The sequence below is a fragment of the Polaromonas sp. UC242_47 genome (assembly GCF_044452385.1).
GTDB lineage: Bacteria > Pseudomonadota > Gammaproteobacteria > Burkholderiales > Burkholderiaceae_C > Polaromonas.
This window is the reverse complement of the sequence record NZ_JBIOAO010000001.1, coordinates 503,778-559,709: the sequence shown is the minus strand read 5'-3', so window position 1 is coordinate 559,709 and position 55,932 is coordinate 503,778. Positions and strand designations below refer to the sequence as shown.

The window sequence follows — 55,932 nt, the reverse complement described above, 5'->3', positions numbered from 1 at the left end:
TTTGTCGCCGGTCCCGGCCGTTTTGAAACCACGCTGACACGGCCCGACCTGTACGGCGCTTATTACCTGGAGCAGTTCCGCCTGCTCCTGCAAAACCATTCGGTCGAACTTGAAATCGGCACCAGCACCCAGCCGATTCCTGTGCACTTTTCCTTTGCCGAACACGACCACATCGAAGGCAACCTGAGCCAGGCGCGGCGCATGTTGATGCGCGACGTGTTTGACCTGCCGGATCTGGCCGCCATGGACGACGGCATCGCCAACGGCACCTACGAGCCGCGCCCCGGCGAGCCCCAGCCGCTGTCGCTGTTCACGGCCGCGCGGGTGGACTACTCGCTGCAGCGCCTGCGTCACTACACCGGCACCTCGCCGGACTGGTTCCAGAACTTCGTGTTGTTCACCAACTACCAGTTTTATATCGACGAGTTTGTGCGTCTGGGCCATGCCGCCATGGCCGACCCGGCCAGCGAATACATCGCCTTTGTCGAACCCGGCAACGTGGTGACACGCCGCGCCGGCCTGAGCGCACAAGAAGGCGATGCGCTGGGCCTGGCACCGCCGCGGTTGCCGCAAATGCCGGCCTATCACCTGATGCGGGCCGACCGCAGCGGCATCACCATGGTCAACATCGGTGTCGGTCCGGCGAATGCCAAAAACATCACCGACCACATCGCGGTGTTGCGACCGCACGCCTGGCTCATGCTGGGCCACTGCGCCGGCCTGCGCAACAGCCAGCAGCTCGGCGACTATGTGCTGGCCCACGGTTATGTGCGTGAAGACCATGTGCTAGATGAAGAACTGCCGCTGTGGGTGCCGATTCCGGCGCTGGCCGAAATTCAGGTGGCGCTGGAGCGTGCCGTCAAGGACGTGACCAAGATGGAAGGCGCGGCCCTCAAAAGCATCATGCGCACCGGCACCGTGGCCTCGACCGACAACCGCAACTGGGAACTGCTACCCGGCAACCAGCCGCAACGCCGCTTCAGCCAGAGCCGCGCGGTCGCACTGGACATGGAAAGCGCCACCATTGCCGCCAACGGTTTTCGCTTCCGTGTGCCTTATGGCACCTTGTTATGTGTCAGCGACAAACCTCTGCACGGCGAGATCAAGCTACCCGGCATGGCCAACCACTTCTACCGCGAGCGGGTGGACCAGCATTTGCGCATAGGCATGCGGGCCATCGAGTTGCTGCGCGAACAAGGCATCAACCAACTGCACAGCCGCAAACTCAGAAGTTTTGCCGAGGTGGCTTTCCAGTAAAGCCTGCGGCGCCCCTCCCTCTGGCTCTGGCCGCCGCACCAGCGCTGGAAAAGGGCCGGCCCGCGCCTCCGACAGAGGGCCTTGACGGCACACCCACGATGGGGACATCATTCGTTTTTTTAAAATCTGACCAGTTGATCTATTGAGTCGTTTTGAAGCGCTATGGGCATCTTGTAGAAACAACAAGGAGCATCGCGATGAAACCCTGGATCGTTCGCACAGCGGCTGCACTTGCCGCCTTGGCCCTGCTGGCTGGCGGGGCCGTGTTGGCTGGCACCTACCTGGCGGACCGCAAGGCCAACCGTCGTGTTGACGCCGAGGTACAGCCGGTGGCTTACCTCAGCGACGCGGCCGCCCTGGAACGTGGCCGCTACCTCTACAACTCACGCGGTTGTGTCGCCTGCCATGCGGCCGACGGCCACGGAAAAACTTTCCTCGACGAACCCAACGGCTTGCTGGTCAAAGGCCCCAACATCAGCCCCGGACCCGGCAACGTGGTGGCCGGCTACCAGCCGGAAGACTGGGTGCGGGCGATCCGGCACGGCATCAAGCCGGGCGGCAAACCGCTGCTGATCATGCCCAGCGAAGACTACAACCGCCTGACCAACGAGGACCTGGCCGCGCTGGTCAGCCACCTGCGGCATATGCCGCCCGTGGCCGGCGAAGCCGCCGTGGTGCGCCTGCCGGCCATTGTGAAAGTGCTGTATGCGGCCGGCATGGTGCAGGACGCTTATGAACGGATCGACCACACGCTGCCGCCGACGCAACCGGTGCCCGAAGGGGTCAGCGTCGCCCATGGCGCCTATGTGGCCAATATGTGTATCGGTTGCCATGGCGCGAATTTCAGCGGCGGAAAAATCCCCGGCGCGCCACCCGACTGGCCGGTGGCCGCCAACCTGACGACCGGACCCCAAACTGAAATGGCCCGCTACACGGTGGCCGAGCAGTTCCGCCAGATGCTGGCCAGCGGGCGCCGCCCGGACGGCAGCCCCGTCAGTGCCGTGATGCCTTTCGAGGCCCTCAAGGCCATGAGCGCAACCGATGCCGACGCGCTCTACCTCTACCTCAAGAGCCTGCCGCCGCGTGCCACCGGAGAGCGTTGAGGTCAACGCCGGAGTTGCTATTGTTTTGATAGCTACTCACGCCCATTGGGTAAGGGCTGGAGCCACTTTTTATCATAATCCAGGGCCATTTGGGCACTGCAGCCAGGTCTTCAGGGGATGCTGTGCTGCAAGGGCTGACCGGCCTGCCAGCGCGCCAGGTTGGCCAGGAACAAGTCACAGACACGGCGATGGTTGCCGTCGGAGTGGCCAGCCGAATGCGGTGTCACGATGACGTTGGGCAGCGTCCACAGCGGCGAGTCGCGGCCCAGCGGTTCATGTTCGAACACATCCAGGTAAGCGCCACCCAGGTGACCCGCGCGCAAGGCCTCGATCAAGGCCGGCTCGACCACCACTTCGCCTCTGGCCACATTGATCAAACAAGCCCCGGGTGGCAGCGCAGCCAGGGCCTCCTGATTCACCAGGCCGCGGGTCTGCGGCGTCAGCGGGCAGGCGAGGATCAGCCAGTCCGCGCGCGGCAGCACCGTGGGCAAAGCGGGGAAACTCACCATCTCCACACCAGCCTCCGTGGCAGCCCGTGGCAGGTTCTGGCGCACCACCACCAGCTTCAGGCCCAGCAGGCGCAAAAACGCGCCCAGGCCCTGGCCTATGGGTCCCCAGCCGACCAGCACGGCGGTTTGCCCGGCCAGATCGCGCGGCGCTTGCGCCTCCCCCACCAGCGGCGCCCAGGTACGCGCCTGCTGCGCGGCCATGAGCTGCGGAAAACGGCGCGCCAGGGCCAGCAAACCCGCCAGCGCGGTCTGTGCCACCACCTCGGCATTGGCGCCCGAGGAGGTGCAGACAGACACACCACGCGCACGCAGCTCGGGATAAATCGGTCTGTCGGCACCGGCCGAATGGATATGCACCCACTGCAGCGCCTCGGAGCGGCGCAACACGGCGTAAAAAGCCAACAGCTCCTCGGTGAGCACATGTTTGGTCGACAGGCCCGTCACGTCACGCGAGACAAAAGCAATATCCACCCCGGCCTGCGCTGGGTCGGCGGCTTGCTCAGCGGTGACCAGCTCAAACACCCGGTCCCCCAGCACGCCCGCGATGGCGGGCGCCAACGCCTGCCGGGCTTGCGGCGACAACAGAATACGCAGCGGACGGGTCATCGGGGCGCTCACTCCGCGCGGGCGCCGGATTCCACCACGATGACTTTCCATTTTTCGTACTCACGCTGCACAAACTGGGAAAACTGCGCGGGCGTGCCGCCCATCGGGTCCGCGCCTTCGCGAATCATCTGTTGCTGAATCGCGGGCACCGCCACCACCTCGTTGACGGCTTTGTTGAGCGCGGTAATCACGGACTCGGGTGTCCCTTTGGGTGCAAAAAAGCCAAACCAGGAACCGGCTTCAAAACCCGGGAAACCTTTTTCGGCAATCGTCGGCACCTCGGGCATGGAGCGGGAGCGCTGGACGCTGCTGACCGCAATCGGCCGCAGCTTGCCGGCCTGGATTTGCGACATCACCGACGGGATGGTGGCAAACATGAACTGGATACGGCCGGCCAGCAGGTCGCGCACGGCGTCCGCACCTTTGTAAGCGATATGTGTGGCCTCAAAACCGGCACGTTTGGCCATCATGTAACCCGACAGATGCGAGGAGGTGCCGACCCCGGTGGAGCCGTAGTTGAGTTTGCCAGGGTTGGCCTTGGCGTAGGCAATAAATTCTTCCACCGTTTTGGCGCTCACGGACGGATGCACCACCAGCACATTGGGCACCTCGGCAATCTGCACCACGGGCACCAGGTCGGTCAGCGGGTTGTAGGGCAGCTTGGGATACAGCGTGGGGTTCACCGCGATCGGGCCGACCGAGTTGACGATCAGGGTGTAGCCATCGGGCGCGGCACGCACCACGGCTTCGGTGCCGATGTTGCCGCCGGCACCGGGCCGGTTGTCAATCACAAACTGCTGTTTCAAACGATCCGACAACTGCTGCGCCACCAGCCGCGTCAAGAGGTCGGTGGTGCCACCCGCGGTGAAAGCCACCACCACACGCACCGGCTTGACCGGGTAGGTCTGGGCCAGCACACTGCCCACACCCGCCGCGCCCAGCAGCAAGGCGGCGACGAGGCGTGTGCCCTGGCGCCGCACAGCGGTCCAGCAGCGATCGGCAGGTGTTGGGGCCGCGAGGGCGGAATCAAAAGTCGTCGTCAACATGGTTTGTCTCCTGTTTTTTTTGGTCTGTCTTGCGCGGGATGGCTCGCCTGTTTTTTTTGTCAGGTCTTGTAGCCGGGGTCGGTCCGGTCGAGTTTTCTAAGCAACGCGGGCCACTCCATCAGGCCGTAAGGACGGCGTGTGCCAGGCTGGTAATTGCTCCAGGTTTCTTCGAGCACGGGTTGCGCCACCGGAACAAAAGGCGAGTTGCAGGCCATGGCCGCCAGTTGGGAACGGCAGGCCAGCTCCAGCCTGTGCATCCAGTTGAAGGCCTCGCCTATGCTGCGCCCCACCACCAGCGCGCCGTGGTTGCGCAGGATCAGCGCTTCGCCGTCGCCCAGGTCACGCACCAGGGATTCCTGCTCGTCCAGGTTGAGCACCACACCGCAATAGTCGTGGTAGCCGATTTTCAGGAAACGCATCGCGGTCTGGGTGATGGGCAAGAGGCCACATGCCAGGGCCGACACCGCCATCGACGCCCAGCTGTGGGTGTGGATCACACAGCCCACTTCGGGCCGGGCTTCGTGCACCGCGCTGTGAATCACATAACCGGCCTTGTTGATGCCGTAGTTGAGCGCGCCGAAATCGGGCTTGGCCAGGATGTTGCCCGCGTGGTCTATCTTGATCAGGCTGGACGCGGTGATTTCCTCGTACATCAGGCCGTAGGCATTGATCAAAAAAGCGCCGTCTTCATCGGGCACGCGTGAGGAGATGTGGTTGGCCATCATGTCGGACATGCCATAAATCGCCACCAGCCGGTAACAGGCGGCCAGGTCCACGCGGGCCTGCCACTCGGCCGGCGAGCAGCGGTCCTTCATCGATTCAATCTGCAACGTGCCCTTGTCTTGCATGAACTTTCTCCAAAAACGGTTGTCGTCAAACTCAATCGCCACCCAGCTTCAGCGTGCTGGGCAAACGTTTTTCAATCGCCCACTTGAGCAGTGCCGCGCTGCGGAAGATTCCATGGGCGAATTTGCCATACGGCAGCGTCAGGAACAAGGCCATCACCACGCCGAGATGAATCGCCAGCAGCAGCGCCATGGCCGCTGTGTCGCGTCAGGCCAGCAGGGCCAGGCCCGTGAGGCTGGTGAAAAACAGCAGCGCGACAAAGTCGCGGCCCATCGGCTTCTGCGCGGCATCGCCCTGCAGCGGATAGCGCGAGTGTTTTACCAGACATCAGTTGGCTGTGATCTTGCGTTCGCGGACAATGGCGCTCCACTTGACGTCCTCTTTTTTCATAAACGCCGTCAGCTCTGCGCGCGAAGTGGGCTGCGGAGTCAGGCCGTGTTTGTTAAGCGCATCCTTGACGCCGGCATCGTTCAGCACCTTCACAATTTCTGTGTTCCAACGATCCAGCAAGGCCGCGGGCGTCTTGGACGGTGCCACGAAAGCGTACCAGTTCAGCGCTTCGAATCCGGGGTAACCCGATTCGGCCACGGTCGGGATGTTGGGCATGTAGGCAGGCCGGACCAAACCAGTGGTCGCCAGCGGGATGAGCCTGCCGGACTCCACATGCGGCAAAGCCGTGGGGGGTGCTGAAAAGTAGGAGGCAATCCGCTCGCCCAGCAAGTCTTGCAGGGCGGGGGCGCCGCCCTTGTAGGGCACATGCACCATGTCGATGCCGGCACGCTGATTAAACAGTTCACCCGCCAGATGGGATGCCGAACCCGCGCCCGTAGACGCAAAGTCCACGCTGCCTGGTTTTTTCTTTGACAGGGCTACAAACTCGGCCAAGTTCTTGACGCCCAGACCTTTGTGCACAACCAGCACGTTGGGGAAGTTGACGCCGCCGGACACCGCAGCCAGATCCTTGAACGGCTCGTAGGGCACCTTCATCACATGCGGTGCGATGGTGAGCGGGCCAATCGAACCAAACAGCAGCATGGAACCATCGGCAGGCCCTGCGGCCACCTGCTGGTGCGCGATGTTGCCGCCGGCCCCCCCCCGGTTGTCGACCACCACGGTCTGGCCAATGTTTTCGCCTAGCTTCTTGGCGATCAGGCGCGCAGCCGCATCGGCGGCGCCGCCCGCGGCGAAGCCGACCACCAGGGTGACTGGTTTTTTCGGTGGGAAATCCTGAGCATGGCCCTGGCTGGCCAGCAACAAGGGGAGTACGGCCATCACAATAGCGCGGCGCAGACGGAATTTTTTCATCGTGGTTTCCTCGGTGTTTGTTGAGTGACTCAGTCGGCCCCCAGGCCAACTGGATTAGGCTTGCGCTTTTCAATCGCATGACGCAACAGCGACGCGGTACGGAAAATGCCGTGCGCAAATTTGCCATAAGGCAGCGTGGCAAACAGGGCCATCACAGCCCCCAGATGCAGGCACAACAGCACGGCCAGCGCCGGCGTACCCCGCCCCAGCCAGAGGGCCAAGCCGCTCACGCTGGTGAGAAACAGCAAGGCGATGAAGCCCAGGTCCATCGGCTTTTGCGCCAGGTCACCGTGCAAAGGATGGCGTTTGCGGTTCAGGCGCCAGAGGCCGGCCGTGCCGGCCATCAGGCTGACGCCACCGGCCACGCCCAGCAGCTTGGGCAGACTGGGCAACTCGTAGGGCGCGGCCCAGCCAAAGACATAGTGGTAGAGCGTGGCCACGCTGGTCGCAGCAAAACACAGCATGAAGCCATAAAACGTGAGGTGGTGAAAGCGTCGGCGAGAAAGCGAGTAGGCATCGTCCTCGGTGTTGCAGCCTTCGCCGTGCCCGCCGCCTAGATACTTCAGGCGCAACACCGCATCCGTGGCTTCGGCTGCCGCCGGTCCGGTAAGCGGTGCACCGCTGGTGGCCGGCGTGATGTCCAGCCAGAAACGTCTGACGCCCATCGCTAAAGCGAACGTGGCGAAAAGAAACACCGGCGCGAACAAGCTCACCAACAAGTTGTGGGGGAACAAGTTATAGAAATTGCCGCCGAGCAGGGTATTCCAGAGCGTTCCGTTGATGGCGACGGCCATGATCAGAAACAGCGCCAGCGCCGCAGCCAGGGCCACCGACAAGGTGAGCCCGTTGCGTTGGTAAAGCTTGCCCAGCGCTGGCGGCCAGGCGTAGTCGACATAGGTTTGGCCCCGCACTTCGGCCATGGCTTTGGGCACGTTGACAGCGAACTCGTGGGGTGGCGCATATTGGCAGGCGTGCAGGCAGGCGCCGCAGTTGTGGCACAAGTTGGCCAGGAAGTGAACGTCTGCCTTGCCGAATTCCAGCCGGCGTGTCATGGCGGGAAATACGGCGCAAAAGCCCTCGCAGTAGCGGCAGGAGTTGCAGATCTGCATCTGCCGGCCGACCTCGGTTTCTTTGGCGGTGAGGATGGGAATCACGCGGCGCCCGCCGCCGGCGAGTGACACGGCTTCACGCGTCAGGGATTCAAGTTGTTGCATGGTTGTCCGTTTTGACTGTTGCTGCCGCCATAGCGGCGCGTGTTCCTGCGATACGGCCGAAGGCCGTGCCGATGCTCATGCCGACGCCAGCGGTATAGCCCTGGCCGAGCACATTGCCGGCCATCATTTCTCCGGCGACAAAAAGGTTGGGACTGGGACGCCCGCCAAAACGCACCGCCGCCGTGTCGTCCACCTTCAGTCCGAGATAGGTGAAGGTGATACCCGGCTTGACGGGATAGCCGTAAAAAGGCGCCGTGTCGATCGGTCGCGCCCAGTGTGTCTTGGCCGGGCTCAAGCCTTCGGTATGACAATCGTCGAGCGCGGTGTGGTCAAAACTGCCAACGCGGCAGGCAGCGTTGTAGTCGGCGATCGTTTGCACGAAGGTGTCCACGTCCAGGCCCAGCTTTTGTGCGAGCTCCGGAAGAGAATCCGCGGTGGTTCCAGGAAACACCGGAGGCATGAAGCGACCAACGGCTTTCTGGTCGATGATGGAGTAGGCCACCTGCCCTGGCTGCTGCGCGACCAGCCGGCCCCAGATGGCGTAGCGCTTGGGCCAGAAGTCCTCGCCCTCGTCGTAAAAGCGTTGCGCGTCACGGTTGACCACCACACCCAGCGATACGCAGTCGATCCGTGTGCAGATGCCACCGTCGTACAGCGGGGCACGCGCGTCAATGGCGACCATGTGCCCCTGCGACGGATCACCGATGGAATCGGCGCCAGCGTCAATCATGTGTTTGAGCAGCACGCCCTGATTGAAGCGGGTGCCGCGGATCAGGAAATTGTCAGCCGGCCACTCGCCGCGCTCGTTTTGACCCCAGGCTTCCCGTAGCCACTCGCGGTTCGATTCGAAGCCGCCGGCGGCCAGCACACAACTCTTTGCCTCAATTCGTTCGCCGCGCTCGGTATGCACGGCGACAAAGCGGTCGCCGGCCATTTCCACCGACACCACGGGCGTCTCGTAACGGATCTGTACACCTAGCCGCTCGGCGCTGCGGAAATAGGCATTCACCAGCGCCTTGCCACCGCCCATGAAAAAAGCGTTGGTGCGCGCGACGTGCAGCGCGCCCGACAGCGGCGGCTGGAAACGCACGCCATGGCTGCGCATCCAGTCGCGGCAACTGGACGATGCCCGAATCACCAGGCGCGCCAAGTGTTCGTCGGTGCGGCCCCCGGTGACCTTCAACAGATCCTGCCAGTATTCCTCTTCCGGGTAGGCCTCGATCAACACGTCTTGCGGCGCATCGTGCATGCAGCGCAGATTGCGCGTATGGCTGGAGTTTCCGCCGCGCCATTCACGCGGGGCCGACTCGAGCAACAACACCGAAGCGCCGGCTTCACGCGCCATCAGCGCGGCGCACAAGGCGGCGTTGCCGCCGCCTATGACCAGGACATCAAACATCTATAACTACTTTCAGTTTTTCTCAATCGGCATGGATACCGGCGCGTTTGACGATGTCGCTCCAGACCTTTTGTTCGCTTGTGATGAAGGAGGCAAATTCACTCGATGGTCCGCCGCCGCCCACCGCGTTGTCCGTGGCAAAACGGGCTGTCACCGCCGAGGACTTCAGCGCTTTGAGCGACTCTTCCTGCAGGCGTTTGACCACATCGGCCGGTGTGCCGGCGGGCGCCAGAATGCCGTACCACTGCGAGGTTTCGAAGTTCTTGAAACCCATCTCCGCCACCGTGGGCACCTCCGGCATGGCAGAAATACGCTGCTGCGTGCCCACGGCAATGGCACGCAGTTTGCCGCTTTTGATATGTGCACTCAAGGCAGGCAGGCCGGCCGACGAGGCCTGGGTCCGGCCCGAGAGCAAATCCGTCAACTGCGGGCCGGTGCCGCGATAAGGGATGTGTGTGATAAACATGCCGGTCACCAGCTTGAGGTACTCCATCGCCAGGTGGCCGGCACTGGCATTGCCGGCCGAGCCGTAGTTGAGCTGGCCGGGATTTTTCTTCACATAGGCCACAAACTCCTGGAAGTTTTTGGCCGGCACATCGGGATGGATCACGAACACATTGGGCACCTTGGCGAGCAAGGTCACGGGCATGAAATCCCTGTTCACGTCATAGGGCTGGTTTTTCAGCATGTAGGGGTTGACGGCCAGGGTGCCGACATGGCCCAGGATCAGGGTATGGCCATCGGGCGTCGCCTTTGCCACTTCCTGCATCGCCACCGTGCCGGCCCCGCCCGGCTTGTTCTCGACATACACACTTTGCCCCAGCTGTTTGCTGAGTTCGGCGGCCACGGAGCGGGCGACAATTTCGGAGGTGCCCCCAGGCGCAAACGGCACCACAAAACGAACCGCCCGGGACGGCCACGCCGCTTGTGCCATGGCCGTGGGCAGCAGCAGCGTCGAAGCGCCCAGGCCAGCGGCCTGCAACAGGCTGCGCCGCGACATTGAATCGTTCATCATGCTTTGTCTCCTTGTCGTTATCGTTATGAATCTCAGCGGGGGTTTTCGCCCGCGGGCCCGGTCTTCAGAACTGGTAGCGGCGCAAGCCCCCGTCGACCGGGATCACCGCACCGGTGATGTAGCTGGCCAGGGGCGAGGACAAGAAACACACCAGGTTGGCCAGGTCTTCCGGCTCGCCATAACGGCCCACGGGGATTTCGTTGTCACACTGCCACTGGCGGTACTCCGGCGTGTAGTTGCGGAAAATCTGCTCGGAATGAATCCGCCCGGGCGGAATGCTGTTGACCGTGATGCCGTTTTTGCCGACCATGCGGCTCAAACCCTTGGCCCAGCTGTGAATGCCGGCCTTGGCGCAAAAGGCGCCATTGACATGGTCGGGTTCACTTTTGCCGGTGATGTTGATGATGCGACCCCAGTTGCGTGCAATCATCTGGTCCAGCAAGGCCTGCGCGACCTGGCGCGGGCGATGAAAGTTCAGCGTGATGGCTTCCTGCCAGCGGTCTTCGCTGACATGCAGATCGGCGAAAGAGCGCGAGCCGCCCGCGTTGTTGACCAGGATGTCCACGCCGCCCAGGCCGGCCAGCGCGGCATCGGTCAGGGTCTTGGCGGCGTCTTCGGCATACAGGTCGGACTCGATGACCACCGGCCTGTGCCCGCCGCGGCTGACGATTTCATCGGCCACTTCGTTGAGAAGCCCCACACGCCGGGCCGAAATCGCCAGCTTCACGCCTTCGGCCGCCAGTGCCAGCGCAATGCCCCGCCCTATGCCGGTGCTGGCGCCTGTGACCAGCGCTGTTTTATCTCTCAGTTGCAAATCCATGGTGTTTCCTCGTGGCGGATGGTTGAAAGCGTTAACACTGAAATCTAACGCTGAACCACAACTCGGGAAAGCAGGCAGACGGCATACGGTCATCACAAACCGTGATGGCTATGCCTCAGCCCTCCACCCTCACGCGCTGACCAGCCGCGCCCCGACCCAGCGCCCGGAGCGCACCGCCTCGTTCGCGCAATCGGTCAACACCACACGCGCGGCCAGGCCGGCGGGCGACAGTTCGTCGTCCGACAGGCTGCACAAGGCGTTTGCGCGGCGTGCCAAGGTGTCGGAAATTTCCGTCAAATGAAACCGCTCGGACGCATCCGCAAAACGGCTCACCGCGGCCCAGGGCTGCAAGGTGTGGCCCAGGCCGCTGTCCACCGCATCCATCAGCATGGCCAACGAGTCAATCTCCGCCACCAGGCTTGGTTTGCATTTGGCCCGGGCAAAAGCGCCGTCCAGCGTGCTGCGCAAACCGTGTACCCCCGTGGGCAAAATCAGCGGCACGCCGGCCAGCTGCGCGACACTGATACGTTTGAGCGGCTTGCCCACCAGGGTCCGGCGTGACTGGATCAGAAACAGCTTTTCCTCCAGCAAAGGCATCACACTCCAGCGGCGACCGGCCTGGGTGTTGAACAACATGGCCAGGTCCAGCTGCCTGGCGTTGAGCATGCCGGTCAAATGGCCGGACAGGCTTTCGACCATGTGCAGGCGCACATCGGGATAACGTTCGCGCATGGCGCGTATCAGCGACAAACCCAGCACGGCAGCGGTGGTGGGCGCCATGCCCACACTGACACTGCCCGACAGGCGCGAGTGTTGCGCCGCACGTGCGGCCTGCTCCGCATGGCGCAACACCAGTTGCGCTTCGCGAAAAAAGGCCAGACCGGCCTCGGTCGGTGTCACGCCCTTGGGGCTGCGCTGCAACAAGCGGGTCGACAACTCGCTTTCGAGCCGGCTGATTTGCTGGCTGAGCGCCGATTGCACCAGGTCCAGGTCCAGCGCGGCCCGGCTGATGCTGCCGAGTTCTATCACCCGGACCAGGTAGCGCAGTTGGCGCAGCTCCATACACATTCCTTCACGAGGGGTTGGATCATCACTTTTTGTGATGCCCGCGATCATCGCATGACGCACGTTGCCATGAGTGGCTCGGCAGGTCCCGCACATCCAGCAGCACGCCATCATGAAACGGAAGCTGACCGGCGTGCGACCGCGCAGCAATCGTGGTAATTTAAAGCCGCACGGGCGGTTTCCGGGAGGCGAACACCCGCGCGTGTACACCTTCGTCCTGGAAACGCCCATGCGCCACCCTGTTTTTCATGCCCTTGGCCAGTTGCTGGCGCGCTACCTGTCGCACCCGCGCCCCGGTGCCCAAACCGGCATGCCCACCAACCGTCACGCGCTGGCGCAGTGTCTGCGGCCGGGCGATGTCCTGCTGGTGGAAGGCAATAGCCGTTTTTCCACGGCCATCAAATACCTGACGCAGTCCACCTGGTCGCATGCCGCCTTTTTTGTCGGCCCGCAACTGGGCGGAGCGGATGCTCAGGGCCAGCCTTACCTGCTGATAGAGGCCGACATTTTGCAAGGCGTCTGCAAACGCCCGCTGGAACACTACCTGCCCTACCCCACACGCATTTGCCGGCCCATAGGCCTGAACGCGGCCGACTTGCAGCGTCTGCTGATGGAGATCACCAGCAAGCTTGGCGAGCAGTACGACCTGAAAAACGTTTTTGATTTGGCGCGTTACCTGCTGCCCGCGCCGCCGGTTCCGGGCCGCTGGCGCAGACACCTGCTGGCGCTGGGCAGCGGCGACCCGACCCGGGCCATTTGTTCATCCCTCATTGCCGAGGCTTTCCAGAGCGTGGCCTATCCCATACTGCCGGCCATCACCCTGGACCGCCACCAGGACCCCAAACGGCACCAGGCCGTGACCGAGGAAATATTCCACATCCGCGACCGCAGCCTGTATGCGCCGCGCGATTTCGATGTGTCGCCCTATTTCGAAATTGTCAAACCCACGCTGGAGATGGGTTTTGACTACCACCACATCCATTGGGCCTAGCTGGCCAGCTATCAATTAAATAGCTTATGACAGCCACCCACCATGGGCTGTCGACCTATTTCATCACTTTTCCACGCGTGGCTTGACCTTGGAGGCGGCCTCCTTGGCCCGTGTGCGCGCCACATCCACATTGGCATCAAAAGCCAGCGCCACCCCCATGCGGCGTTTAACAAAACTTTCGGGTTTACCGAACAGACGAATGTCGGTGTTGGGCACACGCAGCGCCTCGGCCACCCCGTCAAACACAATGCCTTGCGCATCCACGCCGCCGTAAATCACGGCGCTGGCGCCCGGGCTTTTCAGGGCGGTGTTGACCGGCAGGCCCAGGATGGCGCGCGCATGCAACTCAAACTCGTTTTGCCACTGCGTGCACATGGTCACCATGCCGGTGTCATGCGGACGCGGGCTGACCTCGCTGAACCAGACATCGTCGCCTTTGACAAACAGCTCCACACCATACAGGCCCAGGCCGGACGGCTGGCCGTCGTGGCCGATGCCAAGGTTGTCGGTGACGGCCTTGCAGATGTCGCGGCTTTTTTGCAGCGCGGGACTCGCCATGGGCTGCGGCTGCCAGCTTTCCACATAGTCGCCGCTGACCTGGACATGGCCGATGGGCTCGCAGAAATGCGTCTCGATCTGCCCGTTGACACCCATGGCCCGCACGGTGAGCAGGGTGATCTCGTAATCAAAATCTATGAAACCTTCAACAATCACACGGCCGCGGCTGACACGCCCGCCCGCCATGGCGTGCTCCCAGGCGGCGGCCACGTCGGCTGGGCCGGAAATTTTGCTCTGGCCCTTGCCCGAGGAACTCATCACCGGCTTGACCACGCAGGGGTAGCCGATTTTGTTGTCGATCGCGGCCAGCAGCTCGGCCAGCGAATCACAAAACACATAGGGACTGGTCGGCAGGCCCAGGGTTTCCGCCGCCAGGCGGCGTATGCCTTCGCGGTCCATGGTCAGGCGCGCCGCCCGCGCGGTCGGCACCACACGCACCACACCGGCCGCTTCGAGCTCTTCCAGCATGGGCGTGGCAATGGCTTCAATCTCGGGCACCACCAGGTGCGGCCGGTCTTCTTCGATCAAGGCCTTGAGCTGGGCCGGATCACTCATGGTGATGGTGCGTGCATGGTGCGCGACCTGCTGGCCGGGGGCGTTGTCATAACGGTCGGTGGCCGTGGTTTCCACGCCCAGACGTTGCAAGGCAATCAAGACTTCCTTGCCCAGCTCGCCGGAGCCGAGCAGCATGACTTTGGTTGCGTAGGGAGACAAGGGGGTGCCGAAGGTGGTCATGGGATGTGCCGAAAGTGAAAAGTCAGGTGAAGAATGTTTGATAGAGGGCAGGCGCCGCAGCCGCCACTTTACTGCACCCGGCCGGGCGCTCCGGGCGGAATTTAACCTTACACATCAGCCGCCCAAGAACTTCGGATAACAATCGTTCGCATTAACCCATCCGTCTTTTTCTCGTCTTTTTCTTTAGAAAGTCGCTTGTGAACCCAACAACGCCTGCAGACCCCTCCCCCAGCGATGCCCCCAGCCCGGCGCCAGCGCGCAAACGCCGGCCGCCACGGCGTGTGGAAGTCAGCCGTGTCGAGGTCTTGAGTCCGGCCATGCGCCGCATCACACTGACCGGCGCAGAACTCGAGGGCTTCGCGCCGGCCGGTCCCGCCAGCTACCTCAAGCTGATTTTTCCGGAACCCGGGCAAACCGAGCCGACACGCCCCCTGCCCGACGGCCCGCGCGCGGTGTCCATGCGCACGTACACGCCGCTGGCGGTTCGGCCCGAGACCCTGGAAGTCGACGTCGACTTTGTGCTGCACGGCGAAGGCCCGGCGTCGACCTGGGCCGCGCAGGCCAAGCTTGGCCAGGTCCTGTTCCTGATGGGGCCCGGCCCCGGCTACACGCTGGATGCCGAGGCCACACAACACCTGCTGATTGCCGACGACAGCGCGCTGCCGGCCGTGGAAACCATTCTGGCCGCCCTGCCCGCCAGCGCCAGCGCGCGGGTGTTGCTGGAGGTGATCTCAGCCGCCGAGGAACGCCCGCTGCACAGCGCCGCGCAACTCGAGGTGACGTGGCTGCCACGCGGCAGCAACCACCGCGCCGCCGGCCTGCCGCTTGAACAAGCACTGCGCAGCCTGCCGGCGATTGCTGCGGACGCGCGTATCTACCTGGCCTGCGAAGCCGCCGCCATGCGCCGCCTGCGCAAGCTGCTGACCGACGAGCTGGGCATTCCACGCAACCAGATCGTGGGCCGGGGCTACTGGAAGCTGGACGAGGTCAACCACCCCGACCACGACTACGGCGACGACAGCTAGGCACCCGGGATGGGCAACAATAGGCCCATGAGCCATCCTCTTCTCGAGATCCGGGGCCTGCGCAAACGTTATGGCCAGGCCGTGGCGGTTGACGACCTGTCGTTTGAAATCGCCCCCCGGCGAATGCCTGGGCGTCATAGGCCCCAACGGCGCCGGCAAAACCACCACCTTGCGCATGTGCCTGGGGCTGGCGGCACCCGACGCCGGCGCCATCGCCTACCATCTCAACGGCCAGAGCGCCGGCTTGCGCATGCCGCAAGACGCGCTGGCGATCAAGGCCAAACTGGGCGTGGTGAGCCAGTTCGACACGCTGGACCCGGACTTCAGCTGCGCCGAAAATCTGCAGGTCTATGGCCGTTATTTCGGTATTCGGGCGGCGCAGATTCGCGCCCGTGTACCCAGCCTCTTGGAGTTTGCCTCGCTGTCGCACAAGGCGAACAGCAAACCCGGCGAGTTGTCGGGCGGCATGCGGCGGCGCCTGAGCCTGGCGCGCGCCCTGGTCAACGACCCGCAACTGCTGCTGCTTGACGAACCCACGACCGGACTGGACCCGCAGGCACGGCACCTGATGTGGGAGCGCCTGCAATTGCTGCTGCAGCAGGGCAAGTCAATTTTGTTGACCACCCATTTCATGGACGAGGCCGAGCGCCTGTGTTCGCGCCTGCTGGTGCTGGACCACGGCAAAAAAATCGCCGAGGGCCAACCCAAGGCCTTGATTGCGCAGCACCTGGAGCCCGATGTGGTCGAGGTGTATGGCGTCGGTGCGCTGGCGCTGGCCGAAGCCGCCGACCACGCCGGCTTGCGTGCGCTGGCCGCACGTGTGGAGGTCAGTGGTGAAACCGTGTTTTTCTACACCCAGGACGCGCGCCCCTTGCTGGAGCGGCTGGCCGCACACGGCCATTGGCGCACCCTGCACCGCCCCGCCAACCTGGAAGACCTGTTTCTCAAACTCACCGGCCGCCAGATCAGGGAGGATGCGTGATGTCCCAGCAGGAAGTACAAAGCATGTCGACCTACGAGGCGCCGAACGGCGGCGCGCAATCCATTTGGCGCAGGCCTGACTTATCGAGTCGCTGGTGGCCGGTCTTTTTGCGCAACCTGCTGGTCTGGCGCAAGCTGGCCATCCCCAGCCTGGTCGGCAACATCGCCGAGCCGCTGATGTGGCTGGTGGCTTTTGGCTACGGCATGGGCGCGCTGGTCGGCGAGATCAAGGTCGGCGGCACCGCCGTGCCCTACATCCTGTTTCTGGCCAGCGGCTCGATTTGTATGAGCGCGATGAACGCGGCGAGTTTCGAGGCGCTGTATTCGGCGTTTTCGCGCATGCATGTGCAAAAGACCTGGGACGGCATCATGAACGCGCCGGTCAGCCTGGACAACGTGTTGCTGGCCGAGATGTTGTGGGCGGCCTTCAAGGCGCTGTTCACCGTCACGGCCATCCTCGGCGTGATGCTGGCGCTGGGCATCAGCCACAGCCCCAAGCTTCTGCTGGCCTGGCCCATCTTGCTGCTGGTCGGCATGATGTTTTCATGCATTGCGCTGATCTTCAACGCGCTAGCCAAGGGTTACGACTTTTTCACCTATTACTTCACCCTGGTGCTCACGCCCATGATGTTTCTGAGCGGCGTGTTTTTCCCGCGTGAACAGTTGCCGACCTTGGTGCGTATCATTTCCGACTGGTTACCGCTGACCAATGCCGTGGAAATCATCCGTCCGCTGTTCATGGACCAGTGGCCGGCCACGCCAGTGCGGCATGGCCTGGTGCTGGTGATTTACACCGTGCTGGCCTTCTGGGTCGCGCTGGCGCTGACACGCCGGCGTTTTCGGAGTTAAGGCGGTCAGCGCTGATTTTTCAAGTCAAAACACCCTTTAACCCAATGAGTACGGCCGCACACAGCTATCATTAAGATAGCAATCCACGCTACCATGGCTTGATTCGCAGCGGCCCCGCGCCGCCACTGACCCAGGGCGCAGCCCTGCCCGGAAGGGTGCCGACGCCATTCAAGAGCCCAGCGCCAGGGCCTGCAAAATTGGCTGCGGCGCCGGCCCGGTACTTCTATACTCTGCCGATGAACGCCGACCCGCGCCCGGCACTGCTGCCGCCCGAGTTGATCGCCATGATGGACAAGGGCGTATCGGCCATCGTGGGCGCCTGCGGCCTGGACCTGCGGCCCAGCATCATGCGCGCCGTGGGCAGTGCCATCGCGGCGGACGGCCGCAGCGTCACGGTCTATGTGTCGCGGACGCAGTCACGCCAGCTGATTCAGGACATTGCCAGCACCGGCCGCATCGCCGTGGTGTTTTCGGAGCCCGCCAGCCACCGCACGGTGCAGCTCAAGGCCAGCCATGCGCGCCTGCGCGGCGCCGAGGCCGCCGACCAAGCCGCGCTGACGCGCTATCTGGCGTCCATGGAACAGGAGGTCGAGCGCGTTGGCTACGGCCCTGTCTTCACGCGGGCCATGCTGGCGAACCGGCTGGACGACCTGGTCGCCATCAGTTTCGAGCCTTCGCAAGCCTTTGACCAGACCCCCGGGCCCAAGGCCGGCGCCGCGCTGCCGCCCACATCATGAGCGCACCGTCACTGGCCGACATCAGACCCTGCCTGGAAGGCGCCATTCCGGCCGTCGTCGCCACCTGCGCGACGGACGGCACACCCAATGTGGCCTACATCTCGCAGGTGTTTTATGTCGCCGAAAGCCAGGTCGCCCTGTCCTTCCAGTTTTTCAACAAGACGCGGGAGAACATCCTGGCCAACCCGCATGCCACCGTGCTGGTGCTGCACCCGGTCACCGCCGCCTTCTTTCGTCTGCATATCCGCTATCTGCGCACCGAAACGCAGGGCGCGGTGTTTGAAGGCATGAAGGCGCAACTGGCCGGCATCGCGTCGCACAGCGGCATGGCGGGGGTGTTCCAGTTGCGGGGCTCCGACATTTATGAAGTCCATGCAATAGAGGCCATCGCCGGCGAGCCGCTGGCACCGCCGCCGCCCCGCGCCAACCTGCTCACGGCACTGCGCCGCGGCAGCGAGCGCCTGTCGCGCTGCTGCGGGCTGGACGAGCTGCTCACGGCAACACTCACGACTCTGAACGACTTTCTGGACATTCGCCACGCCATGGTGTTGATGCTGGATGCCGCCAGCCAGCGGCTGTACACCGTGACCAGTTGCGGCTATGCCAGCTCGGGCGTGGGCTCGGAAATCGGCATGGGTCACGGCGTTATCGGCGTGGCGGCGCGTGAACGCACGGCTGTGCGCATAGGGCACATGACCAGCGCCCATCTTTACAGCCATGCCATTCGCAGCAGCCTGCAGGCCGATGCGCCCGGCTTGACCCTGGACACCGACATTCCCTACCCCGGCCTGGCCGAGCCGCACAGCCAACTGGCGGTGCCCATACTGTCGGCCGGGCGACTGCTGGGCGTGCTGTTTGCCGAGAGCCCCCAGGACCTGCAGTTTGGCTTCGAGGAGGAAGACCTGCTGGTAACGCTGAGCGGTCATCTTGGCGCCGCCATCGACCTGATGCAGGCCCACCCCGATACGGCGGACTTGCCAGAGCCCTTGTCGGCCAAACCAGTCCCGCACCCGGGAAACGGCGCCCCCCTGCAACTCCGGCGCTTCACGGTCAATGACAGCGTGTTCATCAACGACGACTACCTCATCAAGGGCGTGGCGGGTGCAATTTTCTGGAAACTGGTGAATGACTACGTCCAGCAGGGCCGCACCGAATTCTCGAACCGCGAGTTGCGGCTGGACCCGGCCATTCATCTGCCGGATGTGACCGACAACCTGGAAGCCAGACTCCTGCTGCTGCAGCGCCGCCTGGCCGAACACAGCCCGCATCTGCGCATCGCAAAAACCGGGCGCGGCCGCTTCCGGCTGCTCGTGCAGCGACCCCTGGCCTTGCAGGAAGTCGCCATCTGAGCTGCGGATTCAGGCCGACACCAGTCCGGGAACGGCCGCCAGCCCCAGGCCGCGCGTGAGCTTGGCCCATTCCCGATCCGTCAGATGCGGACGCACGGTCGTCATGGCCGCGGCAAAGGCCGGTGCCGGCGCATGGGCCTGCATGTCGGCCATCATGGCGTGGCGCTCGGCCGGGTTCATGAAGGGCACCAGCCAACGCAAGACATACATCATCTCGTCGGGTGGAATCGATGCCACCAGCGCCTGGTGGATTTGCGCCAGTTCCGCGTCGGTGTAGCGCGACCACAGCACGGCGTTGTGTGCCGTTTCCTCCACATGCATGTGCTGAAAATTGTCGGCCACGAACAGGGACAGCTGACGGTACAGCGTCAGCGCGGCGCTGGCGCGCTCGGCGGCCGGCAACTGGCGCAGGGCGGCCACCAGGCCGACCAACCCGGCCACATGCGCCTCGTGCGTCAGGTGCTCATGGGCAATCACCTCGCTGGCGCCGGGCGCGCGCGCCTCAATGGCGGCGTGAACAAACTGGTTCTCGTGCCGGATGTGCGAGAGGCAAAAATCCATCAGTTCGAGCACGCGCTGGCTGGTCTGGGCCAGCTCCAGCGCATCGTCGGTGTCCATGCGGCCGACGGCCAGCAGGGTATCGGCCATCAGCGCGCGCAGCGCCTTGTGAATGCCCGAATAAAGGTCCAGGCGTGGTGCGGCCTGCGCAGCGGCGACTTGCGCCATTTCTTGGGGATGGAGGTTCACGGAAAACTTCTTTCTCAGGCACAGCCTGCTTGCAGGTTGACTGGCACGGTGCACTGTGCACCCATGACGGCAGGAAACCAGGCAGGAAGTCTAGAAAGAAGATGTTGACGCTCTTGCTAAGAATTGCTTACGCCAACCCTAAAAAAACCTTAGCCTAAACGGCCCGAAGGGCGGTTTCATCCCGAGCCTCAAGCAAAACAAGGCATAAGCCCAATATTCACGGACGCAAGCAGCTATTAAAAAAGTAGCATTCCGTCATTCAATTCGCGGCAAAGCAGTAAAACAGCCCGGCGCTGCCTGTGACCTTGAGCAGATCCAGACTGCAGCCGCGTGTGGCGTGGGAGGCGTTCCAGGACTTGGCCGGCGCGGTTTCGCTCAGGCCGGTGCGGTCGCTATGGCCGACAATGGCCGAGCCAGCGCCGCTCTGGGTCCAGTTGCCGCAGGTCGTGTCGCCAGTCGCCGTGGCGACGCGGCCGTCCGTCGTGGAACCAGTCAGCATGTCGTGCATGACCACCGGATCGCCGACGCCGCTGATGATTTCGCCCTTTTCGGTCAGCGCCGTTTGTTTGTTCAGCTTGTTGTCGCCATGCAGCTCCTCCACATTGGTCGCCACCACCACGCCCTTGGCGTTTTGCCAGGGACCACGGCCTATGCGATCACGCGCGTTGACCGCCGGGCTGGTGGCGCTGGCCGTGGTGCTGAGGTAGGCGCGCCAGTTTTTGCCGCCGACATTGACCGAGGTGGCGAGCTGCTGGCAGTAGGCGTCCGCGCCGGCCAGCCCGCCCAGATCACCGCCCTTGCCCGGGTTGACGCTGGTCACAAAAAAACTCATGGGGTTCTGCGAGGTCGAAGACATGGCCGAACAAGCGCCCAGCAGGGCGACGGCCGAGGCCCAAAGGGCGTATTTCATACGTGGTGGCATGACGGTCTCCTGGTATGGCAACTTGCAACAGGGGGGTGAAGCTGCACGATACGCCTACCGTCCTCGCCAGACAAGTCCCCTGGCCGGCCCATGGCATAGCGTCCGGGCTCAGCGCTTGAGCGCCTCCATGGACACATGCAGCGTGATCTCGTCACCAATCAGCGGTACAAAACGGCCCAGGTTGAAGTCGCTGCGGCTGACCTTGCCGGTGGCGTTGAGCCCGCAGGCCGGCTTGCGCAGCATCGGGTGCATCATGCATTTGAAATGCGTCACGGTCAGGGTCAAAGGCCGGCTGATGCCCTTGACGGTCAGGATGCCTTCAACGGACGTGACGTCGTCGAATTTTCCAAAACTCAGGCGTGTGGACTTGAAGGTGATCTGGGGAAACTTGTTGGCGTCAAAAAACGTCTCACTGCGCAACACCCGGTCGAACATGCGCGAGCCGGTGCTGACCGACTGGACGTCTATGGCCACCTCCACGTTGCCGACCTGGTTCTCCAGGTCCAATGTCACGGTGGCGTCCACCTTGTCGAAACGGTCGCGTTGCATGCTGTAGCCCAGGTGGTTGAATTCGAACCAGGCGAAGGTGTGATCGGGGTCGCGTTCATAGACCTCGGGTGCCGCCAGCGACCAGGCCAGGGGCAGACTGCAGAGCAGCGCGGCAACCATTTTTTTCATGATTCACTCCCAGTACTAGGGCTTGAGCACCAGATAAAACTGCACCGTGACTTCGTTGGCCACCACACCGACATCGCCCCAGGGACCGCCACCTATGCCGAAGTCCAGCCGCTTGATCACCAAGCCCCCCTCCAGCACCGCCTGCTGGCCGCCGGGCTTGAGCATGGCAGTCAACACCAGTGGCCGGCTGACACCCTTGAGGCTGAGCACGCCGCTGACCTGGAAGCGACCGCCACCCTGCGGCTGAAGCTGACGCATCTCGAAACGCGCTTCAGGATAACGCTTGGCATCAAACCACTGTGCGCCCAGCACCTCCTCATCAACCTCGCGCAGACCGGTGTCAATGCTGGCCAGCTTGATGCGTAACTGGCCTTTGGCGGCAGACGGCGCCTCGGGGTCAAAAGCCAGGCTGGCATCAAAGCTGCGAAAAGCGCCATCCACCGGCACCCCCATTTGCCGCGACGTGAAACGAATGTTGCTGCCGGCCAGGTCCACCTGCCGGTACTCCACGGCCTGCGCGACTGTGCAGGCCAGCCACAAGGCCAGGGCGAGCGCTTTCATGAGCCGGCCCGGGTGAAACGAAACATCCGGTCCAGCACGCCGTCCCGGTTGATGAAATGGTGTTTGAGCGCCGCCGCCACATGCAGGGTCACCAAAGCGAGCAGGCTGTAATTGAGGAGGCGGTGCAAGGCTTCCAGAAAAAGCCCCAGCGCCTCGTTACGTACCAGCAGATTGGGCAACGCCCAGAGTCCGAAATAAACCGTGGTCACGCCCTTGGCCGAACTCATCAACCAGCCCGAGACCGGAACACAGGCCATCAAGACATACAGCAGAAGATGGCTGGCGTGGGCCGCGCTTTGTTCCCAGGCCGGCGTGCCAACCGGCAACGGTGGTGGTGGGTGCAGGCTGCGCCAGAACAAACGCGGCAGCAACAGCGCCGCGACGCTCACACCTATCCATTTATGGAAAGAATAAAGCTGGAGTTTGAGCGGGTTGAGCGGCAGGCCAACCATGTACAGGCCGAGCGAAAAACCCATCAACACAAGCAGGGCCATGGCCCCGTGCAAAACTATCGCGGTGCGGGTGTAAGGGCGGCCAGAGTTGTCAGGCACAGGCGGCAAGCGGCTCTCCAGAACGAAGGCAAAGGTGCCTTCGCGGCCATTTGACGCCATCCCCGCGGTCAGCGCAAGTGGCCCGCGCCGCCGCATTTGTCCCGCAGGGCAAACCACCGCAGTGACTGAGAAAGACCTTTAGAGGTCGAAGAAACCCGTTTCCTTGCCGCCCTGAATTTGGAGATCAAAACGATAAACCATACCGGTGCCAGTGACATCGCGTTTGGCAATCAGGGGGCACGCTGCCAGTGCTGCCAGTGCTGCCCGGCTGAAGCCGTCACCGTCGGGCGAGTTGATGCGCCGCAGGCGCTCAGCCACCCGGTGGAGCAAAACGGGCCGTGAGTTCGCCCAAGTTCAGTTCGGCCAGCACCTCCTGCAGACGCACCTGGGCCTGACGGGTTTTGGCGGCGCTGGGCGTAGCCGGCCGGCTGGCAATGATGAGTTCGTTTTTCATCGAGTGCTCCCAACCCACCAGCTCGGTCACCGTGACCTGGTAGCCATGGGCTTCGAGTTGCAGGCAACGCAACACATTGGTGATCTGGCTGCCGAACTCGCGCGTGTGCAGCGGGTGGCGCCAGAGTTCAGCCAAGGGTGTTTTGGCCAGGGTCAAGGCCTTGTTCTTGCGCAACACGCCGGCCACTTCGGCCTGACAACAGGGCACCAACACCATGTGGCGCGCCTGTTTGGCTAGGCCAAACGCAATCGCGTCGTCGGTGGCGGTGTCGCAGGCATGCAGGGCGGTAACGATGTCCACCTGCGCCGGCAACTGGTCCGAGGTGGTGGCTTCGGCCACCAGTAAATTTAAAAACACCATGCGCGAAAAGCCCAGGCGCTGGGCCAACGTGCGTGATTTTTCCACCAGTTCGCTGCGGGTTTCAATGCCGTAAATCGAACCGGCGGTTTTCTGGCCCTGGTGCGCAACGTTGAAAAACAGGTCGTAAAGAATAAAACCCAGGTAAGACTTGCCGGCACCGTGGTCGGCCAGCGTGAAGCCTTTGTCAGCGCCCGAGACTTCTTCCAAGAGCGGTGCGATGAACTGGTAGAGGTGGTAAACCTGCTTGAGCTTGCGCCGCGTGTCCTGGTTCAGCTTGCCCTCACGCGTGAGGATGTGCAGCTCCTTGAGCAGCTCTATGGACTGGCCGGGACGGATTTCTTCAATGACTTGAACGGCAGGGTCGGCCTTGCTTGCCTGGCGGGCGGTTTTGCCGCTGCGGGGGGTACTGGTTTTTTGCATGAGCCTCCAGTCTAGCGCCGCGTCATCCAGCGCTCCTGCCATGTCCCAAATACCCCTCAGGGGCTTGCCCCAACAATTACATTGCACACAATTTAATTGCGATATACAATTGCAACATGCCCACCAAGACCGACGCCCTGCTGCAACTGGACAACCAGCTTTGTTTTGCGCTGTATTCCACCTCGCTGGCCATGACCCGACTGTACAAACCGCTGCTGGAGGAGCTGGGCCTGACCTATCCGCAATACCTGGCGATGCTGGTGTTGTGGGAGCAGGACGGCCTGATGGTGTCCGAACTCGGCGAGCGGCTTTACCTGGACTCCGGCACGCTCACCCCTTTGCTCAAACGCCTGGAGGCGTCCGGGCTGATCTCGCGGATACGCGCCGCGGAAGACGAGCGCCGCGTCCACATCACCTTGACCGCAGCCGGGCGCAAACTCAAAACCCGTGCCGCCAAAGTGCCCGCCTGCATCCTGGCGGCCGCGCAGTGCCCGATTCCTGAACTCATGGCCCTCACCCAGCAAGTGCAGGCTTTGCGCCAGCGCCTGGTGGCGTAAAAATCCAAGTATTTCTCAACCCGCTCCCATTCCGGGGCATTTTTCAAAGGCAAGCAGCATGACCACGAAACTCGAAAAAGTTCTCTACACCGCCAACGCCCACACCACCGGCGGCCGGGACGGAAAATCCAAAACCGACGACGGCCGCCTGGACGTCACACTGAGCTCGCCCGGCACCGCCGGTACCGGCACCAACCCCGAGCAGCTGTTTGCCGCCGGTTATTCCGCCTGTTTATTGGCGCCATGAAGGCCGTCGCCGGCATGCAGAAAATCACCCTCCCGGCCGACCTCGCGATTGATGCCAGCGTGGACCTGGGCAAAATTCCTGCCGGCTACGGCATTGCCGCCCGCCTGGACATCAGCCTGCCCGGCATGGACCGCGCCGCAGCCCAATCCCTGATCGACGCCGCCCACCAGGTCTGCCCTTACTCCAATGCCACACGCGGCAACATTGACGTGACCCTCACGCTGAAATAAGTCGGGACTTCACGCTCGCTCAATGCGCCTTTAGGGGCGCATTTTTTTGGCGGCCCGCGACGCCTCCAGCGCCGTTGACCACTTGGGCCGGGCATAAGCAACCATGGCGACGGGTATTCATTGCCCAGGCCTCAGCGTGCATTTTTTTGTCAGAAATGGCGCCCTGCCGCTGACGGCTTGCTGCTGTGGCGCGCCTCAAGCTGCGACAGAATACGGCCAACCAGCTGACCGCCTGCTTCAGCGTGACAGGCGCCATTGACCAACTGCAGGCACTGGACCTCCGTTTTCACAAACGCGAAAACCGGCGCAGGTTCGAGCTTGGATTGGCACCCCGAAGCTGCCAGCCCCACATCTCACGCCTGCGTCGCGGCGAAGCTTTATCAGGCCAAGGGCATTCCCGAGTTGGCCCAGCTGGAAGCACGAGTCAGGTCGCAACGTTCATTTGAGAGTTGACTGGCGGAGGCCTTGCCACTTGATACGCCGGATGTGGCGACAAGTGGCTGTTTGCGACACTCGATTCCGAACACGCTGTTTGCGCTTAGGGTTGAACAATAAATTACAAACTGATAGTTGACGCTTAAACTATTTAGATTTAAATTTAATTCGCCATTGAAAGATTTGGGTGCGACTTTCAAAGGCCTTCCTCCATCGCGCTCTTGTGTTTCAGCGCGCCAGGGCGCGCCGTAAGGAGTTTCAAATGTCCATGTTCAAGTCCTCCAAATTCGTCTCCGTCGTCATGAGCGCAGCACTGCTTGCCGCAGGCGGCGGCGCGACGGCCGCAACGCCTGCCAATGCGGCCAAGCCCAGCATCGTTCTCGTGCACGGCGGCTTCGTCGACGGGTCGGGCTGGGAAGGTGTCTACAAGATCCTGAAAAAGGATGGTTACGACGTGACCATCGTCCAGAATCCAACGATTTCACTTGCCGACGATGTGGCTGTCACCAGGCGTGTGATTGCGGCACAACCCGGACCTGTTGTCCTGGTCGGGCATTCCTATGGGGGGGTCGTGATCACGGAGGCCGGGAATGACGACAAGGTCACGGGCCTGGTCTACATTGCCGCGTTCGCGCCCGACAAAGGCGAGTCCGTCAACACACTGATCAAGGATCCGCAACCTGGCGCGCCGGTGCCGCCCATCCTGCCGCCGCAAGACGGTTTCCTGCTGCTCGACAAATCGAAGTTTGCCGCCTCGTTCGCCGCAGACGTGAACCGTGACACCGCGGCGTTCATGGCCAACTCGCAAGTGCCTTGGGGTGTGGATGCACTCGGCGGCGCGGTCTCCAATCCGGCGTGGCAGTCAAAGCCGAGTTGGTACCTGGTCGCGACCGACGACAAGATGATTCCGCCGCCGGCGCAACGCCTCATGTCCAAACGTGCCGGCGCTACCGTTATGGAAACCGGAGGTAGCCATGCGGTCTACGTGTCAAAGCCAAACGTCGTCGCCAGGTTGATCGAACAGGCCGCCTCGAATGTGAAGGTTGCAGCCAAATAAGTTGCTGCGTGAACGCTGCCCGCCTAGCTATGGGGCGGGCAGCGTTTGAATCTCTCTCCGCACCATCAAAATTCAAAGCCGCCAATGGTCATCCCACCGTCGACGACCAACATCTGTCCAACAACATAGCTGGCCTCTGGCGAGCACAACCACACGGCCGCGGCTGCGGCCTCTTCGGCGCGCGCACCGCGTTTGGCAGGGATTGCCGATAGCGCCAGCTTGGCGAAGGCGGGGTTCTGCACACTGTTCGCAGCGACCATGGGCGTATCGGTCCAGCCCGGGGCGAGGGCGTTGACCCGCACGTGATGGGCTGCGTTTTCCATCGCCGCCACCCGTGTGAGGCCCAGCACCCCGTGCTTGGACGCGGCATAGGCGCACATCCCGCCAGGCCCCGTGATCGCGGCGACCGATGCGGTGTTGCAGATCGCACCGCCACCGGTCTTTTTCATGAGTGGCAATTCGTACTTCATTCCGAGAAAGACACTTGTGAGGTTCACGCGCATCACCTCGTCGAAATCCTGCATCGGGTAGTCCTCGATGCGATGCGCTCCGCCAGTGATGCCGGCATTGTTGAAGGCGATGTCCAGCCTGGCCTCTTCGCGGTCTATGCGCGAAAGCAAGGCTGCGACATCCTCTTCGCGAGAGACATCGGCGGCCGCAACGCGAGCCAGGCCGCCTGTCGCTTCGATCATCGCTTGCGTCTGCGCCAGCTTGGCCTCCTGTCGCCCGGCGCAATAAACGAGCGCGCCTCGGGCGGCGAAAAGCTGCGCCGCCGCGCGTCCGATGCCTGATCCCGCACCCGTGACCAGGACCACCTTGCCTTCGAAGAGGGTGGACATCCGCTTGCTCCTTCCTCAGCCCAGCTTGACCAGATTCAAGGTGGGAAGAACGCCACCCGGGAACTGTTGAAGCGGACTGCCGCTCGCCAGGGCTCCGAGGTCGATGGTGGCGAAGCCGCAGCGGCCCAGGATGTCGCCGACGGCCTGCTTTGCCGCGCTGTCATCGCCACAGAGGAAGAGCACGCGGCGCCCGCCTGCCACATGCGGATCGGCGGCAAGCATGGCGCGCACCAGCGTGTTTCCCGCTTTCACGACGCGAGCGCCTGGCGCGTGCGACGCAACGACCTCGCTCGAACTCTTGCCGTTCAGGTTGAAGGCACTGAAGCCCGGTCCGACGGCGTTCGTCGCATCGATCAAAATGCGGCCGTTCCATGCGGGCAGGCCGGCCAGTGCTTCCGGCATCTGCGGCCATTGCACCGCCAGAAAGACCACGTCGGCGGCGGCGGCTTCTTCGCGCGTTCCGGCCCTGGCGTTCGGCCCCATCTCGCGCGCGGCAGCGCTCAGTGATTCGGGATCGCGGCTGTTGCTGAGGATCACCTCGTAGCCGGCCTTCGCGGCATGACCCGCAAAGGCCTGACCGATGCCGCCCGCACCCACGACGCCGATCTTCATGATTGGCCCGCCCGAGGTGTATTGAGCAACTGCTGCTCCCACAACAAGCTCGTGCCCACGTTGCCCATGTGTTCGACCAGCATTTGTCCAAGTGCGGGCACGGTCGCCGTGCGCGCCCAATCACGCTGCAGTTCCGATGCGAACACCGTCCAGGTCAGAGGCACGCCGCCAGCCTGAATCATGCGTTGCACCGCCATCTCGTGCGCCTCCAGGCTGACACCGCCGGAAGCATCGGTGACGAAATACACCTCGTACCCGTCGCCCAGCGCGTGAATGACAGGGAAGGCCAGGCAGATTTCGGTCCAAAGTGCTGCCATCACGATCTTCGTGCGTCCGGTCTTCTTGACCCAGGCCACGACACGCTCGTCCTCCCACGTGTTGATGAAGGTGCGGTCTATCGGTTTTTGTTCCGGAAAGACGTCTTGCAACGGCTTGAGGAGCAGCCCGCCCTTGTCCTCGACAACCGTCGTGAGCAGGGTAGGCACCTTGAATGCCTTGGCGGACTTGGCCAGTCCCACAACGTTGTTGATGATTGTCTGCGTGTCATGGCTTCGCAGGCCTGCGAACTGGAACGGCTGATGATCAATCAGAATCAAAACGCAGTTGTCGGGCGTGAGCATGGCCTGCAGGCCGGCTTTCGGGTTATTTTGGTTTGGCATAGGATTCCTCAGGTAGATTCATTGTGGGAACGTCATGTGCCGTCAAAACCTTTTGAATGCCCTGCAAATGCAATGTTCTTGCAACGCCACCCACATGCTCATGGAACATCGCCGTCTGCAATTCGTCTTCTCAGAAATCTTCGGCCACGCGACAAAAATATAGGAGCTTTCCATGATTGGAAATTGCCTGTGTGTGCCACGTCGTTGGCTGTGAGTGCCAGCCATCAGGCTATGACGATGAACTCTCAGGCCGGCAAACAGGCCGAAAGGCAAGCCTGCTGCTGAGGTCCTACGATGCGCGGTTTTGGCGAAGGCTGTTGGGCGTATACCCAAAACGCAGTCGGCAGACGCGGGAGAAGTGGGAAGGATCCAGGAAGCCGGCGCGTTTCCCAATTTCTGCCACCGTGATGCGATCAAATGTCCTTGAGAGGAGCATGCGAAAAGCCACCTCCAGGCGTGCATCGATGAGTGTTTTACCGAATGTTTCCCCATGAGCCGCGAGTGTTCGATGCAGCGTACGGGGGGATAAATTCAGCGAAGCGGCGACGTCGGCGGCGGTCAGCTGCAACTCTGAGCAGCGTTGTTCTATACACGCGTGAATGCGATCACGCTGCTGAACATCGGGCGCCTGACTCGCCGGAACATACCCCAGCACTTCCTGCGCAGCGAGTGCGAGCAGCGCACCCATCTGGTCCGCCATGACCTGGGCAGGCAACGGGGGGGCCATCGCCAACTCGGGGGTGAGTTGAGACATATAGTTCGACAAGACTTGGCCCCAACCGGCATCTCCGGAGATGCGTCGACCGACCAATTGTCTCGGATCCGCAATCCAGGCTTGTAGCCATTCGATGGGCAGTCGTACATTGAGTGCCAAACAATCGGGCGGCCAATGTACGGACAGTTCTTCGCGGGTGTCGGCCAAGAGAACGTCGCCTGGCAGAAGCAGTGCTTCACAGTCCTTTTTCCAATGCCGCCAACTGCATCCAACGCCGACGGTCAGGAGATAGGTGAATTCTTGGGCACGCGCAATGTCTTTTCGCGTCCGGTACGCGTCATGGGTCGATCCCCCCAATCGCGACACCGTGAGAGGACCTAATTGCGCAGCCGTGAGCTCTGCTTTGAAATTGAATCTCACCGGACTGGACGTCGTGATACTCAAAATACGGTTGTCGAGCATGCCCGCGTAGGCATCGAGCCGCTCAGAGGGGGAAAAATCGTTGGTGGACCACTTGAATGGCGCCGTTGCTCGATGGTCGGATCTTTCCACAGTGCCCTCCGGGGTAGCCTGCTGGCTATACGTCGATTGAGGATCTCAGTTCTTGAACATGAGCCTTCGTGAGAATTGCGCCACCCGGCCACCGTGCGAAAGAAACGCCTCGGGACGACCCCCCGTCGCGTATCGGGCTGGCCAGAGCCGGGTATCGCGGTCGCACGCAACCGAGACAAGTTGTTCAAGCGGGTTCAAGTGTCCCTCACTTGAACGTCCGAGTAAATGGTGTCCGCGTGCGCCAAGCAGACATTCACGACCGGTTGAATCCACCGCCCCAAGGGGAAATACATTCCTCGCCGAAGCCGACATCCTGTGCTCAATGACTGCCCGTATGCACACCCGGCGGGAAATTGACGGGCAAAAAAAAACGCCATAACAACCTGTCGCCAAAGCGGCCCCACGGTCTTGAACCGCCGCGCCGCTTGGTTTATGGTGCAGCCATGACAAGCCCCACCCTCACCCCCACCCGCTTTCTGGTCCGCAAGGACAAACTCAACACCACCCAGTTGTACAGCGCCCCGCCGCGCGCATTGGCGGTTGGCGAAGTGCGACTGGCGGTGGATTCTTTTGCGCTGACGTCCAACAACATCACCTACGCCGCTTTTGGCGATGCGATGCAGTACTGGGGTTTTTACCCGGTGCCCGAGGTCGGTGACGGCGGCTGGGGCAACATTCCGGTCTGGGGGTTTGCGACAGTGCGTGAATCCTTGTGTGAGGGTGTGGCGGTGGGCGAGAAGTTTTACGGTTATTACCCCATGGCTTCCGAGGCCGTGCTGGCGCCGGTGCGGGTCGATGCCGGCGGTTTTGCCGACGGCGCCAGCCACCGGCGCGAGTTACATGCGGTCTACAACCAGTATTCACGCTGCAGCACCGACCCGTTTTACAGCGCTTCGACCGAAGACTTGCAGGCCTTGTTGCGGCCGCTGTTCATCACCTCGTTTTTGATTGATGACTTCCTGGCTGACAACGACTTTTTTGGCGCCTCTACAGGGGCCATGTTGCTGTCCAGCGCGTCAAGCAAAACCGCTTACGGCACGGCCTTCCAATTGGCGCAACGCCCGGGCATAGAGGTGATAGGCCTGACCTCGCCGGCCAACATCGCCTTTTGCGAAAGCCTGGGCTGTTACAGCCGCGTGTTGAGCTACGAGCAACTCGATCAGATCGCCGCCGACCGCGCCGCCATTTATGTGGACTTTGCCGGCAACGCCAAACTGCGCCATGCCATCCACAGCCGCTTTGCCAACCTGAAATACAGCTGCTCGATAGGCGGCACCCACGTGACCGAACTTGGCAATGCCAAAGACCTGCCCGGCCCGCGCGCCACCCTGTTTTTTGCGCCAGCCCAGATCAAGAAGCGCAGTGCCGACTGGGGCCGGGACGGCCTGGGCCAGCGCCTGGTGCTGGCCTGGCAAACCTTCAGTACGCGTGTGGCCCAGCCGCCGGCGCCCTGGTTGCTGGTGCAACACCACACGGGCGCCGAAGCGGTGGCGGCGATTTACCAGCAAGTGCTGGCCGGCAGCGGCGACCCGCGCACCGGACATATCCTGAGGCTTTGACAGGGGCATCAGTCGCTACTATTTTTATAGCTATTTACGCCCGACCATCAAGGGCTAGCGGCCTATTTTTCTTATAAAACAAGGCCGCAGCGGGAACAACGACAATGGAGGCATGACCGACCAGCCTCCCACCGCCCTGCCCCGCGAGGCGCTCCACGCCTACGAAAAACTCTCGCCCGACCTGGTGCTGGATGCGCTGGCCAGCGTGGGCCTGTACGGCGACGGCCGCCTGATGGCGCTGTCGAGCTACGAAAACCGCGTGTACCAGGTGCACCTCGAAAGCCCGGCCGGCGAAGGTGCGGCCGCCGGCGACATCGTCGTGGCCAAGTTTTACCGGCCCGGACGCTGGAGCGACGTACAGATCACCGAAGAACACGCGTTTGCCGCCGAGCTGATGGCCGCCGAAATTCCGGTGGTGGGTGCGCTGGACCTGAACGGCAGCACCTTGCATCACTTTGATGGGTTTAGTTTTAGCGTGTCGCCGCGCCGCGGCGGGCGCCGGCCTGAGCTGGACGATTTCAGCGTACTCGAATGGATTGGCCGTTTCCTGGCGCGTATCCACACCGTGGGCGCGCGCCAGCCTTTCACACACCGGCCCGCGCTGGACCTGCAGACCTTTGGTTACGCCAGCCGCGACCGGCTGCTGGCCGGCCACTACCTGCCGCTGGACATGGAGTCGCGCTGGCTCAAAGCCTTTGAAGAAGCCATGAGCGTGGCGCAAACCGTGTTTGAAAGTGTCGGCGAGACCCGCAGCTTGCGCCTGCACGGCGACTGCCACCCCGGCAACATCTTGTGGACGCCCGAAGGCCTGGAAGGCGCGGGCCCGCATTTTGTGGACCTGGACGACGCCAGATCCGGCCCGGCGGTGCAGGACTTGTGGATGTTGCTGTCCGGCGAACGGGCTCAGCAAATTCCGCAACTGGGCGCGCTGGTCGACGGTTACGAAGAGTTTCGCGAATTCCCGCGGGCCGAGCTGGCGCTGATCGAGCCGCTACGCACCCTGCGCCTGGTGCATTACAGCGCCTGGCTGGCGCAGCGCTGGCATGACCCGATCTTCCCGATCAACTTCCCCTGGTTCGGATCGAGTGATTACTGGAAGGGCCAGGTCGACATGCTGGAAGAACAGACCGAGGCCATGCAGGAAGCCCCACTGGTGGCCTGAGACCCGGCGCACCAGGCGCCGGGCAGACAATCCGTCTTACTTGTTGACGCTGGCCACCATGGCCTTGAGCGCATCACGCTCTCCCAAATAGGTGTCGCGCGCGTATTTGGTGTAAGTGGCCTGGTCCATGTACAGCGGGCTCATGCCCAGCTTTTGCAGCGCAACCTGGAACTGCGGGTCGTTGTACACATCGCGGAAGGCGTCTTCCAGCTTTTTGACCACGGCCGGGTCCATGCCTTTGGGGCCGGCAAAACCGAAGGGCGAGGTGTGGACGATGGGGTAACCCTGTTCCTTGAGCGTGGGCACATTCGGCAGGTCTGGCGAACGTTTGTCGCCCAGGGCGGCCAACACGCGCATCTTGCCCGTCGTCACATAAGGCAAGACCGAGCTGGCGCTGACCACGGCCTGGATGTGATTGCCCAGCAGGCCGGCCATGGCATCGGCGTCACCCTTGAACGGGATGTGTGTCCAGTCGGCGCCCGCTTTTTCACCAAGCTGGGCCATGCCGATGTGCTGGCTGCTGTAGGCACCGGGTGTGCCGTAAGACACGGGACCGGTTTTTTTCTTACTGTAGTCGACCAGTTCGGCCAGTGTCTTCCAGGGCGAGGAGGCGTTCACGGCAATGTAGTAGTTGAAGCCGCAAACCGTGGAGATATAGGTCAGGTCTTTCAGCGGGTCGTATTGCGCACCAGTGATGTGCGGCATGCGGAACACGCCAATCGGGATCATGGTCAGGGTGTAACCCGCCGGATCGGTGTTCAGCATCTGCACCGCGCCCAGGGTGCCGTTGGCGCCGGTCTTGTTCTCGATGATGATGGGCTGGCCCAGGCGTTTGCCGGCAAATTCGGCAAAGGTGCGGCCCAGCTGGTCGGTCACGCCGCCGGCCGAATACGGCACGATCAGCTTGATAGACCGGTTCGGATAGTTTTGCGCCATGGCTGGGATGGCGGCGGCCAGCAGGCCTATGGCCGTGACGGCGGTGGCAAACAGTTTTTTCATTTCAAGTCTCCTTTTATCAACGGGAAGTACAAAGCACCGCGCCAGGCGATGGCTCCGAAAAAAATGGGTAGGGTGGACAACTCAGCCCTGGATAAGGCCCCGGCATTCACCCACACCAATCGGGGCAAAACCTTCGCGCTGGCAAAAGCCGCGCATCACCAGTTCGTCACCGTCCTGCAAAAAGGTGCGTGACTCGCCATTGGGCAACAACACGGCTGTTTTGCCGCCTTCGGTGATCTCCAGCAGGCAGCCAAAACCGGTGGACTCGGGCGCCGAGATGGTACCGGAACCAATCAGGTCGCCCGGACGCAAATTGCAGCCACCCACCGTGTGGTGCGTGACCATTTGTGCCGGCGTCCACCACATGTAGGTGGAGTTGCCGCGCGACAGGCGGTGCGGCGCCAGACCTTGTTCACGCATGTTGCGGGTGCTGAGAAACACCTCCAGCTCCACACGCAAACCGCCATCCGCCTGGTCTTGCGCGTCCAGCAGATAAGGCAGGGGCTGCGGATCGCCCGCGCCGCGCGCCATGGCGGGCGCACGAAACGGCGCCAGCGCATCGCTGGTCACCACCCAGGGCGAGAGACTGGACAGAAAGTTTTTGCCCTGAAACGGTCCCAGCGGCTGGTATTCCCAGGCCTGGATGTCGCGCGCCGACCAGTCATTGAGCAGGCCAAAACCAGCCACATGGCCGGCCGCTTCGCTCACGGGAATCGATTGCGCCAGCGCATTGCCGGGACCGACCCAGATCGCCAGTTCCAGCTCGTAGTCCAGCCGTGCGCTGGGCTGAAACACGGGCACCGGTCCGTCGGGCGTGTCCTGGCGCACCTGCCCCGTGGGCCGGTGCAAGACCGTGCCCGAGGGTCGCAAGGACGAGGCCCGGCCGTGGTAGGCCACGGGCACATGTTTGTAGTTGGGCAGCAGGGGCGAGTCGGGGCGAAAGAACTTGCCGGCGTTGGTGGCGTGGTGGATGCCGGCGTAATAGTCCGAAAAATCACCCACGTCGGTGGGCAGTAGCATCTCGCAGGCGGCTTGCGGTTTCAGGATCAAAGCGCGTTGTGCGCCGGCCAGCCGGCCTTCGGGCGTCTCGGCGGCGAGCAGGGCCGACAACTGCAGGCGCAGGGCGCGGCGTTGCGCGGCTGGCAAGGCCATCCAGGTATTGAGCACCGGGGCCGTCATGGCTTGCGCCGTGGCCGCATCCAGTTGCATCAGCAAACCGGCTTGCAAGGCGGCGGGCAGGTCCAGCACCTCGTCGCCGATGGCCACGCCTATGCGCGGCCCGCTGTCGCTGCGAAACACACCCAGCGGCAGATTCTGGATAGGAAACTGGGTATGGCCGTTGGCCGATTCGACCCAGCTGCGCAGGTTCAAATCATGGGTCGCGTCAATAGGATTCAAGGTTGGGCTCATGGCAGTGTTGTTCACGTTTGTTTGAAGCGGCACTCAGGCCGCCGTGGTCGCGCCGTCCATGGTCCAGGCGGCACCGCGCACTTCCTGCGCGTCGTCGGAACACAGGAAAGCGGCCAGGGCCGCGAGCTGCCCGGTCGTCACAAAACGGCCCGAGGGCTGGCGCTGGCCCAGCAACTGGCGCGTGGCGGCCGCGTCGTCCAGGCCTTCCCGTTCGGCCAGCGCATCGACCTGGCGCTGCACCAGCGCGGTCAGCGCCCAGCCCGGGCAGATAGCGTTGCAGGTGATGTTGGTGGTGGCGGTTTCGAGGGCGACCGCCTTGGTCAGGCCGATCAGGCCGTGTTTGGTTGCGTTGTAAGCGGATTTGCCGGCGCGGCCACGCAGCCCGCTGATGGAGGCGATGTTCAGGATGCGGCCCCAGCCGCGTGCACGCATGGCCGGCAGCGCCAGGCGAATGGTGTGAAAGCTGGCCGACAAATTCACCGCCAGCATGTCGTTCCAGATGCTCACCGGGAACTGCTCGATGTTGCTCACATGTTGCATGCCGGCGTTGTTGACCAGGATGTCGATCGCGCCATTGCGCTGCTCGGCCTGGCGAATCAACTGTTCGATCTGCTCCGGGTCGCGCACATCGGCCATCACGTAAGACACGTCTACGCCGTATTCGGCGGCCACGGCGTCACACTGCGCCTGGCCTTCGGCCTGCGGGGCAATGCCGTTGAGCACCAGGTGGGCACCCTCACGCGCCAGACGCTGGGCAATCGCCAGGCCTATGCCGCTGTTGCCACCCGTCACCAGGGCCACTTTGTCTTTCAAATTCGTCACGCGTGTTCTCTCCTGTTAGCCATGCAGGCCGCAAGGGCGACCTATGAGATGAATGCTAAAAAGCCTTGATTCATATGTCCAATACCGTTTTAAACACCAACCTATACTCGCAGCGTCTTAATTAACTTCTCATCAACAACGCATGGAACTCCGGCATCTGCGTGGTTTTCTGGCCGTGGCCCAGGAACAAAGCTTTACCCGTGCGGCCCACCGCCTGCACATGGCCCAGCCCCCGCTGAGCCAGCGCATACGCGAGCTGGAGCAGGAGTTGGGCGTGCGCCTGTTTGAGCGCCACACGCGCAAGGTCAGCCTCAGCCACGCCGGCAAGACGTTTTTTGACGCGGTGCAGCCGCTGTTTGTGCAACTGGACCAGGCCGTCGAAGCCTGCCGCCAAGCCGATCGCGGCGAAACGGGGCGCCTGCGTGTGGGTTACACCGGCCGCGCCAGCCATGTCTTGTTGCCGCGGCTGGTGCTGGCCTTTCGCCAGCGTTTCCCCGAGGTGGTGTTGGACATCGAAGGCCCGCTGGCCACGGGCGCCTTGCGCCTGGCGCTGCTGGACGGCCAGCTCGATGTGGCCTTGTGTTTTTTGCCGCTGACCGATACCGGCATCGCCTCGCGCAGCTTCGCGGCCAGCGAGTTTGTGCTGGCCCTGCCCGCCTCACACGCCCTGGCCGAACGCGACGAGGTGCCGCTGGCGCTGCTGGCCCAGGAGGCTTTTGTGGGTTACCCCGCCAACAAGGGTTTTCATTTGCGCGACGCCATGGACGCCGAATGCCGGCGCGCGGGTTTTCAGCCGCGTGTGGTGCGCGAGAGCGAAAGCTCGCAGGTCTTGTTGTGTCTGATCGCCGCCGGCGCCGGGGTGTCCATCATCCCGCGCGAGTTGCAGTCACTCGACGAAATCGGCGGTGTGGTGTTCAAGTCGCTGGGGCCGGACGCGCACCGCCTCAGCCACGGCCTGGCCTGGCTGCCCGGCAGCCACAACCCGGCCCTGCACAACCTGCTGGCGTTAGACCTGAGCCAGCCCCTGCAGAAAAATCCAAGAAACACCTGAGAGTTATGCCCGGCTTCTGTGAATGGAGCTGTGGAGAAGAATGGGGACAAGTCCGCCAACCCGCGCCGGTATTGGCTTGGCGAGGACTGCTCAAATAGCAGGCAGTGGGTGCATCTGGCCTCAAACCACCGCTGGCGCCCCCACCACACACAGCAAGGCCATCGCTGGCAGCCCAACAGACGCTATCAAATAAGTAGCATCTTGCGCCCATAGGTAAAGGGCCAAGGCCACTTTTTTCTTAAGAAATCGCCCACCAATGCCCACACCGACCGGTGTGCCGGTGGCGATCACGTCGCCGGGGTAAAGCGTGATGCCGGCCGACAGGGTTGCTATCAGTTTCGGAATGTCGAAAATCAGATCGGTCATGGAGGCGTTCTGGCGCAACTCGTTGTTGACCTAACAACGCACCTGGGTCTGGGTGCCGTCGCATTCGTCGGCGCTGACCAGCCAGGGGCCCATGGGACAAAAGGTGTCGAAGGACTTGCCCAGCAACCACGGCTTGTGGCGGCTTAGGGATTGCGATGATCCCCCTGAATTCGCGCGGATGTTAGCATGCAAACCATGAAATCAGGCGCTGGGTTTAGCCTCTGTCGCCAGCTCAGCCACACAAGGACATCCACATGAAACGCAGATCCGCCCTGCTCGCCAGCTTGCTCCTGACCAGCGCCACCTGGGTGGCCGCACAAGGCGCCTGGCCGGTACGCACCATCACCATGATCGTGCCCTTCCCGCCCGGCGGTCTGGCCGATCTGGTGGCGCGTCCCGTGGCCGAAGCCATGTCGCGCGAGTTAGGCCAGCCGGTGGTGATTGAAAACAAGGCCGGAGCCGGCGGCGGCATCGGCATGGCCCAGGCCGCCAAGGCCAAGGCCGACGGCTACACGGTGTTGATGGCGCTGTCCTCGCTGACCGTGATCCCCGAAGCCGACGCCGTGTTGGGCCGCGCGCCCATGTTTGCCCTCAACGACCTGCGCCCCATCGCACGTTTCACCGCCGACCCCACGGTGCTGGCCGTGCGTGCCGACGCGCCATGGAAAACCGTGCAGCAGTTTGTCGACGACGCCAAAAAACGCCCGGGCGTGCTCAACTACGGCTCCTCGGGCAACTACGGCACCATGCATGTGCCCATGGAAATCCTGGCGCAAAGCGCCGGCATCAAGTTGACCCACGTGCCCTTCACCGGCGCCGGCCCAGCCGTGGTCGCGCTGCTGGGCGGGCAGATAGACGCCGTGTCGTCCGGCCCGGCCACCGTGCTGCAACATGTCAAGGCCGGCAAGATCCGCGTGTTGGCCCATTGGGGCACCACACCCCTGGGCGCCTTGCCCGAGGCCCCCAGCCTGAAAGAGGCCGGCTACAACGCCGAATACGCCCAATGGTCTGGCCTGTTTATCCCCAGGGACACACCCGAACCCATCGCCCAGCGCCTGCGTGCCGCGGCCAAGGCGGCGGCACAGGACAGCAAGGTCAAAGAGGTTATCCTGAACGCCGGCAGCCCGGTGCTCTACCAAGACGCGCCGGACTTTGAAAAATATGTGCAGGCCGACGCCAAACGCATGACAGGCGTCGTCAAACGCATGGGCAAAATCGAGTAAGTCGCCGGGCTTCAGCGCCTGTTCACCGGAGAGCGTCATGGGATGCAAGATGACTTTCACGCTGGCCTTGGGCCTGGCCGCAGCGCTTTGGGGCGGCCCCGCGGCCGCGCAGAGTTATCCCGCCAGGCCGGTCAAAATCATCGTGCCTTTTGCGGCCGGTGGTCCGGCCGACAACTACGCGCGTTTTATGGCGCAGCGCCTGCAGGAGGCCTTGGGCCAGTCCTTTGTGGTCGACAACCGGCCCGGCGCCGGCTCGGTCATAGGCACCGACATGGCGGCCAAATCGGCGCCCGACGGCTACACCTTGTTGATGATGTCGAATGCCCACACCGTCAATGAAACCCTGATCCCGAACAAACCCTTTCAGCTGATGCGCGACTTCGTGGCGGTGGCACCGGTCAATTACTCGGACCTGGTGCTGGTGGCTTACCCCGGACTGGCGGCCAACAAGCTCCAGGACCTGCTGCAACAGGCCAAAGCCAAGCCCGGTAAATTCAATTACGCGTCCTCCGGCCCCGGCACGCCCTACCACATGGCCGGTGAGTTGTTCAAAAGCATGGCCGGCGTTTACCTGGTGCATATTCCCTACCGCGGCAGCTCGGGCGCACGCACCGACGTGATAGGCGGACAGGTCGACGTGATGTTTGATGCGGTCACCACCATGGCCGAACAAATCAAGGCCGGCAAGGTCAAGGCCCTGGCCACCACAGGCCGGGCCCGCTCCGACGTGTTGCCCGAGGTACCGACCATGAGTGAAGCCGGCGTGCCCGGTTATGAAGCCACCATCTGGCTGGGCCTGATGGCGCCGCGCGGCACACCCAAAGCGGTGGTCGACAAACTCAACGACGCGGTGTCCAAAATTTCCAGCCAGGCCGAGGTGAAACAGGTCTGGGCCAAACAGGGCGCAGTGCCGCTGGTCATGACCCCCGAGATGTTTGACAAATATGCACGCGAGGACATTGCCAAATGGGCGCGTGTGATCAAAACCGCCGGCATCAAGGCCGACTGAAAGCCCCCCCTTATGTCCACGTCCATGTCCATGTCCACACTTCATTTGCTCAGCGGCGGCGCCGCCAAAGGCCTGGTCACCGCACTCCAAGCACGTTTTCTGGCGCAAACCGGGCTGGCCATCGCGGGCCGCTTCGATGCGGTCGGCCTCATGAAAGACCAGTTGCTGGCCGGTTCGCCTTGCGACGTGGTGATCCTGACCGACGCGCTGATCACGCAACTGACGGAGAGTTGCGACGTGACGGCCGGCAGTGCCCGCGCGCTGGGCATCGTGAAAACTGGCATCGCCGTGCGGGACGGCGCCACCCCACCACCGCTGGCGACGGTGGCGCAACTCCGACATGCCTTGCTATCGGCCACGGCCATTTATTTCCCCGACCCGGTCAAGGCCACGGCGGGTATTCATTTCATGAAGGTGATGCAATTGCTGGGCGTTGCGGGCGATGTGGCCGGACGTTTACGCCCGCACCCGAATGGCGCAGCCGCGATGCATGCACTGGCGCAGGCGGAGCAACCCGGCGCCATCGGCTGCACCCAGGCCACCGAAATCATCTTTGCACCAGGCGTGCAGCTGGCCGCCGCCCTGCCCAAGGAGTTTGAACTGGCCACGGTCTACACCGCCGCCGTCAGTAGCCGGGCGACGCAGCCACGCGAAGCCGCCGCGCTGATTGAGTTGCTCACCAGTGAAGAAGCCGCCGGGCTTCGCAGCGCCGGCGGCTTCGAGCCGTTGCCGAAGTAAACCGGATCAGGCTTTTTCGAGCAAGGCGTTGACACGCCGCACATAACTGGCCGGGTCATCCGGCAAACCGCCTTCGGCCAGCAGCGCCTGGTCAAACAGGATGTGCGCCAGGTCGTCGAAATGTGCGCTGCCTTCCAGCATTTTGACCAGCGGGTGCTGGGCATTGATTTCCAGAATCGGCTTGAGCTCGGGCGCGGCCTGGCCGGCTTGTTTGAGCATGCGGGCCAATTGTGTGGACATGTCACCGTCCTGCACCACCAGGCAAGCCGGTGAATCGACCAGGCGGGTGGTGGCGCGTACGTCGGTGGCCTTGTCTTTCAGCACGTCCTTGAGTTTGTCGAGCGTGGGTTTGAACTGGACCTGCGCTTCTTCGGCGGCCTTTTTCTCGTCCTCGTCCTGCAGCTTGCCCAGGTCGACCGCACCCTTGGCGACCGACTGCAAAGGTGTGCCGTCAAACTCATGCAGGTAGTTCAGCGCCCACTCGTCCACACGGTCCGTCATGAGCAAGACTTCGATGCCCTTCTTGCGGAAGATCTCGAGTTGCGGGCTGTTTTTGCCGGCGGACTGGGTGTCGGCGGTGATGTAGTAAATCGCGTCCTGGCCTTCCTTCATGCGTGCCTTGTAGTCGGCAAAACCCACGCTGAGGGTGTCCGTCGTCGAACTCGCAAAACGCAGCAGCTTGGCCAGGCGATCACGATTCGCAAAGTCTTCGCCCAGGCCTTCCTTGAGCACCGCACCAAACTCGGCGTAAAACGCGGCAAACTTTTCCGGCTCGTTGGCGGCCAGATCTTCGATCATGGACAACACGCGTTTGGTGCAGCCTTCACGGATGGCCTTGACCGCGCGGCTTTCCTGCAGCAACTCGCGCGAGACATTCAGCGGCAGGTCTGACGAATCCACCACACCTTTGACAAAACGCAGGTAGGTCGGCAACAAGGCCTGCGCATCGTCCATGATGAACACACGTTTGACATACAGCTTGATGCCCGCGGCCTTGTCGCGGTTGAACAAATCCATGGGCGCCTTGGCCGGGATGTAGAGCAACTGGGTGTATTCGGTCGCGCCCTCCACACGGTTGTGCGTGGTGGCCAGCGGCGGCTCGCTGTCGTAGCTGATCTGTTTGTAGAACTCGTCGTATTGCTCTGGCGTGATGTCTTTTTTGGCCCTTGTCCACAAGGCTGCCGCCTGGTTCACGGTTTCCCACTCGTCGCTGGCGACCATCTCGCCGGGCTGGTCGTTCTCGCCCTCCTTCCAGCTTTCCTTTTTCATCAGGATGGGCAGCGAGATGTGGTCGGAATATTTGCTGATGATGCTTTTCAGCTTCCAGGTGTTGAGGTACTCGGCGGCATCGTCCTTCAGGTGCAGGATCACGCTGGAGCCGCGCTCGGCGCGCTCAATCGTCTCGACTTCAAAGTCACCGGTGCCGGCGCTGCTCCAGCGCACACCTTCGGCGGCCGGCAGACCGGCCCGGCGGCTTTCGACCACGATCTTGTCGGCCACGATGAAGCCCGAATAAAACCCAACACCAAACTGGCCAATCAGCTGCGCGTCGTTTTTCTGGTCGCCCGAGAGTTTGGACATGAAGTCGCGCGTGCCGCTTTTGGCAATCGTGCCCAGGTGGTCGATGGCCTCCTGCTGCGACAGGCCAATGCCGTTGTCGCTGATGGTCAAGGTCTTCGCCGCCTTGTCGAAACTCACGCGCACCTCCAGGTTCGGCACGTCCTCGTACAGCGCCGCATTGTTCAAGCCTTCAAAACGCAGCTTGTCGCAGGCATCGGAGGCGTTGGAGATCAGCTCGCGCAGAAAAATATCCGGGTTGGAATACAGCGAGTGGGTGACCAGGTTCAGCAACTGGGCCACTTCGGCTTGAAAGGACAGGGTTTGTTTTTGCATGCTCAGACTTAATACGTTTCTAAATTGTTACAAATTTGGGCTTTTCACCCAATGAATTACTCACACCGGACGTGTTTACAAAAGTTACAGATGGCTTGTTTTCAAAGAAATGGGGGAGAAACACAACAATATCAACGCCTAAATGTGACAAATTACCCGATTTCTGGCGCCGTTACGAATACAAATGGCCTAATTTGTGAAATATCTAGTTACAGTCAACTTAACTTCAAGTTGGTCTTGTAGTTCGTTTTAACCGGAGAACTGTCATGAAAAAGCTTATTTTAGTAACCGCCCTGGGTTTTATCGGCCTTCTGACCGCTCCCGTGCAAGCAGCCACAACCTCTGGCACCTTCAATGTCAACATCAATGTGACCGCTGTGTGCAAGCTCGGCACGATTACACCCCTGGCATTTGCATACACATCCCTGCAGACCACGGCCGCAACCGCCACCGGTGGCAACTTCACGTTGCAATGCACCAATGGTTTGCCCGCGCCATCACTCGGGTTGACGCTGGGCTCCGCCGCGGGCCCAGGCACCGCCTCGGTGAACACGACGGACGACAAGGTTAGCTTGGACTATACGGTCACGGTCCCCACCGTGGCGGCACCTAACGGTAGCGCTGTCGCCTACACCATCGGCGGCACGATGGCAGCAAACCAGGGCGGCACCTGCGCAAGTAGCGCCTCCTGCGACAATGCCGCAGCCACCAACAAGTCCTACACCCTGTACGTGACATATTGAGTCACACGACATAAGCCCATCAGGCAGCTTGTATGACCGGCAAACACATCCCCGGTTTGTCACTGCCGTCAGTGGCAGACGGTGACCCAGCCATTGCACTATCTTGCACCATGGCGCAAGATAGTGCGGGTCAACACACGGCAACCAGCCGTGCCAAAGCCGCGATGTTTACCGACCCCTCTCCCCCGCCTGGCCCCACCCCGGCTATCGCCGAAGAGGTCTTGGCATGACACGCCGCACGCATCCACTGTGGATTGCCCTTGGCTTGGCTTTGATGGCGAATTTTTGCGCGGCAGCCACCAGTACCGGCAGTTTTTCTGTTGGCATCACGCTGACTCAGGCCGGTAGTGTCACGCCCCGCACAGGAGGCGGAAGTGGGGCCAGCACCATCGCCTCAGGAGTTTGTATCAGCGAGACCCTGAACGAGCGGACCAATGCGCTGGTACGTGTGGTCTGCGGCACGGGGCAGTTTGTCAGCATCACCCCGTTTCCGGGTAAACCCTTTCTGGGCACCCATGGTGGGGCATTTCGCTACGACCTCGGTGTGGGCAACGCTTCCCCTGCTACGGCAAACTCGGCCAGCCCCCTCCTGGGCGCGGGAACAGTCACCGCATTGCGGATTTACAACGCCAATGGCTCAGACGGGCCACTGGAGATGCTCGTAAGTTTTTAAGTGGGGCGGCGGCTGTTAAGCTCGGAGCATGAAGCTCACCCCTAACATGCTCAATCTTGCCTTGGCGCCCATTCTGCGTGGGCCTATAGCTATCATTTTGTTAGCATCCGGCATTCTGTCCGGCGCGCCCATGCCCGCACAGGCGGGCGTGTTCTCGGTGACCCCGGTGCGTATCTACATGACGCCGCGTGATCGTGCGGTGGCCGTGACCATCACCAACGAGGGGGACGCCGAGGTGGTGCTGCAGGCGGACCTGAATGCCTGGAGCCAAAAACCCGATGGTACGGATGAGCAAGTCCCGACCGAGGACTTGATTCTGTCGCCCCCCATCCTCAAGCTGGCACCCAATGCGCGGCAAGTTGTGCGACTGGCCTTGCTCAAGCCCGCCGACGCCAGCCGCCAACTGATTTACCGCATGATCATTCGCGAGGTCCCGGAAGCCGCTCCAGCGCGTGACAAGACCATGCAGATGCCGATTGCACTGGCCTTGTCCATGCCGGTGTTCATCACCCCACCGCCCGCCAAACGCGAGATCAACTGTCAGGCCGCCCCTGGTGCGGCACAGGCCCTGAACGTGACCTGCACCAACAGTGGCACGGCCTATGCGCAGGTCCGCGAGATCCTGGTCAAACGCGGCACCCAGACCCTGGCCAAATTTGAAGGCGGCACCTACATCCTGCCAGGCGCACGCCAGATCATGAGTGCCAAAGGGGAGCAAGCGCTTTCGCCCGGTCCGGCGCAGTTGAACGTGGGCTTTGACGACGGCAGGGTACAAACCTTTGACCTCACCCTTCCTTAACACCGTCACCCGCGGCAGGGTGGCCCGTCCGCCACTCCAAGACCACGCGCCATGCGAGATCGCATCCCGCCCGCACGGCTGACACCTCTGACACCAGTCCTCGTGCGCATCGGCTGGGTCTGGGCACTGGCCGCCGCCGGGCCGCTGATGGCGGCCGACACCCCAACGGGCACGCCCAACCTGACCCTGTCGCGAACGCTGGAGTCGCCCGCCCCCGCCTCATCGCCTCCTGCTACGGAACCGCGCGTCATCGAAAGCACGCCCGCCACCGTGCGCCTGCTGCCGCTGGAGATCTCCGTCAATGGCGCATCCGTCGGCAGCTGGGTGCTGCTGGAGCGCAATGGCACCCTGTATGCACCGGCCGAGGCCTTTGTGGAATGGCGCGTCAACCGGCGTGCCGCCGCCATTCCGTTCACGCACCAGGGCGTGCCGTGGTACCCGCTGTCTGCCGTGCCGGGTTTTGACGCCCAGCTCAACTTTGCCAACCAGTCGGTGGACCTCAAGTTCCAGCCGCAGGCGTTTGCGGCCACAAGGCTGGCCCAGCCAGTTGCTGACCGGCCGCCGCTGACGCCGGCCAGTCCGGGCGTCTTCGCCAACTACGACATCAGCTACACCAACACCAAGCAGCGCGACGCAGGCCCCACCCAACAGGATTTAGGCGCCCTGCTGGAACTGGGTTTTTCCAACAACTGGGGCGTGTTCACCAGCACCTATGCCGCGCGCAGCCTCACCAGCCGCGACCCCTTGGCTCCGCGCAATGTGCGGCGACTGGAAACCACCTTCACCCGCGACCTGCCGGACGACAACCTGACGCTGCGGCTCGGCGACAGCACCACACGCAGCGGCAGTTTGGGGCGCTCTGTTTATTTCGGCGGCATACAACTGGGCCGCAACTTCGGCCTCAAGCCGGGCTTCATCGCCCAGCCTCTGCCCGTGGTGACCGGCTTGTCCAGCGCCCCCAGCACGGTGGAGCTCTACATCAACGACGCCCTGCGGCAAACCTCGCAAGTGCCCACCGGGCCTTTTGCCATCGACAACTTCCCCCTGCTCACCGGCAGCGGCCAGGCGCGCGTGGTGGTGCGGGACGTGCTGGGCCGGGAGACCGTGCTGGTGCAGGATTTCTTCAGCCATTCCTCGCTGCTGGAAGAAGGCCTGAACGACTGGAGCGTCGAGGCCGGTGCCGTGCGCAGAAACCTCGGACTCAACAACGCGGACTATGGCCAGGTGTTCGCCTCCGGCCTCTTGCGTCACGGCTTCAGCAAAAGCCTAACGTTGGAAACCCGCGGTGAATGGGGGCGGAACACACAGGGTGCAGGCCTGGGGCTGATACAGGCCCTGCCCATGAACCTGCTGGGGCAGGTGGCCATGGCCTTCAGCCGCGACGACAGCTCCGGGCCCGGACGCCACTGGCTGGCCGGGCTGGAACACACCAACTTGCGCCACGGCTTCACCCTGCGAAGCGAGGGCGCTTCGCGCGGCTATCGGCAAATCGGCCAGGAGGCCAATGCCTTGGCCTACCAACGCCAGGTGTCGGGCAGCTACACCTACTCGTCCGAACGTTTTGGCGCCCTGGGCCTGGCTTATGCCCGCGTGAACAGTTATGACCAGGGACAGCTGGCCACGTACAGCCTCAACTACACCGTTCGTGTGGGGGAGCGCAGCTCGCTGTCCTTCAACGTGGTTCGCGTCAGCGGCCTGGCCGGCAGCAACGCCAGTGCCACGTCGCTGGGCGTCAGCCTGCTGGTGCCGCTCGAAAAACAGCTCACGCTTTCAAGCAATGTGACACGCCGTGGTGGCCAGACCGATGCCTATGCCAGTGCCAGCCAGGGCATCAATGGGGTCACCGGCTTGGGCTGGCGCACACTGGCAGGTCAACGCACCGGGCAGAACTATGCCGAGGGCGGCGTATATTACCAGGGCACACAAGGCATGCTGACGGCGGACGTCAGTGCCTCGGCGCTACAACAGACCGTGCGCCTGGGCGCGCAGGGCGGGCTGGTGGCCATGGATGGCCAGGTCTTTGCCTCGCGCCAGATCCTCGACAGCTTCGCGCTGGTCGAGGTCCCAGGTTATGCCGATGTGGGTGTCGGTTTCCAGGGCAGCGTGCTGGCGCGCACCAACAAGGACGGCAAGGCGCTGGTGCCCCGGCTGCTGCCTTATCAGGCCAACAGCATACGGCTGGACCCGAGCGAGTTGCCCATCAGCGCGGAACTCGACAGCATTGAGCAGGTGGTGGTGCCGGGCAGTCGTACCGGCGTGATCGTCAAGTTCCCGGTGCGCAGCGGCCGCGGCGCCTTGGTCAAAATTGTGCTGGACGATGGAGAGCCCGCGCCTGCCGGGGCCGAGGTCGAACTGCTAGGTGACAAACAAGTGTTCTATGTGGCCCGCCGTGGTGAGGCATTTGTCACGGGATTGCAATTCACGAACCGTTTGCGCTTGAAATGGGAGGGCGCAAGCTGTACCTTCGCAGTAGATCTGCCGCCGGCCAGCAGCCAGGACGACATTGCACGCGTGGGACCTTTGACATGCTCTGGAGTACGCCGTTGAAACAACTTGCACTGAAATTCTTTTTGCTGGTGATGCTCACGGCTGGCGGCGCGGCCCAGGCCGTCGTCTGCAGTGTCAACGCCACCTCCATACCGCTGTCCACCTTGTACACCAGCGGGGCCGCCACGCAGGTCGCCGGCACCATCAGTGGCACGTGCACCAGAGAAACCGGCGATATCAATCGCCCCTATATTTACATTGGCATCAACCAGGGGGAGCCGCCAGCAGGGCGTGCCATGACGCGGCAAAACGGAACCCAGCCCCTGACCTACGAGATTTACCACCGGACCTACGGCCTTGGACTGTGGACTGAAGGCACGGGCGTGGCGGCAAACACCTCGACCGCCGGCGGCGTGGTGTACCGAATGGCCAACAACGCCACGGCGCAGAACTTTTCCTTTCCCTATTACTTCCGCATACCCACGCCACAAGCAACCGCGCCAGCCGGCATCTACGATGACCTGGCCATCACCGTCACCGTTCGACTGAGCGACAACAACAGCAGCGCCACGGGTGCCGTCCTGACGGCCACCAGTTTCGGTGTCAGCGCCAGCATCCAGCACTCCTGCTATTTCAGCTCGGCCCCCACACCGCTGTCCATCAACTACACCTCCTTCAGCGCCACGGCCGCCACGGGAAACTCCGCCTTCCAGCTCAGTTGTACCTACAACACCCCTTACACCATGGCGATAGGCCCGACCAGCACCGGAACCTTGCTGGGCCTGCCCTACTCCCTGGTCCTGAGCGCGCCAGCCGGCACCGGCACGGGCGGCCCGCAAAACTTCAACGTCACGGGTTCGGTCCCGGCCAACCTGCCCGGAACCTGCGCCACCAGCACGTGCAGCGCGAGCCAGTCGCACACCGTCACAGTCACCTTCTGATCAGGTACTGGCTGGCGCGGTCAACCAGCGCACCAACTGCCGCGTCACCTCGAGCCGGCTCAGCAGTTCCATGTGGTTCATCCCTTGCACCACCCACTGCTTGTCCGTCGCAAAGGCCAGACAGTGTTGCGCATCTTCGTGCTGGCCCAGCGCACTGGGCACGGGCACCAGTCCATCGCCAATCAATTGATCCTGGAGCTTGCCGGCTTGCTCCGACAGGCTGGCCGCCACCGTGAAGCAGGCGACACTGTCGGGCAGAGGCAACGGTTCGCGGCTATCGGGCGCGCGTCCAAAGCGGTCGGCATCCTGCCAGCTTGAGGCCAGCACATAACCGTAACGCAAATCGGTGATACCGCTGCTTCTGACCTGGCCGATTTTGGCGAAGGGCAGCGTCACGGCGCTGCGCCCCAGCAGGGTATCGACCCAGTTGCCCAGACTTTCCAGCGGCGCGCCGTGGTGCGGTGTGCCCAGGAACACGAGATTTTTCAGGCCTTGGCGCCACAGGTGGCCGGCCTGCTCGCCGTGGTGGCAGGCACTGCGTGCCACCAGCCCGCCCATGCTGTGGGTCAGCAGTGTCAGCTCTTGCACCGCTTGTGGCCAAGCCTGCCAGAGCTGCTCCAGCAACGCGGCCAACTGCTGGCCGTTGTCCGAGGTGTGCAGCCCGCTGTTGTAGTGCAGGTAAACCGGGGTGTAACCCAGCGCAAGTGCCAGTGCTTCGCCGTGGTCGTGTTCACCGGCCGGGCTGCTTGACCGCCATTGCAAATCGTTCATGCACAGGCCGTGCACCAGCACCAGCAGCTTGGTGGTGGCTGCGGGCAGGCGTTGCGCGAGTGCGGCTTTCTCCAGTGGCAACGATTGCCCCTGGTGACGCAAACTCATGTGGATGGTCAGCGGATTGGCCGTGTCGCGCAACTGGTCGCCCAGCACCCCATTAAGCGCCGACAAGACAGCCTCACGTTGCGGCGACGAGGCTTGTGGCCCGACCCTGGGCACGAGGTGTGACAACAGCGCATCGACTCCGCCGCCCACCAGGCGCGTCACCCCTTTGACACTGCCGTAAACCAGCCCGGTGATACCCATTTTCTTGACGCCCGAACGGCCGGCCGCGGAGTCGACAAACTTCTGACCGGCGGCGCCAAACGGGACCGCGACCGCCTTGTAGACATGGCCTTGCACTTGTTCGGCCAGTTCGGCCACCCCCAAGGTGCCCTGCGTGGCCAGCTGCGCCAGGCCCCGGATGTCGGACAGATGCAGGTAGCTGGGCCACTTGCCCAGCGGGTGAGGCGGCTCCGGGGACGGCGGGGGTGGGGTGTTCATGCCGCCATTGTGGCGCGGGACGGAGGTGTGCGCCCTCCAGAAGCCAGGCATCCCGATTTTCGGGTTTTTACAAGGAAAACATGCCTGCAGCCCTCACCGAATGGGCGCAATCAGCTATGAATTCAATAGCGATCAAAAAACTGCTTAGTAGGTCAGGGTCACGGTGACCGTGTCCGCGTACGACCCGGAAGGCGCGGAGGCTTGCGCCGGAACCCGGCCATACACGGTTTGTGTCACCGGGCTGCCTTCACCCTGCCCGGTGCCATTGGCGGTGTCCGTGCCCACGGTATTGCCCCAGCGCTGGCTGCGTGCACCGTCGCGGTACAACTCGTAAATGACATAGTTGCCGGTCGCGTTGCGCATGCGCCGCACATTGCCGCTGGGGTTGCTGCCGTTGTTCAGCCCCAGGCGCCAGTTGGTGCCCGTGGGGCAACGCACCATGATGGTCGAGGTCTGGTCGCGGTTGCTCGTCAAGGCGCCGGCGTTGCCGAAATCGAGATCGGTCGCCAGGGTGATGCGGCAGCTGTTGTCCACACTCGCCGTCACGCTCTGGTGAAACGTGGCCGTGCCCGCGCCGCCACTGCCGCTGGTGCAGTCCGGCGGTGTGCTGCTGTTGCTCCAGGCCCAGTACAACATCGCCCCAGCGATCTGGGACTGGAAACCGTTGGAGGCAGGCAGGCTTTGACCGGACGGCACACGCGCGTAAATCGGCGCGCTGTTTTGCACCTGCACATAACCCGCCGGCGCCAGGGCCGTGAAGCTGTAAATCGGAAACCCGCCACCCGTGGGCGGGGGACCAATCACCCGGGTCCGGGCCGCGTCTGAATACAGGTCGTACTTCATCGCGGCGCCGTTGTAGTTGGTCATGCGCCGCGGGTTGATGCCGCTCAGCGGGCTGCCTTCGGGGATATACATGCAGACCCGGAAGTAGGTCGCGCTGGCATTGGACTGGCAGGTGTAGACCAGATTGTTGAAAGTGTCGGTGTTGGCATCCGGGCTGGTGGTGCCAAAGCTGATGTCATCCACCTTGCCGACGAAGCAGCTTTGCGCCGCCGCAGGCGCCGACACCAGCCCCAGCGCCAGGCCGGCCAGCAGCACGGCCAGCAGGCGCCGCAGCAAGACCACAGGCGACAAAGGGGTTGGAGCAGCAGCGGGCATGGTCAGTCTTTCGTTAAGAGGCATGGGGCGGCCGACGTCATTGGCACCTTAGCACGCCAAGGTCCACCAGCCCGCTGGCCTGGGGCGACAGCGGCAAGACCGCACGGCAGGACCCGTCGGGCAGTTGCACACGCAGGCTGGCGCCCGGTGCGGGGTCTTCCAGGTACACCAGCCCGTCGTAACCCACAACCGTCGTGCTGGGCGCGCGGGCTGCGCTCGGGTTCGCAGACGCAGTGGGCGCCTCCAGCCAGACCGGGCTGCCCGCGGGCAACCACTGGCCCTGGGCATCACGCAAACTCAGCTCCACGGCCAGGATGCGGCGCATGGCAAATGTCGCCAGCATGCCGCTGCGGCTGTCGGGCACGGCCTCCAGCGCGGAACGGTCTATACGCATGTCCACCGGCAGCCGCAAGGTGTCTATGCTGATGCGGTTGTGCTGGTAGGCGTTGAGCTGGGTCACAAACAACAGCCCACGGGCATCGGTCTCGCCGACCAGGCGGTTCTCCAGGCGCACCGGCACCCCGGCCACGCCATTGGTGGAGACCAGCGCAAACGCGTCGTCCACGCGGCGCGAGGCGTAGGGCTGTCCCTGCACCAACACCAGGCCGCCGCTGGCACTGCCAAACACGGTCTGGGCCGAGGAAGCACCGCCTTGCCCGCCGAACTGGCTCAGACCGGCACTCCATTGCCCGTAACGCCCCAGCTGGCTGACCTGCGCCTGCGCGCTGCTGTTGTCCCCCGCGCCGGCCTGCACGCGCCAGCCCCAGCCGCCCTGGTCACCCGGCGGCGAACGCGAAGCGTCAAACACCAGATTTTGCGTGTTGCCGCTGGAGCGGGCCGTCGCCGCAACGGAGACGCGGCGCTCCAGCGGCATGGACCATGACAGGTAGACGCTGGAGCCGGCCGGGTTGTCCAGATTGCGGTTGACGTTGAAACTGAGCATGGCGTTGCCGGGCATCTGGTACGACCAGCTCAGGCCCGCATAACGCACGGGCGGCGAATTGAAATATTGCTGGCGGATGAAGCTGAGCCCCAGTTGCGCGCCGCCGACCAAACCGTTCAGCCCCAGGTAGGCCGAGTCGCTGCCGCGCGCCAGCAACTCGTTGGGCTGGCTGGCGACATCGCGAAAACCGACATCGCGGCGCAAGGTGCTCAAGGCGGCCGTCAGGCGGCGCGAGTTCCACTGGTAGCCCAGGCCCCACTGCGCACCTTGTTGATCCATCCCGTCCTTGTTGTTCTGGCTCAAGGCCAGGGAGGCATTGACAACACCGGCCTGTTGGCCCAGCAGCCAGAGCCCGCCCACGCCGGCCTGCCAAGCGCCCGGCCCGGCCTCGGCATGGGCTTCCAAGGTGGTGCGAGCGCTCCAGCCGTAACGCGCACTGCCGCTGGCCATCGCATCACCATAGGCAAAGGACTTCAGGCCATAGTCGCGCCGCACGCTGCCCAACTCCACCGACCAGTCGCTCAGGCCGGCCGCCAGCAGCTGCGGCGCGCCGTACAGGTCAAAACTCACTTCCCGGCGCTGGCCGTTGATGTCGGTGATCACCATTTGCGCCTGGCCGCTGCCGCCCAGCGAGGGCACGCCGTTGAGCTGGAACTGGCCGGGCTGGACCTGCTGGCTGGACTGTTTCAAGCCGTTGACAAACAGGTCCACCGTCGAGGGCAACACGGCCGCGCCCTGGAACGAAGCCAGCGGCGTGGTGATGCGGTAGGGCTGCAGCGCAAACTTGCGCGACAGGCGCACGCCGCCCAGGCGTGTGGCGCGCGACCAGGACAAGGCGCCGCTGGTCAGGTCACCCACGGTCAGCGACAACATCTGGTCCGGAAATTCCTGCTGCCAGGAGGTGTCCAGCCGCACCACGTCGCTGCTGGACGGGCCGCCCTGCGTGCTGGTGCGGCGGCTGATCAGGGTGTTGCTCCAGACCCCGGGACCGATACCAAACAAACGGGTTTCGCTAAAACCGCTGAGCACCTGCTGGCCACCGCCCTGCTGGGCGTAGAGGTCGTAGTTCAGCACCAGGCCGGGCACCCGGCTGGCCGGGTCCACCAGGGCACGCGACTCCTGCACCGGGCCGATCCGGGTCACCGGCCGGTCCAGCAAATCCAGCGGCGCGGTCAGCACCAGCCCCTGGTGCGCGGCATCGTAGACCACCTCCAGCCCGGGCAGCTGGCTCAGGGCCACCAGGCCGCTGGCCTGGTCGCTGCCTGGCCACTTCAGGCCCAACTCGCGCAGGGTGGCAGCGCTGGCGGACAATGCCCCGCGCTGGCGCACAAAACGCGCGAGGCGGCCCAGGGCCACGCCGTTCAGCGTCACATCCAGGTAAAGCTCCTGCGCCTCGGCGTCCTCCAGCGCCAGCTCGGCGACCGGAGGAAGCGCCGCGCCGGAAACGGGCTGGGCACCAACGGCGCCCCACCCGAAGGTGGCTGCGAGACTAGAGGCGAGAATTGACCAGCGGCAAGACTTGCTCTTCCAGGTCGGCATTAAATTTTGCTTTGAAGGTACCGTCGACCGGCAAGGCCTGCGCTGCCGGCAGGGTCAGCGGCCACTGCATGCGCTGGCCGGCCAGCACATAGCCGAGCAAGCCGGGCACCAGGGTCGTACGCCGGCCCTGCTTGTCGACATGGACCAACTGGCTGATCTTGACCCGCTGCGTGCCATGGTTGACGATGGTCAACACGGGGGCCGGCGGGCCGCTTTGCAAGCTGGCCGACAAGGCCGAGATATCGCTGGGTTTGCCGGTGACCGGTAGCGGCTCCACCGGCGAGACAAACACCGGGACCGAATAACGCAGCAAAAACTGCAGGCCGGCCGGCGCCGCACCACTTGGGCCGGCCACGCCGGCGGAAGGCAACTCGTCCACGATCAGGCGATAACTTTCCTCGCGCGCCGGCACCCCGCCCTGCAGGCGGATGATACGAATCATCTGCCTGTCGCCGGGGGCAATCTCCACCACCGGCGGGCTGGCGACCAGTTCGCGTGTGGGCGCGAGCTGGTCGCCCTCTGCCGTCTGTGTCCACTGCTGCACGCGCTCCTGCGCGCGCACGGGTGCCGTGCCGGTGTTGCTCAGCCAGATACTCTGGGCCTGCTCCTTCGGAGAAAACTCCAGAGAGATAGGCGCGACCTGCAGGCTGGCGGCAGACGCAGCCTGGCCCAGCAGGAGGCTCAGCCCCAACAGGAGAAAGAGGCCTAACCAGCTGACCCGACGCCAAGGCGCCGGCCCGCCCGGCCGGGCGCCTTGGCAGAAATCGCTCACGACATCAATCAGTAAGTAACGGTCGCGGTGATGGTGTCTTCGTAACTGCCAGCGGCGGAGTTGACCGAGGTCACACGGCCAAACACGGGCAGGGCTACCGAAGCGCCGGTGCCGGTGCCGGCGACGGTGCTGGTGCCAATCGTATTGCCCCAGAACGTGGTGCGACCAGCATTCTGGTACAGCTCGTAAGGAACGTAAGTGGTGCTTGCACCCAGCTTCATGCGGCGGTTGCCAGCCACAGGTGCGTTGGCGGTTCCCAGGGAATTCACGCCACCATTCAGGCCAATGGTGTAAGGCGTGCCGGCGGAACAATTGACGTTCAGGGCGCCTGCCGCATCAAAAGCGACGGCCGTCGTTACCCGGCCCTGGGAGCCGAAGTCAACGTCGGTAGGAGCCGTGGTGCTGATGGTGCAGGACTCGGTGATGACCAGCTTGACCTTGAAGGTCGTAAAGTCCGTCCCCGCCGCCTGAGCCGCGCCGAAAGCGCCCAAAACGGCCAAAGCCACCAGGCCGGACCGGAGCAAGGGCGTGTTTCTATTTTTTACTTGTGTGTTCATGCTGGACTCAAGGGATAGGTTGAAAGACTTAATTTTAAGGGTTTCTACCATGTTTAACACTTGTTGTTACAAATGCCCCGCCAGACTTGTGATTTACCGCACAAAAACCGGCATGTCATTCCTTGTGGGCCGCTGCCAGCCGGCCAAACATCCCCCAGCCGCAGAAAATGGCTGAGAACAGGCGAAAAAAAGGGGCCAAAAGTGGCCCCATGGTGGAAAACGGGCTAAAACCCGCAGGCGTTCGGCCTTAAAACCGTTCGTGCGGCGCGAGGTAGCGCCACTGGCCCACCGGCAGATGACCCAGGTTGACATGGCCGATACGCACACGTTTGAGGCCGGTGACAAACAGGCCAACTTGTTCACACATGCGACGAATTTGGCGTTTTTTGCCTTCTTTGAGCACAAAACGCAGCTGTTCGGGGTTTTGCCAGCTGACCTGGGCCGGCCGCAAGGCCTGGCCGTCCAGGCTCAAGCCGTGGCAGAGCAACGCCAGCTTTTCGCGCGGGAAAGCCGCTTGCACATTCACAGTCTCCGGGCCGTAGCTGACGCGTACCAGATATTCTTTTTCGATTTCCGAGTCTTCGCCGATCAGCTGGCGCGCGACACGCCCGTCCTGGGTCAACACCAGCAAACCAATCGAGTCGATGTCCAGCCGGCCGGCCGGCGCCAGGCCGCGTAATTGCTCATGGCCCCAGCGCATGCGGCTGTTGCACTCGCTCCAGCGGTTTTGCGGCTGTACCAGCACCACCGCCGGCTCATGGCCGTCTTCGGCCTGACCGCTGACGTAACCCACGGGTTTGTTGATCAGAATCGTGACCTGCTGGCGCTGCTGCTGTTCGGCTTCGCGCGCCACCTCGATACGCGCATTGGCCGCCACCGGCTGGCCCATCACCGCTGGTGCGCCGTTGACACGGACCCAGCCCCGCGCGATCCAGTCGTCGGCTTCGCGGCGCGAACACAGGCCGAGTTCGGCCATGCGTTTGTTCAGGCGAATGGTCGCGCCTGTCGATGGCGGGGCCTTGGGGTCGGCCGCGCGTATACGCGTGGCGGTGGGTGCGGCGGGAGAGAGAGGTTTGGGCGCTTTGCCAGGTGGTAGGTCGGACATAAATTCACTATCTATTTTATAGCTGCTTGCGCCCGTTGATATTGGGCTAGAGCCTTTTTTGGCATATAAAAACGGTCAGATGGGCAACAGGCGGTAACCCACGGCCGTTTCCGTCAGCAGGTGCTGCGGCTGGGCCGGATCGGCCTCCAGCTTCTGCCGCAAGTGTCCCATGTATATGCGCAGGTAGTGGCTTTGCTCGGCGTGTGACGGGCCCCACACCTCGCGCAGCAACTGGCGGTGCGTGAGCACGCGGCCGGCATTCGCCATCAACACGGTCAGCAGGCGGTACTCGGTGGGCGTGAGATGCACTTCCGCGCCCTTGCGGCGTACCAGCCTGGCCTGCCGGTCCACCTCGACCTCGCCGAACCGGAACACCGGGTCGGCCTCTTCCGTCTGGCTGCCGTCGGTGGCGGCGGCCCGCGGCCGGCGCAGGTTGGCGCGCACCCGGGCCAGCAGTTCGCCGACGCCAAAGGGTTTGGTCAGGTAATCGTCGGCGCCGGCATCGAGTGCGGCGATTTTGTCGGCTTCGTCGGCACGTGCCGACAACACAATGATGGGCACACCCGACCAGCCGCGCACATCGCGGATCAAGTCCAGGCCGTCACCGTCGGGCAGCCCGAGGTCCAGCACCAGCAGATCCGGCTTGCGTGTGCCGGCTTC

General features: G+C 63.1%; 52 protein-coding genes and 4 pseudogenes (2 of these 56 running past the window's edge). 22 read left to right on the top strand and 34 right to left on the bottom strand.

The genetic code is table 11. The annotated features are described in order from the left end of the window. Positions 1–1,257: the 3' portion of an AMP nucleosidase gene (locus ACHMXK_RS02815; protein WP_397437500.1), read on the top strand. The gene continues 243 nt to the left of window position 1, outside the view; only the last 1,257 of its 1,500 coding nucleotides appear in the window; its start codon lies beyond the left edge, outside the window; it ends in the stop codon at positions 1,255–1,257. 197 nt (positions 1,258–1,454) lie between these two features. After that, positions 1,455–2,360, top strand: a complete 906-nt coding sequence (locus ACHMXK_RS02810) for a c-type cytochrome (protein ID WP_397437498.1) — start codon at positions 1,455–1,457, stop codon at positions 2,358–2,360. A gap of 110 nt (positions 2,361–2,470) precedes the next feature. Here the strand turns inward: ACHMXK_RS02810 and ACHMXK_RS02805 are convergent, their stop codons facing one another. The 10 genes and pseudogenes from ACHMXK_RS02805 to ACHMXK_RS02760 form a co-directional block, all read right to left on the bottom strand. Next, positions 2,471–3,475 carry a D-2-hydroxyacid dehydrogenase gene (locus ACHMXK_RS02805; protein ID WP_397437496.1) on the bottom strand — a complete coding sequence of 335 codons (1,005 nt, stop codon included), beginning with the start codon at positions 3,473–3,475 and terminating at the stop codon, positions 2,471–2,473. Positions 3,476–3,483: 8 nt separating this feature from the next. Then, positions 3,484–4,521, bottom strand: coding sequence for a Bug family tripartite tricarboxylate transporter substrate binding protein (locus ACHMXK_RS02800; protein ID WP_397437494.1), 1,038 nt, complete (start codon positions 4,519–4,521; stop codon positions 3,484–3,486). Between the two features lie 59 nt (positions 4,522–4,580). Next, a complete protein-coding gene (locus tag ACHMXK_RS02795; protein ID WP_397437492.1) occupies positions 4,581–5,369 on the bottom strand; it encodes a class II aldolase/adducin family protein in 789 nt (262 codons plus the stop codon). A gap of 31 nt (positions 5,370–5,400) precedes the next feature. Further along, positions 5,401–5,676 (bottom strand): annotated as a pseudogene (gene tcuB, locus ACHMXK_RS02790) (tricarballylate utilization protein TcuB); the annotation flags it as partial. 18 nt (positions 5,677–5,694) lie between these two features. Continuing rightward, on the bottom strand, positions 5,695–6,672 hold the full coding sequence (locus ACHMXK_RS02785) for a Bug family tripartite tricarboxylate transporter substrate binding protein (protein WP_397437490.1): 978 nt from the start codon (positions 6,670–6,672) through the stop codon (positions 5,695–5,697). 29 nt (positions 6,673–6,701) lie between these two features. Continuing rightward, positions 6,702–7,886, bottom strand: coding sequence for a tricarballylate utilization 4Fe-4S protein TcuB (tcuB, locus tag ACHMXK_RS02780; protein ID WP_397437488.1), 1,185 nt, complete (start codon positions 7,884–7,886; stop codon positions 6,702–6,704). Next, on the bottom strand, positions 7,873–9,285 hold the full coding sequence (tcuA, locus tag ACHMXK_RS02775; RefSeq protein ID WP_397437486.1) for an FAD-dependent tricarballylate dehydrogenase TcuA: 1,413 nt from the start codon (positions 9,283–9,285) through the stop codon (positions 7,873–7,875). The genes tcuB (ACHMXK_RS02780) and tcuA overlap by 14 nt, the downstream gene beginning before the upstream one ends. Positions 9,286–9,307: 22 nt before the next feature. Then, entirely contained in the window at positions 9,308–10,300 is a 993-nt protein-coding gene (locus ACHMXK_RS02770; RefSeq protein ID WP_397437484.1) for a Bug family tripartite tricarboxylate transporter substrate binding protein, read from the bottom strand. Between the two features lie 64 nt (positions 10,301–10,364). After that, positions 10,365–11,120: an SDR family NAD(P)-dependent oxidoreductase gene (locus tag ACHMXK_RS02765; protein WP_397437482.1), complete on the bottom strand. Its 756-nt coding sequence runs from the start codon at positions 11,118–11,120 to the stop codon at positions 10,365–10,367. 129 nt (positions 11,121–11,249) lie between these two features. Continuing rightward, the gene (locus ACHMXK_RS02760; protein ID WP_397437480.1) at positions 11,250–12,182 is read right to left on the bottom strand and encodes a LysR substrate-binding domain-containing protein; all 933 of its coding nucleotides are present in this window, start codon (positions 12,180–12,182) and stop codon (positions 11,250–11,252) included. Between the two features lie 232 nt (positions 12,183–12,414). On the opposite strand from ACHMXK_RS02760, the gene ACHMXK_RS02755 reads away from it, so the two are divergent. Beyond that, a complete protein-coding gene (locus tag ACHMXK_RS02755) occupies positions 12,415–13,176 on the top strand; it encodes a lipo-like protein (RefSeq protein ID WP_397437478.1) in 762 nt (253 codons plus the stop codon). A 63-nt stretch (positions 13,177–13,239) separates the two neighbouring features. Here the strand turns inward: ACHMXK_RS02755 and purT are convergent, their stop codons facing one another. Continuing rightward, positions 13,240–14,469, bottom strand: a complete 1,230-nt coding sequence (purT, locus tag ACHMXK_RS02750; RefSeq protein ID WP_397437476.1) for a formate-dependent phosphoribosylglycinamide formyltransferase — start codon at positions 14,467–14,469, stop codon at positions 13,240–13,242. A gap of 197 nt (positions 14,470–14,666) precedes the next feature. Between purT and ACHMXK_RS02745 the strand changes: the two genes are divergently transcribed. From ACHMXK_RS02745 to ACHMXK_RS02725, 5 genes and pseudogenes are all read left to right on the top strand, one after another. Further along, complete coding sequence (locus tag ACHMXK_RS02745) at positions 14,667–15,494, top strand: siderophore-interacting protein (protein ID WP_397437474.1); 828 nt, start codon at positions 14,667–14,669, stop codon at positions 15,492–15,494. A gap of 27 nt (positions 15,495–15,521) precedes the next feature. Then, positions 15,522–16,476: pseudogene (locus ACHMXK_RS02740) on the top strand (ATP-binding cassette domain-containing protein). A 23-nt stretch (positions 16,477–16,499) separates the two neighbouring features. Continuing rightward, a complete protein-coding gene (locus ACHMXK_RS02735) occupies positions 16,500–17,324 on the top strand; it encodes an ABC transporter permease (RefSeq protein ID WP_397442421.1) in 825 nt (274 codons plus the stop codon). Between the two features lie 236 nt (positions 17,325–17,560). Beyond that, a complete protein-coding gene (locus tag ACHMXK_RS02730) occupies positions 17,561–18,061 on the top strand; it encodes a hypothetical protein (RefSeq protein ID WP_397437472.1) in 501 nt (166 codons plus the stop codon). Next, positions 18,058–19,410 carry a GAF domain-containing protein gene (locus ACHMXK_RS02725; protein ID WP_397437471.1) on the top strand — a complete coding sequence of 451 codons (1,353 nt, stop codon included), beginning with the start codon at positions 18,058–18,060 and terminating at the stop codon, positions 19,408–19,410. The genes ACHMXK_RS02730 and ACHMXK_RS02725 overlap by 4 nt, the downstream gene beginning before the upstream one ends. A 9-nt stretch (positions 19,411–19,419) precedes the next feature. Here ACHMXK_RS02725 and ACHMXK_RS02720 read toward each other — a convergent pair whose 3' ends face one another. From ACHMXK_RS02720 to ACHMXK_RS02690, 7 genes are all read right to left on the bottom strand, one after another. Further along, positions 19,420–20,157 carry a hemerythrin domain-containing protein gene (locus tag ACHMXK_RS02720; protein WP_397437469.1) on the bottom strand — a complete coding sequence of 246 codons (738 nt, stop codon included), beginning with the start codon at positions 20,155–20,157 and terminating at the stop codon, positions 19,420–19,422. A gap of 259 nt (positions 20,158–20,416) precedes the next feature. Then, complete coding sequence (locus ACHMXK_RS02715) at positions 20,417–21,079, bottom strand: hypothetical protein (protein ID WP_397437467.1); 663 nt, start codon at positions 21,077–21,079, stop codon at positions 20,417–20,419. Between the two features lie 108 nt (positions 21,080–21,187). Then, complete coding sequence (locus ACHMXK_RS02710; RefSeq protein ID WP_397437465.1) at positions 21,188–21,757, bottom strand: YceI family protein; 570 nt, start codon at positions 21,755–21,757, stop codon at positions 21,188–21,190. A 15-nt stretch (positions 21,758–21,772) separates the two neighbouring features. Continuing rightward, on the bottom strand, positions 21,773–22,318 hold the full coding sequence (locus ACHMXK_RS02705) for a YceI family protein (RefSeq protein WP_397437463.1): 546 nt from the start codon (positions 22,316–22,318) through the stop codon (positions 21,773–21,775). Beyond that, the gene (locus ACHMXK_RS02700) at positions 22,315–22,878 is read right to left on the bottom strand and encodes a cytochrome b (protein ID WP_397437461.1); all 564 of its coding nucleotides are present in this window, start codon (positions 22,876–22,878) and stop codon (positions 22,315–22,317) included. Before ACHMXK_RS02700 ends, ACHMXK_RS02705 begins: the two co-directional genes overlap by 4 nt. Positions 22,879–23,007: 129 nt before the next feature. Continuing rightward, positions 23,008–23,187, bottom strand: coding sequence for a hypothetical protein (locus tag ACHMXK_RS02695; RefSeq protein ID WP_397437459.1), 180 nt, complete (start codon positions 23,185–23,187; stop codon positions 23,008–23,010). Next, on the bottom strand, positions 23,180–24,103 hold the full coding sequence (locus tag ACHMXK_RS02690; protein WP_397437457.1) for a class I SAM-dependent methyltransferase: 924 nt from the start codon (positions 24,101–24,103) through the stop codon (positions 23,180–23,182). The genes ACHMXK_RS02695 and ACHMXK_RS02690 overlap by 8 nt, the downstream gene beginning before the upstream one ends. 116 nt (positions 24,104–24,219) lie before the next feature. Between ACHMXK_RS02690 and ACHMXK_RS02685 the strand changes: the two genes are divergently transcribed. From ACHMXK_RS02685 to ACHMXK_RS02675, 3 genes and pseudogenes are all read left to right on the top strand, one after another. After that, positions 24,220–24,660: a MarR family winged helix-turn-helix transcriptional regulator gene (locus tag ACHMXK_RS02685; RefSeq protein WP_397437456.1), complete on the top strand. Its 441-nt coding sequence runs from the start codon at positions 24,220–24,222 to the stop codon at positions 24,658–24,660. Between the two features lie 58 nt (positions 24,661–24,718). Further along, positions 24,719–25,137 (top strand): annotated as a pseudogene (locus ACHMXK_RS02680) (organic hydroperoxide resistance protein). A gap of 697 nt (positions 25,138–25,834) precedes the next feature. Continuing rightward, on the top strand, positions 25,835–26,629 hold the full coding sequence (locus tag ACHMXK_RS02675; protein WP_397437454.1) for an alpha/beta hydrolase: 795 nt from the start codon (positions 25,835–25,837) through the stop codon (positions 26,627–26,629). A 65-nt stretch (positions 26,630–26,694) separates the two neighbouring features. Here ACHMXK_RS02675 and ACHMXK_RS02670 read toward each other — a convergent pair whose 3' ends face one another. From ACHMXK_RS02670 to ACHMXK_RS02655, 4 genes are all read right to left on the bottom strand, one after another. Then, a complete protein-coding gene (locus ACHMXK_RS02670) occupies positions 26,695–27,468 on the bottom strand; it encodes an SDR family NAD(P)-dependent oxidoreductase (RefSeq protein ID WP_397437452.1) in 774 nt (257 codons plus the stop codon). 15 nt (positions 27,469–27,483) lie between these two features. Next, a complete protein-coding gene (locus tag ACHMXK_RS02665) occupies positions 27,484–28,080 on the bottom strand; it encodes an NADPH-dependent F420 reductase (protein WP_397437450.1) in 597 nt (198 codons plus the stop codon). After that, positions 28,077–28,700, bottom strand: coding sequence for a hydrolase (locus tag ACHMXK_RS02660; RefSeq protein ID WP_397437449.1), 624 nt, complete (start codon positions 28,698–28,700; stop codon positions 28,077–28,079). Before ACHMXK_RS02660 ends, ACHMXK_RS02665 begins: the two co-directional genes overlap by 4 nt. 328 nt (positions 28,701–29,028) lie before the next feature. Beyond that, positions 29,029–30,006, bottom strand: a complete 978-nt coding sequence (locus ACHMXK_RS02655; RefSeq protein ID WP_397437447.1) for an AraC family transcriptional regulator — start codon at positions 30,004–30,006, stop codon at positions 29,029–29,031. A gap of 443 nt (positions 30,007–30,449) precedes the next feature. Between ACHMXK_RS02655 and ACHMXK_RS02650 the strand changes: the two genes are divergently transcribed. Together ACHMXK_RS02650 and ACHMXK_RS02645 are read left to right on the top strand one after the other, a co-directional pair. After that, complete coding sequence (locus tag ACHMXK_RS02650; RefSeq protein WP_397437445.1) at positions 30,450–31,565, top strand: DUF2855 family protein; 1,116 nt, start codon at positions 30,450–30,452, stop codon at positions 31,563–31,565. Between the two features lie 112 nt (positions 31,566–31,677). Next, entirely contained in the window at positions 31,678–32,727 is a 1,050-nt protein-coding gene (locus tag ACHMXK_RS02645) for a serine/threonine protein kinase (RefSeq protein WP_397437443.1), read from the top strand. A 36-nt stretch (positions 32,728–32,763) separates the two neighbouring features. Here ACHMXK_RS02645 and ACHMXK_RS02640 read toward each other — a convergent pair whose 3' ends face one another. From ACHMXK_RS02640 to ACHMXK_RS02630, 3 genes are all read right to left on the bottom strand, one after another. Then, the gene (locus ACHMXK_RS02640) at positions 32,764–33,726 is read right to left on the bottom strand and encodes a tripartite tricarboxylate transporter substrate binding protein (protein WP_397437441.1); all 963 of its coding nucleotides are present in this window, start codon (positions 33,724–33,726) and stop codon (positions 32,764–32,766) included. Positions 33,727–33,807: 81 nt separating this feature from the next. Further along, complete coding sequence (fahA, locus tag ACHMXK_RS02635; protein WP_397437439.1) at positions 33,808–35,136, bottom strand: fumarylacetoacetase; 1,329 nt, start codon at positions 35,134–35,136, stop codon at positions 33,808–33,810. 33 nt (positions 35,137–35,169) lie between these two features. After that, positions 35,170–35,958, bottom strand: a complete 789-nt coding sequence (locus ACHMXK_RS02630; protein WP_397437437.1) for a 3-hydroxybutyrate dehydrogenase — start codon at positions 35,956–35,958, stop codon at positions 35,170–35,172. Positions 35,959–36,100: 142 nt separating this feature from the next. On the opposite strand from ACHMXK_RS02630, the gene ACHMXK_RS02625 reads away from it, so the two are divergent. Next, on the top strand, positions 36,101–37,009 hold the full coding sequence (locus tag ACHMXK_RS02625) for a LysR family transcriptional regulator (RefSeq protein WP_397437435.1): 909 nt from the start codon (positions 36,101–36,103) through the stop codon (positions 37,007–37,009). A gap of 120 nt (positions 37,010–37,129) precedes the next feature. On the opposite strand, the pseudogene ACHMXK_RS02620 reads toward ACHMXK_RS02625, so the two are convergent. Then, a pseudogene (locus ACHMXK_RS02620) lies at positions 37,130–37,516 on the bottom strand (fumarylacetoacetate hydrolase family protein); the annotation flags it as partial. A 113-nt stretch (positions 37,517–37,629) separates the two neighbouring features. Here ACHMXK_RS02620 and ACHMXK_RS02615 point away from each other — a divergent pair. From ACHMXK_RS02615 to ACHMXK_RS02605, 3 genes are read left to right on the top strand one after another with little or no spacing between them, the layout of a single operon-like run. Then, a complete protein-coding gene (locus ACHMXK_RS02615; protein WP_397437434.1) occupies positions 37,630–38,598 on the top strand; it encodes a tripartite tricarboxylate transporter substrate binding protein in 969 nt (322 codons plus the stop codon). Positions 38,599–38,635: 37 nt separating this feature from the next. Beyond that, entirely contained in the window at positions 38,636–39,607 is a 972-nt protein-coding gene (locus ACHMXK_RS02610) for a tripartite tricarboxylate transporter substrate binding protein (protein WP_397437432.1), read from the top strand. A 30-nt stretch (positions 39,608–39,637) separates the two neighbouring features. Then, on the top strand, positions 39,638–40,345 hold the full coding sequence (locus ACHMXK_RS02605; protein ID WP_397437430.1) for a molybdate ABC transporter substrate-binding protein: 708 nt from the start codon (positions 39,638–39,640) through the stop codon (positions 40,343–40,345). A 6-nt stretch (positions 40,346–40,351) separates the two neighbouring features. Here ACHMXK_RS02605 and htpG read toward each other — a convergent pair whose 3' ends face one another. Then, positions 40,352–42,238 (bottom strand): molecular chaperone HtpG, encoded by a 1,887-nt coding sequence (gene htpG, locus ACHMXK_RS02600; RefSeq protein WP_397437428.1) that lies wholly within the window; start codon positions 42,236–42,238, stop codon positions 40,352–40,354. Positions 42,239–42,504: 266 nt separating this feature from the next. On the opposite strand from htpG, the gene ACHMXK_RS02595 reads away from it, so the two are divergent. From ACHMXK_RS02595 to ACHMXK_RS02575, 5 genes are all read left to right on the top strand, one after another. Next, a complete protein-coding gene (locus ACHMXK_RS02595) occupies positions 42,505–42,981 on the top strand; it encodes a spore coat protein U domain-containing protein (protein WP_397437426.1) in 477 nt (158 codons plus the stop codon). Between the two features lie 226 nt (positions 42,982–43,207). Further along, positions 43,208–43,654: a hypothetical protein gene (locus ACHMXK_RS02590; RefSeq protein WP_397437424.1), complete on the top strand. Its 447-nt coding sequence runs from the start codon at positions 43,208–43,210 to the stop codon at positions 43,652–43,654. A 28-nt stretch (positions 43,655–43,682) separates the two neighbouring features. Then, positions 43,683–44,453 carry a molecular chaperone gene (locus ACHMXK_RS02585; RefSeq protein ID WP_397437422.1) on the top strand — a complete coding sequence of 257 codons (771 nt, stop codon included), beginning with the start codon at positions 43,683–43,685 and terminating at the stop codon, positions 44,451–44,453. Positions 44,454–44,504: 51 nt separating this feature from the next. Next, positions 44,505–47,000, top strand: a complete 2,496-nt coding sequence (locus tag ACHMXK_RS02580) for a fimbria/pilus outer membrane usher protein (protein ID WP_397437420.1) — start codon at positions 44,505–44,507, stop codon at positions 46,998–47,000. After that, entirely contained in the window at positions 46,997–47,881 is an 885-nt protein-coding gene (locus ACHMXK_RS02575; protein ID WP_397437418.1) for a spore coat protein U domain-containing protein, read from the top strand. The genes ACHMXK_RS02580 and ACHMXK_RS02575 overlap by 4 nt, the downstream gene beginning before the upstream one ends. On the opposite strand, the gene ACHMXK_RS02570 is transcribed toward ACHMXK_RS02575, so the two are convergent. From ACHMXK_RS02570 to kdpE, 7 genes are all read right to left on the bottom strand, one after another. Next, positions 47,882–49,198 (bottom strand): esterase/lipase family protein, encoded by a 1,317-nt coding sequence (locus ACHMXK_RS02570; RefSeq protein WP_397437416.1) that lies wholly within the window; start codon positions 49,196–49,198, stop codon positions 47,882–47,884. It lies immediately after the preceding gene. Positions 49,199–49,342: 144 nt separating this feature from the next. Then, entirely contained in the window at positions 49,343–50,356 is a 1,014-nt protein-coding gene (locus ACHMXK_RS02565) for a spore coat protein U domain-containing protein (protein WP_397437414.1), read from the bottom strand. Positions 50,357–50,393: 37 nt separating this feature from the next. After that, positions 50,394–52,838, bottom strand: a complete 2,445-nt coding sequence (locus ACHMXK_RS02560) for a fimbria/pilus outer membrane usher protein (protein WP_397437412.1) — start codon at positions 52,836–52,838, stop codon at positions 50,394–50,396. Further along, complete coding sequence (locus tag ACHMXK_RS02555) at positions 52,789–53,529, bottom strand: molecular chaperone (RefSeq protein WP_397437409.1); 741 nt, start codon at positions 53,527–53,529, stop codon at positions 52,789–52,791. The genes ACHMXK_RS02560 and ACHMXK_RS02555 overlap by 50 nt, the downstream gene beginning before the upstream one ends. Positions 53,530–53,618: 89 nt before the next feature. Beyond that, a complete protein-coding gene (locus ACHMXK_RS02550) occupies positions 53,619–54,167 on the bottom strand; it encodes a spore coat U domain-containing protein (protein ID WP_397437407.1) in 549 nt (182 codons plus the stop codon). 247 nt (positions 54,168–54,414) lie between these two features. Continuing rightward, on the bottom strand, positions 54,415–55,272 hold the full coding sequence (locus ACHMXK_RS02545) for a pseudouridine synthase (RefSeq protein WP_397437405.1): 858 nt from the start codon (positions 55,270–55,272) through the stop codon (positions 54,415–54,417). A gap of 75 nt (positions 55,273–55,347) precedes the next feature. After that, positions 55,348–55,932 carry the 3' portion of a two-component system response regulator KdpE gene (kdpE, locus tag ACHMXK_RS02540; protein ID WP_397437403.1) on the bottom strand. 123 nt of this gene lie beyond the right edge of the window, so the window shows 585 of its 708 coding nt (coding positions 124–708); its start codon lies off the right edge, out of view; the stop codon is at positions 55,348–55,350.

Coding starts and splice junctions, on each gene's coding strand:
- ACHMXK_RS02810 (WP_397437498.1), top strand. CDS start 1,455: ATGAAACCCTGGATCGTTCGCACAGCGGCTGCACTTGCCGCCTTGGCC.
- ACHMXK_RS02805 (WP_397437496.1), bottom strand. CDS start 3,475: ATGACCCGTCCGCTGCGTATTCTGTTGTCGCCGCAAGCCCGGCAGGCG.
- ACHMXK_RS02800 (WP_397437494.1), bottom strand. CDS start 4,521: ATGTTGACGACGACTTTTGATTCCGCCCTCGCGGCCCCAACACCTGCC.
- ACHMXK_RS02795 (WP_397437492.1), bottom strand. CDS start 5,369: ATGCAAGACAAGGGCACGTTGCAGATTGAATCGATGAAGGACCGCTGC.
- ACHMXK_RS02785 (WP_397437490.1), bottom strand. CDS start 6,672: ATGAAAAAATTCCGTCTGCGCCGCGCTATTGTGATGGCCGTACTCCCC.
- tcuB (WP_397437488.1), bottom strand. CDS start 7,886: ATGCAACAACTTGAATCCCTGACGCGTGAAGCCGTGTCACTCGCCGGC.
- tcuA (WP_397437486.1), bottom strand. CDS start 9,285: ATGTTTGATGTCCTGGTCATAGGCGGCGGCAACGCCGCCTTGTGCGCC.
- ACHMXK_RS02770 (WP_397437484.1), bottom strand. CDS start 10,300: ATGATGAACGATTCAATGTCGCGGCGCAGCCTGTTGCAGGCCGCTGGC.
- ACHMXK_RS02765 (WP_397437482.1), bottom strand. CDS start 11,120: ATGGATTTGCAACTGAGAGATAAAACAGCGCTGGTCACAGGCGCCAGC.
- ACHMXK_RS02760 (WP_397437480.1), bottom strand. CDS start 12,182: ATGGAGCTGCGCCAACTGCGCTACCTGGTCCGGGTGATAGAACTCGGC.
- ACHMXK_RS02755 (WP_397437478.1), top strand. CDS start 12,415: ATGCGCCACCCTGTTTTTCATGCCCTTGGCCAGTTGCTGGCGCGCTAC.
- purT (WP_397437476.1), bottom strand. CDS start 14,469: ATGACCACCTTCGGCACCCCCTTGTCTCCCTACGCAACCAAAGTCATG.
- ACHMXK_RS02735 (WP_397442421.1), top strand. CDS start 16,500: ATGTCGACCTACGAGGCGCCGAACGGCGGCGCGCAATCCATTTGGCGC.
- ACHMXK_RS02730 (WP_397437472.1), top strand. CDS start 17,561: ATGAACGCCGACCCGCGCCCGGCACTGCTGCCGCCCGAGTTGATCGCC.
- ACHMXK_RS02725 (WP_397437471.1), top strand. CDS start 18,058: ATGAGCGCACCGTCACTGGCCGACATCAGACCCTGCCTGGAAGGCGCC.
- ACHMXK_RS02715 (WP_397437467.1), bottom strand. CDS start 21,079: ATGCCACCACGTATGAAATACGCCCTTTGGGCCTCGGCCGTCGCCCTG.
- ACHMXK_RS02710 (WP_397437465.1), bottom strand. CDS start 21,757: ATGAAAAAAATGGTTGCCGCGCTGCTCTGCAGTCTGCCCCTGGCCTGG.
- ACHMXK_RS02705 (WP_397437463.1), bottom strand. CDS start 22,318: ATGAAAGCGCTCGCCCTGGCCTTGTGGCTGGCCTGCACAGTCGCGCAG.
- ACHMXK_RS02690 (WP_397437457.1), bottom strand. CDS start 24,103: ATGCAAAAAACCAGTACCCCCCGCAGCGGCAAAACCGCCCGCCAGGCA.
- ACHMXK_RS02685 (WP_397437456.1), top strand. CDS start 24,220: ATGCCCACCAAGACCGACGCCCTGCTGCAACTGGACAACCAGCTTTGT.
- ACHMXK_RS02675 (WP_397437454.1), top strand. CDS start 25,835: ATGTCCATGTTCAAGTCCTCCAAATTCGTCTCCGTCGTCATGAGCGCA.
- ACHMXK_RS02670 (WP_397437452.1), bottom strand. CDS start 27,468: ATGTCCACCCTCTTCGAAGGCAAGGTGGTCCTGGTCACGGGTGCGGGA.
- ACHMXK_RS02665 (WP_397437450.1), bottom strand. CDS start 28,080: ATGAAGATCGGCGTCGTGGGTGCGGGCGGCATCGGTCAGGCCTTTGCG.
- ACHMXK_RS02660 (WP_397437449.1), bottom strand. CDS start 28,700: ATGCTCACGCCCGACAACTGCGTTTTGATTCTGATTGATCATCAGCCG.
- ACHMXK_RS02650 (WP_397437445.1), top strand. CDS start 30,450: ATGACAAGCCCCACCCTCACCCCCACCCGCTTTCTGGTCCGCAAGGAC.
- ACHMXK_RS02645 (WP_397437443.1), top strand. CDS start 31,678: ATGACCGACCAGCCTCCCACCGCCCTGCCCCGCGAGGCGCTCCACGCC.
- ACHMXK_RS02640 (WP_397437441.1), bottom strand. CDS start 33,726: ATGAAAAAACTGTTTGCCACCGCCGTCACGGCCATAGGCCTGCTGGCC.
- fahA (WP_397437439.1), bottom strand. CDS start 35,136: ATGAGCCCAACCTTGAATCCTATTGACGCGACCCATGATTTGAACCTG.
- ACHMXK_RS02625 (WP_397437435.1), top strand. CDS start 36,101: ATGGAACTCCGGCATCTGCGTGGTTTTCTGGCCGTGGCCCAGGAACAA.
- ACHMXK_RS02615 (WP_397437434.1), top strand. CDS start 37,630: ATGAAACGCAGATCCGCCCTGCTCGCCAGCTTGCTCCTGACCAGCGCC.
- ACHMXK_RS02610 (WP_397437432.1), top strand. CDS start 38,636: ATGGGATGCAAGATGACTTTCACGCTGGCCTTGGGCCTGGCCGCAGCG.
- ACHMXK_RS02605 (WP_397437430.1), top strand. CDS start 39,638: ATGTCCACACTTCATTTGCTCAGCGGCGGCGCCGCCAAAGGCCTGGTC.
- htpG (WP_397437428.1), bottom strand. CDS start 42,238: ATGCAAAAACAAACCCTGTCCTTTCAAGCCGAAGTGGCCCAGTTGCTG.
- ACHMXK_RS02595 (WP_397437426.1), top strand. CDS start 42,505: ATGAAAAAGCTTATTTTAGTAACCGCCCTGGGTTTTATCGGCCTTCTG.
- ACHMXK_RS02590 (WP_397437424.1), top strand. CDS start 43,208: ATGACACGCCGCACGCATCCACTGTGGATTGCCCTTGGCTTGGCTTTG.
- ACHMXK_RS02585 (WP_397437422.1), top strand. CDS start 43,683: ATGAAGCTCACCCCTAACATGCTCAATCTTGCCTTGGCGCCCATTCTG.
- ACHMXK_RS02580 (WP_397437420.1), top strand. CDS start 44,505: ATGCGAGATCGCATCCCGCCCGCACGGCTGACACCTCTGACACCAGTC.
- ACHMXK_RS02570 (WP_397437416.1), bottom strand. CDS start 49,198: ATGAACACCCCACCCCCGCCGTCCCCGGAGCCGCCTCACCCGCTGGGC.
- ACHMXK_RS02565 (WP_397437414.1), bottom strand. CDS start 50,356: ATGCCCGCTGCTGCTCCAACCCCTTTGTCGCCTGTGGTCTTGCTGCGG.
- ACHMXK_RS02560 (WP_397437412.1), bottom strand. CDS start 52,838: ATGCCGACCTGGAAGAGCAAGTCTTGCCGCTGGTCAATTCTCGCCTCT.
- ACHMXK_RS02550 (WP_397437407.1), bottom strand. CDS start 54,167: ATGAACACACAAGTAAAAAATAGAAACACGCCCTTGCTCCGGTCCGGC.
- ACHMXK_RS02545 (WP_397437405.1), bottom strand. CDS start 55,272: ATGTCCGACCTACCACCTGGCAAAGCGCCCAAACCTCTCTCTCCCGCC.